At 71.8% G+C, this 57,671-nt stretch carries 43 protein-coding genes (2 of these 43 running past the window's edge); 16 read left to right on the top strand and 27 right to left on the bottom strand.

Annotation, left to right across the window (positions count from 1 at the left end):
- A protein-coding gene (locus tag OHB00_RS36215; RefSeq protein ID WP_406441180.1) for a sulfotransferase family protein crosses the window boundary here: on the top strand, positions 1 to 679 show its 3' portion. The gene continues 503 nt to the left of window position 1, outside the view; only the last 679 of its 1,182 coding nucleotides appear in the window; the start codon falls outside the window, past its left edge; it ends in the stop codon at positions 677 to 679.
- 47 nt (positions 680 to 726) lie between these two features.
- Here OHB00_RS36215 and OHB00_RS36210 read toward each other — a convergent pair whose 3' ends face one another.
- From OHB00_RS36210 to OHB00_RS36180, 7 genes are all read right to left on the bottom strand, one after another.
- Positions 727 to 1,440: a glycoside hydrolase family 12 protein gene (locus OHB00_RS36210; protein ID WP_406441178.1), complete on the bottom strand. Its 714-nt coding sequence runs from the start codon at positions 1,438 to 1,440 to the stop codon at positions 727 to 729.
- 35 nt (positions 1,441 to 1,475) lie between these two features.
- The gene (locus tag OHB00_RS36205; protein ID WP_406441176.1) at positions 1,476 to 3,680 is read right to left on the bottom strand and encodes a glycosyl hydrolase family 95 catalytic domain-containing protein; all 2,205 of its coding nucleotides are present in this window, start codon (positions 3,678 to 3,680) and stop codon (positions 1,476 to 1,478) included.
- Complete coding sequence (locus OHB00_RS36200; RefSeq protein WP_406441174.1) at positions 3,677 to 5,662, bottom strand: beta-galactosidase; 1,986 nt, start codon at positions 5,660 to 5,662, stop codon at positions 3,677 to 3,679. Before OHB00_RS36200 ends, OHB00_RS36205 begins: the two co-directional genes overlap by 4 nt.
- Positions 5,659 to 7,848 (bottom strand): 1,4-beta-glucanase, encoded by a 2,190-nt coding sequence (locus OHB00_RS36195; RefSeq protein ID WP_406441172.1) that lies wholly within the window; start codon positions 7,846 to 7,848, stop codon positions 5,659 to 5,661. Before OHB00_RS36195 ends, OHB00_RS36200 begins: the two co-directional genes overlap by 4 nt.
- Positions 7,849 to 8,086: 238 nt before the next feature.
- The gene (locus OHB00_RS36190; protein ID WP_406441170.1) at positions 8,087 to 9,031 is read right to left on the bottom strand and encodes a carbohydrate ABC transporter permease; all 945 of its coding nucleotides are present in this window, start codon (positions 9,029 to 9,031) and stop codon (positions 8,087 to 8,089) included.
- On the bottom strand, positions 9,028 to 10,068 hold the full coding sequence (locus OHB00_RS36185) for an ABC transporter permease (RefSeq protein WP_406441168.1): 1,041 nt from the start codon (positions 10,066 to 10,068) through the stop codon (positions 9,028 to 9,030). Before OHB00_RS36185 ends, OHB00_RS36190 begins: the two co-directional genes overlap by 4 nt.
- Positions 10,069 to 10,095: 27 nt before the next feature.
- Positions 10,096 to 11,784 carry an extracellular solute-binding protein gene (locus OHB00_RS36180; RefSeq protein ID WP_406441167.1) on the bottom strand — a complete coding sequence of 563 codons (1,689 nt, stop codon included), beginning with the start codon at positions 11,782 to 11,784 and terminating at the stop codon, positions 10,096 to 10,098.
- 354 nt (positions 11,785 to 12,138) lie between these two features.
- Here OHB00_RS36180 and OHB00_RS36175 point away from each other — a divergent pair, with 354 nt between their 5' ends.
- A complete protein-coding gene (locus OHB00_RS36175) occupies positions 12,139 to 14,979 on the top strand; it encodes a glycoside hydrolase family 3 C-terminal domain-containing protein (RefSeq protein WP_406441165.1) in 2,841 nt (946 codons plus the stop codon).
- Between the two features lie 101 nt (positions 14,980 to 15,080).
- On the opposite strand, the gene OHB00_RS36170 is transcribed toward OHB00_RS36175, so the two are convergent.
- The 4 genes from OHB00_RS36170 to OHB00_RS36155 form a co-directional block, all read right to left on the bottom strand.
- Complete coding sequence (locus OHB00_RS36170; RefSeq protein ID WP_406441163.1) at positions 15,081 to 17,492, bottom strand: Orn/Lys/Arg decarboxylase N-terminal domain-containing protein; 2,412 nt, start codon at positions 17,490 to 17,492, stop codon at positions 15,081 to 15,083.
- A 324-nt stretch (positions 17,493 to 17,816) separates the two neighbouring features.
- Positions 17,817 to 19,265, bottom strand: a complete 1,449-nt coding sequence (locus OHB00_RS36165) for an aldehyde dehydrogenase family protein (RefSeq protein WP_406441161.1) — start codon at positions 19,263 to 19,265, stop codon at positions 17,817 to 17,819.
- 482 nt (positions 19,266 to 19,747) lie between these two features.
- On the bottom strand, positions 19,748 to 21,313 hold the full coding sequence (locus OHB00_RS36160; RefSeq protein WP_406441159.1) for a PucR family transcriptional regulator: 1,566 nt from the start codon (positions 21,311 to 21,313) through the stop codon (positions 19,748 to 19,750).
- 140 nt (positions 21,314 to 21,453) lie between these two features.
- The gene (locus tag OHB00_RS36155; RefSeq protein WP_406441158.1) at positions 21,454 to 23,619 is read right to left on the bottom strand and encodes an ATP-binding protein; all 2,166 of its coding nucleotides are present in this window, start codon (positions 23,617 to 23,619) and stop codon (positions 21,454 to 21,456) included.
- Between the two features lie 303 nt (positions 23,620 to 23,922).
- On the opposite strand from OHB00_RS36155, the gene gabT reads away from it, so the two are divergent.
- On the top strand, positions 23,923 to 25,257 hold the full coding sequence (gabT, locus tag OHB00_RS36150) for a 4-aminobutyrate--2-oxoglutarate transaminase (protein WP_406441156.1): 1,335 nt from the start codon (positions 23,923 to 23,925) through the stop codon (positions 25,255 to 25,257).
- 223 nt (positions 25,258 to 25,480) lie between these two features.
- Complete coding sequence (locus tag OHB00_RS36145) at positions 25,481 to 26,338, top strand: phosphatase PAP2 family protein (RefSeq protein ID WP_406441154.1); 858 nt, start codon at positions 25,481 to 25,483, stop codon at positions 26,336 to 26,338.
- Between the two features lie 516 nt (positions 26,339 to 26,854).
- On the opposite strand, the gene OHB00_RS36140 is transcribed toward OHB00_RS36145, so the two are convergent.
- The 7 genes from OHB00_RS36140 to OHB00_RS36110 form a co-directional block, all read right to left on the bottom strand.
- Positions 26,855 to 27,301 (bottom strand): hypothetical protein, encoded by a 447-nt coding sequence (locus tag OHB00_RS36140; RefSeq protein ID WP_406441153.1) that lies wholly within the window; start codon positions 27,299 to 27,301, stop codon positions 26,855 to 26,857.
- A gap of 143 nt (positions 27,302 to 27,444) precedes the next feature.
- A complete protein-coding gene (locus tag OHB00_RS36135; protein WP_406441151.1) occupies positions 27,445 to 28,872 on the bottom strand; it encodes an NAD(P)/FAD-dependent oxidoreductase in 1,428 nt (475 codons plus the stop codon).
- Positions 28,873 to 28,904: 32 nt separating this feature from the next.
- The gene (locus OHB00_RS36130; protein WP_406441149.1) at positions 28,905 to 29,705 is read right to left on the bottom strand and encodes an ABC transporter permease; all 801 of its coding nucleotides are present in this window, start codon (positions 29,703 to 29,705) and stop codon (positions 28,905 to 28,907) included.
- Complete coding sequence (locus OHB00_RS36125; RefSeq protein WP_406441147.1) at positions 29,706 to 30,638, bottom strand: ABC transporter permease; 933 nt, start codon at positions 30,636 to 30,638, stop codon at positions 29,706 to 29,708. It abuts the gene before it with no gap.
- A complete protein-coding gene (locus OHB00_RS36120) occupies positions 30,638 to 31,783 on the bottom strand; it encodes an ABC transporter ATP-binding protein (protein WP_406441145.1) in 1,146 nt (381 codons plus the stop codon). The genes OHB00_RS36125 and OHB00_RS36120 overlap by 1 nt, the downstream gene beginning before the upstream one ends.
- Positions 31,784 to 31,790: 7 nt before the next feature.
- Entirely contained in the window at positions 31,791 to 33,026 is a 1,236-nt protein-coding gene (locus tag OHB00_RS36115) for a PotD/PotF family extracellular solute-binding protein (RefSeq protein WP_406441143.1), read from the bottom strand.
- Between the two features lie 52 nt (positions 33,027 to 33,078).
- A complete protein-coding gene (locus tag OHB00_RS36110; protein WP_406441141.1) occupies positions 33,079 to 34,614 on the bottom strand; it encodes a gamma-aminobutyraldehyde dehydrogenase in 1,536 nt (511 codons plus the stop codon).
- 209 nt (positions 34,615 to 34,823) lie between these two features.
- Here OHB00_RS36110 and OHB00_RS36105 point away from each other — a divergent pair, with 209 nt between their 5' ends.
- Entirely contained in the window at positions 34,824 to 35,396 is a 573-nt protein-coding gene (locus OHB00_RS36105; protein ID WP_406441139.1) for an NADAR family protein, read from the top strand.
- 175 nt (positions 35,397 to 35,571) lie between these two features.
- Here the strand turns inward: OHB00_RS36105 and OHB00_RS36100 are convergent, their stop codons facing one another.
- Positions 35,572 to 36,294: a DUF4190 domain-containing protein gene (locus OHB00_RS36100; protein ID WP_406441138.1), complete on the bottom strand. Its 723-nt coding sequence runs from the start codon at positions 36,292 to 36,294 to the stop codon at positions 35,572 to 35,574.
- A 55-nt stretch (positions 36,295 to 36,349) separates the two neighbouring features.
- Between OHB00_RS36100 and OHB00_RS36095 the strand changes: the two genes are divergently transcribed.
- Together OHB00_RS36095 and OHB00_RS36090 are read left to right on the top strand one after the other, a co-directional pair.
- Positions 36,350 to 37,528 (top strand): adenosine deaminase, encoded by a 1,179-nt coding sequence (locus OHB00_RS36095; protein WP_406441136.1) that lies wholly within the window; start codon positions 36,350 to 36,352, stop codon positions 37,526 to 37,528.
- A gap of 22 nt (positions 37,529 to 37,550) precedes the next feature.
- Positions 37,551 to 38,246 carry a glycerophosphodiester phosphodiesterase gene (locus OHB00_RS36090; RefSeq protein ID WP_406441134.1) on the top strand — a complete coding sequence of 232 codons (696 nt, stop codon included), beginning with the start codon at positions 37,551 to 37,553 and terminating at the stop codon, positions 38,244 to 38,246.
- On the opposite strand, the gene OHB00_RS36085 is transcribed toward OHB00_RS36090, so the two are convergent.
- On the bottom strand, positions 38,228 to 39,916 hold the full coding sequence (locus OHB00_RS36085) for an RNA polymerase sigma factor (RefSeq protein ID WP_406441132.1): 1,689 nt from the start codon (positions 39,914 to 39,916) through the stop codon (positions 38,228 to 38,230). The two genes, OHB00_RS36090 and OHB00_RS36085, sit on opposite strands and share 19 nt — an antisense overlap.
- A 277-nt stretch (positions 39,917 to 40,193) precedes the next feature.
- On the opposite strand from OHB00_RS36085, the gene OHB00_RS36080 reads away from it, so the two are divergent.
- Positions 40,194 to 41,363 (top strand): serine hydrolase domain-containing protein, encoded by a 1,170-nt coding sequence (locus OHB00_RS36080; RefSeq protein WP_406441130.1) that lies wholly within the window; start codon positions 40,194 to 40,196, stop codon positions 41,361 to 41,363.
- Between the two features lie 164 nt (positions 41,364 to 41,527).
- Complete coding sequence (locus tag OHB00_RS36075) at positions 41,528 to 42,232, top strand: LuxR C-terminal-related transcriptional regulator (protein WP_406446144.1); 705 nt, start codon at positions 41,528 to 41,530, stop codon at positions 42,230 to 42,232.
- A gap of 259 nt (positions 42,233 to 42,491) precedes the next feature.
- On the opposite strand, the gene OHB00_RS36070 is transcribed toward OHB00_RS36075, so the two are convergent.
- Both OHB00_RS36070 and OHB00_RS36065 read right to left on the bottom strand, forming a co-directional pair.
- Positions 42,492 to 43,010, bottom strand: coding sequence for a DUF3291 domain-containing protein (locus tag OHB00_RS36070; protein ID WP_406441129.1), 519 nt, complete (start codon positions 43,008 to 43,010; stop codon positions 42,492 to 42,494).
- A 31-nt stretch (positions 43,011 to 43,041) separates the two neighbouring features.
- A complete protein-coding gene (locus OHB00_RS36065) occupies positions 43,042 to 43,767 on the bottom strand; it encodes a helix-turn-helix transcriptional regulator (protein ID WP_406441127.1) in 726 nt (241 codons plus the stop codon).
- A gap of 303 nt (positions 43,768 to 44,070) precedes the next feature.
- Here OHB00_RS36065 and OHB00_RS36060 point away from each other — a divergent pair, with 303 nt between their 5' ends.
- A complete protein-coding gene (locus tag OHB00_RS36060; RefSeq protein ID WP_406441125.1) occupies positions 44,071 to 44,958 on the top strand; it encodes a sugar phosphate isomerase/epimerase family protein in 888 nt (295 codons plus the stop codon).
- 292 nt (positions 44,959 to 45,250) lie between these two features.
- Here the strand turns inward: OHB00_RS36060 and OHB00_RS36055 are convergent, their stop codons facing one another.
- Positions 45,251 to 46,012, bottom strand: a complete 762-nt coding sequence (locus tag OHB00_RS36055; protein ID WP_406441123.1) for an SDR family oxidoreductase — start codon at positions 46,010 to 46,012, stop codon at positions 45,251 to 45,253.
- A 40-nt stretch (positions 46,013 to 46,052) separates the two neighbouring features.
- On the bottom strand, positions 46,053 to 47,231 hold the full coding sequence (locus tag OHB00_RS36050; RefSeq protein WP_406441121.1) for a phytanoyl-CoA dioxygenase family protein: 1,179 nt from the start codon (positions 47,229 to 47,231) through the stop codon (positions 46,053 to 46,055).
- Positions 47,232 to 47,339: 108 nt separating this feature from the next.
- On the opposite strand from OHB00_RS36050, the gene OHB00_RS36045 reads away from it, so the two are divergent.
- The 6 genes from OHB00_RS36045 to OHB00_RS36020 all read left to right on the top strand — a co-directional run bounded on the left by OHB00_RS36045 (position 47,340) and on the right by OHB00_RS36020 (position 54,739).
- Positions 47,340 to 48,386, top strand: a complete 1,047-nt coding sequence (locus OHB00_RS36045) for a LacI family DNA-binding transcriptional regulator (RefSeq protein WP_406441119.1) — start codon at positions 47,340 to 47,342, stop codon at positions 48,384 to 48,386.
- Between the two features lie 223 nt (positions 48,387 to 48,609).
- On the top strand, positions 48,610 to 49,590 hold the full coding sequence (gene iolC, locus OHB00_RS36040) for a 5-dehydro-2-deoxygluconokinase (RefSeq protein ID WP_406441117.1): 981 nt from the start codon (positions 48,610 to 48,612) through the stop codon (positions 49,588 to 49,590).
- Positions 49,591 to 49,594: 4 nt separating this feature from the next.
- Positions 49,595 to 50,467 carry an aldolase gene (locus OHB00_RS36035; protein ID WP_406441116.1) on the top strand — a complete coding sequence of 291 codons (873 nt, stop codon included), beginning with the start codon at positions 49,595 to 49,597 and terminating at the stop codon, positions 50,465 to 50,467.
- Positions 50,464 to 51,354, top strand: coding sequence for a 5-deoxy-glucuronate isomerase (gene iolB, locus OHB00_RS36030; protein WP_406441114.1), 891 nt, complete (start codon positions 50,464 to 50,466; stop codon positions 51,352 to 51,354). Before OHB00_RS36035 ends, iolB begins: the two co-directional genes overlap by 4 nt.
- Positions 51,351 to 53,234, top strand: a complete 1,884-nt coding sequence (iolD, locus tag OHB00_RS36025; protein ID WP_406441112.1) for a 3D-(3,5/4)-trihydroxycyclohexane-1,2-dione acylhydrolase (decyclizing) — start codon at positions 51,351 to 51,353, stop codon at positions 53,232 to 53,234. The genes iolB and iolD overlap by 4 nt, the downstream gene beginning before the upstream one ends.
- Before the next feature lie 14 nt (positions 53,235 to 53,248).
- Positions 53,249 to 54,739 (top strand): CoA-acylating methylmalonate-semialdehyde dehydrogenase, encoded by a 1,491-nt coding sequence (locus tag OHB00_RS36020; RefSeq protein ID WP_406441110.1) that lies wholly within the window; start codon positions 53,249 to 53,251, stop codon positions 54,737 to 54,739.
- Between the two features lie 53 nt (positions 54,740 to 54,792).
- Here OHB00_RS36020 and OHB00_RS36015 read toward each other — a convergent pair whose 3' ends face one another.
- The 3 genes in view from OHB00_RS36015 to OHB00_RS36005 are tightly spaced (each overlapping or abutting the next) and all read right to left on the bottom strand, a layout consistent with a single transcriptional unit that may run on beyond the window.
- Positions 54,793 to 55,047, bottom strand: a complete 255-nt coding sequence (locus OHB00_RS36015) for a hypothetical protein (RefSeq protein ID WP_406441108.1) — start codon at positions 55,045 to 55,047, stop codon at positions 54,793 to 54,795.
- On the bottom strand, positions 55,044 to 57,017 hold the full coding sequence (locus tag OHB00_RS36010; protein WP_406441106.1) for an acetoacetate--CoA ligase: 1,974 nt from the start codon (positions 57,015 to 57,017) through the stop codon (positions 55,044 to 55,046). The genes OHB00_RS36015 and OHB00_RS36010 overlap by 4 nt, the downstream gene beginning before the upstream one ends.
- Positions 57,014 to 57,671 carry the end of a bifunctional 3-(3-hydroxy-phenyl)propionate/3-hydroxycinnamic acid hydroxylase gene (locus OHB00_RS36005; RefSeq protein ID WP_406441104.1) on the bottom strand. It continues 968 nt past the right edge of the window, so only the last 658 of its 1,626 coding nucleotides appear in the window; its start codon lies off the right edge, out of view; it ends in the stop codon at positions 57,014 to 57,016. The genes OHB00_RS36010 and OHB00_RS36005 overlap by 4 nt, the downstream gene beginning before the upstream one ends.

Raw genomic sequence — 57,671 nt, 5'->3', positions numbered from 1 at the left:
CCACAACCTGCGCCCCGAGGGCCCCGAGGAGTGCACCTTCGCGCTGCCGCACACGGTGATGCCGCTCTCCCAGGCGGTGATCCCCGAGTACCTGTCCTGGCACGAGAGCCATGACTTCGGCGCCGACTACCGCTACCTCAAGCAGATCTACCAGGTGCTCCAGTACGGCCGCCCGCGCCGCCGCTGGGTGCTGAAGTCACCGCTGCACCTGGAGAACCTGGACGCGCTGCGCGCGGTCTTCCCGGACGCCGTCATCGTGTGGACGCACCGGGATCCGGCCACCGCCGTGGCCTCGTTCTGCAGCCTGGTGGAGCACGGCATGGCGGTGAACACCCGCCCCCTCGACCTGCGCTGGATCGGCGCCACCTGGCTGGAGCTGCTGGCCCGCTCGGCCGGCCGCGGCCTCGCGGCCCGCGCCGGCATCCCCCGCGCGTCCCTCGTCGACGTGCCGTACTCCTGGCTGGGCGCGGACCCGGCCGCGGGCGCCCCGAAGCTCTACGCGGCCGTCGGCGCCCGCTGGACGGAGGCCGACGCGGCCCGCCTCCCGGCCGTCACCGCCCGCCCCAGGGGGACCCGCGCCCACAGCTACGACCTGGCCCGCTACGGCCTGACCCGCGCGGACGTCGAGACGGCCTTCGCGGACTACAACGCGCTGCGCGCCGAGGTCGACCGGGCATGACCGCGAAGGGGCCGGCCCCGCACCGCACGCGGGACCGGCCCTGCCGCTCAGCTGCTGCTGACGCTCTCGCTGTTGACGGTGAAGTCCAGCCCGCCGGACGAGGACGTGATCTCGAAGCCGAACTGGAAGTCGCCGATGGTGACGTTCCCGAACCAGCCCTTGGTGTCCTTGATCCACTTCAGGATCGGCAGGACGTTGACGGTCCCGGAGGACGAGTTCGAGGTACGCACGAACGAGAAGACGTCGTTCGAGCCGTTGTTGCCCTTGTATACGGTCCAGGTGTGGCCGCCCAGGGTCAGCGTGCCCTGCGAGGTGCCGAGCGGGCCGACGGCACCGGTGTGGTTCATCCAGAGCATGATCTCGTACTTGTAGCCGGTGTCCCAGATGTCGTACGACGTGTTGTACGCGCCGGACGACGGGACCGTGACGTTGTAGCTGGAGGTGAGCGAGGAGAGCGAGGTGATCGGCTTGCTGATCACCGCCTTGGCGTTGGGGTAGGACTTGATGCCGCCGGTGTCGGGGTGGTTGGCCCAGACCCCCCAGTTGGTACCGGAGTTGGCCCAGATGCACTGGCTGCCGGCGCCGGAACCCCAGATGTTGTTGTAGAGGGTGTAGCCGTTCAGCGTGGTGTTGCCCCACTGGTCGCAGGAGCTCCAGACCGCGGCGGAGGCGGGGGCGGAGGCGAGACCGACGGTGGCGCCGAGGGCGAGCGCGGGGGCTATCAGGGCCTTGGCGACCCTGGCGAGCGTACGTGTTGCCATGGTGTCCCTTCCATGGGTGGGGGGAGGTGCGGTGGCTACCACGTCCCCAGGGTGAGGACGTGGTCTTCTCCGGCGGCGAGGTCGAGCGGCCGGCTGCCGGAGGAAGTCCACAGGGCGACGCGGAGCGTCCGGTGCGGCTTGAGGACGGCCCGCGCGCCGTCGGGGGTCCAGTCGAGGTCGAGTTCGGCTCCGAAGCGGGTGCGGATGCCGCGCAGCCGCCCTGTCCTCAGGGCTGTCGGGGGCGCCGGCAGCAGGACCAGGCGGTCCGGGGTCGACTGGACGAGGGCTTCGACGATCACGGCGGGCAGGGTGTGCGCGGCGTCGGCGTTGTAGACGTCGCGGTGCGGGTAGTGGGCGCTCATCAGGGAGGCGTGGAAGAAGTCGCCGTCCAGGACCTGGGCGAGGGCGGCGGCGACCCGCTCGCCGTCCCGCAGGCGGGCCGCGATGAGCGCGTGGTGGAGGTGGCCGTGGGCCGAGTCGTTCTCGGCGCCACGCAGTTCGAGCGCGCGGTGGGCGGCGGCCGCCAGCTCCGGGGTGTCGTACGGGGTGATCTCGTCGAGCGGCCAGACGCCGTAGAGGTGGCTGAGGTGGCGGTGGTCGTAGGTGTCGTCGAGGCCGGGCCAGGCCCACTCGGCGAGCGCGCCGTCGGCGTTGGTGCGGTGCGGGGGCAGCCGGTCGGCGAGGGCGCGCCAGCGGTCGGCGTCGGGGCCGGGATGGTAGTCGGCCGCGGTGCGCAGGGCGTGCCGGGCGGCGGAGAGGTCCATCGCCGCGTTGACCGCGCCCCAGCTCGCGTTCGCGGGCCGGTTCTCGGGCGAGTAGGAGGGCACGACGACGAGGTGGCCGTCGGTGTCGGTCCGGGTGAGGAAGTCCTCGTAGAACCGGGCGACTTCGGCCAGCGCGGCGGCCGTGCGTGGATCGCGCGCGCCGCGGCTCTCGTCGTGGTCGACGAGCGGCTTGAGCAGCCAGTCCGCGCCGGCCGTCCACAGGTGCAGCGGGTACTCGCGGCTGAAGTGGTAGGTCAGTCCGGACTCACCGTCGCTGTGCGCGGGCGCGACCGCACCCCGGGCGCCGAAGACGGCGCGGGCGTTCTCGCGCCAGTCGCCGAGCTGACGCTGGACCAGTGCGGCGCAGGCCTCGGTGACCTCGGGCAGGGCGGTGGCCGCGGCCGAGGCGGTCTGGAGGTTGACGTTGGCGTCGTTGGTGAAGGCGCCGGACCAGGCGGTGTGCCACTCACCGGTCCACAGTCCGGTGAGGCGGGGCGGGTTGAGGCCGGAGGCGGAGAGCAGGTGGTAGCGGCCGGCGGCGAAGAGCCGCTCCAGGAGGGCCGCTTCGGTGGGCTGCCTGAGCAGCTGGGAGCCGGGGAGGGCGCGGGCGGCCGGGGCGGCGGCCAGGTCGAGGGTGACGCGGGTGTAGGCGGTGCGGTGCGAGGCGAGGTGGGGGGCGAGCAGCGCGTCGTACGACTGCTGCTCGGCGAGCAGGTCGCCCAGGTCGCGTGCCTCGGCGGTCACGTCGAGTTCGCCGGTGTGGCGGCGGACCCGGGTGAGGAGGAGGACGGACTCGGCGCCGGTGACGCGGACGCCGGGCGGGACGAGTCCGGTGGTGCCGCCGGTGACGGCGATCAGTGTGACGCCGGTGTAGGCGCGGTCGCTGTCCGGGTAGCGGGCGCGGAGGCTGAGCAGGGCGCCCTCGGGGGTGCGCAGCGCGCCGTGGCCGACGGCCAGTCCGGGCGGGGCGCCGGGGAGCCGGTGGTCGAGGGCGATGTCGAGGGCGAGGCCGGCGGTGCTGGTGACCTGCTGGACGATCACGTCGTCCGCGCGGGAGACGAAGACCCTGCTGGTCCAGTCGGCGGCGGTGGCGGTGACCTCGCCGGTGGTGAAGTCGACGGAGCGGCGGTAGCCGTCGGTCGGGCCGGGCGGCCTGCGCAGCCTGATCTGGAAGGCGGGGTGGAAGGGCTGGACCCACTGGAGCGGACGGCCGTCGGTGAAGCTCTCGGCGGCGTCCGACTGCCCGGCGAGCAACCTGTTCTGCACGTCGGCGAGTCGGGCCGCCAGGCGGGGCGGGCGGGCGTGTTCGCCGCCGTTCGGGCGGACGAGGGTGTGCTGGGTGACGATGACACGGTCGTCGTTCGGGTCGCCGTACACCAGGACGCCGTGATGGCCGTTGCCGCTCAGGAAGGCGTCCTCCCAGCGGGTGGCGGGCGCGGGCTCCCAGGTGCCGTGGACGGGGCCGGTGGCGGTCACGGCTTGAGCACCGCCGCTCCGTGGCGGCCGAGGACGATCTCGTCCGTGGCGCTCGAACCGGTCAGCAAATCACGATGTGTTCCCATGACCCGCACCTTTACCTGATCACGCCCGTGGTTGAACAGGAACAGCAGCTCGCCCCGCCGGATCGCCTCGACGCCCGCCGGCAGCCCGTCCAGCACCGGCCTGATCCCCGCCCCGGCGGCGATCCTGCCGAGCAGTGCCCGCAATGCCTCCGGTTCGGGCAGCGTGGACACGTACCAGGCGTGTCCGTTGCGCAGCACGGCCGGCAGCCCGTCGAGTTCGCCGCCGTCGTACGCCACCGTCTCCGAGACGCCGGGCGCGGCCTCGATCTCCTCCGACCACAGGGTGCCCCGGAACCCCCGGCACGCGACGGTCTCCCCCGCGTCCAGCGGCCACCACTCGTGCAGGGTTCGGATGCCGAACAGCTCGCGCAGCCGTGCGTCCATGCCGCCGGGGCGGATCCGGTCGTCCTCGTCGGCGATGCCGGTCAGGAAGCCGCTGACCAGGGTGGAGCCGCCGCGGACGCAGGCGAGGAGGTTGTCGATCGCGGCGTCGGTGAGGAGGTAGAGCTGCGGAACGACGACCAGCTTGTAGGAGGACAGGTCGTGTTCGGGGTGGGCGAAGTCGGTGGTGAGGTTCGACTCCCACAGGGCCCGGTGCCAGGCGTGCAGGACGTCGGGGAGGTCCACCTCGGTGGAGAGCCGGCCTTCGTGGGCACCGGCCCACCAGGAGTGCCAGTCGTGGAGGATCGCGATGTCCGCACTGACGTGACGACCTGTCACCTCGGCACCGATCGCGGCCAGTTCGGAGCCGAGCTGCTTGACCTCCTGGTACGTGCGGCCCTGCTCGCCCGCGTGGCTGACCATCCCGGAGTGGAACTTCTCCGCGCCCTGCCTCGACTGCCGCCACTGGAAGTAGCAGACGGCGTCCGCGCCCCGGGCCACGGCCTGGAGGGACCACTGGCGGTTGAGGCCGCGGGGCTTGGGGTGGTTCACCCCTCGCCAGTTGACCGGCCCGGCGGCCTGCTCCATGAGCATCCAGGGGCCGTGCGCCTGGGAACGGGTGAGGTCGTGGACGAGCGCGCCGTGCTGCGGGCCGAGGGGATTCCGCGGGTCGGGGTAGAGGTCGACGGAGACGACGTCCTCCTCGGCCGCCCACCGCCAGGCGTCCTGGCCGATCCACAGGGGCATGAAGTTGGTGGTCACCGGGATGTGCGGGGTGTGCCGGGCGACGATGTCCCGTTCGGCCGTGTAGCACTCCAGGAGCATGTCGGAGGTGAAGCGGCGGAAGTCCAGCACCTGTGTGGGGTTCTTCAGGTAGTGGGCGTGACGCGGCGGCAGGATGCCGTCCCAGGTGTCGTATCCCTGGCTCCAGAACGCCGTGCCCCAGGCGGAGTTGAGGGCGTCGAGGGTGCCGTAGCGCTCGCGCAGCCAGCGGCGGAAGGCGGCGGCGGCCTCGTCGCCGTAGTCGAAGGTGCAGTACTCGTTGTTGATGTGCCACACGGTGAGGGCGGGGTGGCCGGCGTAGCGGGCGGCGAGGTCCTCGGTGATGGCGGTGGCATGACGGCGGTAGGTGGCGCTGGAGTGCGAGAAGTGCTGGCGGCCGCCCCACCACTCGGTACGGCCGTCGGCGTCTTGGGGCAGCGTGTCGGGGTGCAGCCGCCCCAGCCACGGCGGCGGGGAGGAGGTCGGAGTGGCCAGGACGACACCGATGCCGTTCTCGTGCATCAGGTCCATGAGCCGGTCCAGCCAGCCGAAGTCCCGCTCCCCCGGCTGCGGTTCGAGCCGCGCCCAGGAGAAGACACCCATGGTCACGGAGTTCACGCCGGCGGCCCTCATCAGCCGGACGTCCTCCTGCCAGGTCTCCTCGGGCCACTGCTCGGGGTTGTAGTCGCCACCGAAGAGGATCCGGCCGCGGGTGGCGTCGGAGAGCCCCGGCGGCTTCTGACCGGCGGTCATCGGACGGGGTCCCCGTACTGGATGCCGCGCCCGTTGGTGGCCAGGTAGACCCTGCCGTACACGCGCGGGTCACCGGTGACGGCCTGCCCGATCCAGCCCCACTGGTGGCGGTCGTCGTTGATCCGGGTCCAGGACCCGGCCTCGTCGTCGGAACGGTGGACGGCGGTGATCGACTCGGTGGAGCCGACCAGGTAGATCGCCGGGTAGCCGGCGCCGGGCGCCGCCTTGCCGAAGCCCAGGGTGTACGCGGCCCAGCAGCTCGTGACCTTGGTGAAAGCGGCACCCCCGTCAGTGGATCGGTACAGGCCGTTCCACTTCACGCTCAGCCACAGGTCACCGGACCGGCCGGGCGCCGCGACCAGCTGGAACTGACTGTCACCGGAGGGCAGACCGGTGGCACGCACCGTGAACGAACGACCACTGTCAGTGCTGGCCAGTAGCGTTCCTGTGTCGGTGTCGTACGCGTAGAAGAGCGTCGGGTCGGCCGGGTCGGCGACCGGCGTGGCGCCCTTCGGGAAGGAGGAGATCTCGGTCCAGGTGGCGCCGTTGTCGTCCGACCGGTGGGCGGGGTACTTGGTCCCGTCCCAGTGCACGAAGGACCACAGCAGCACGCTGCCGTCGGCGTTGGTGGCGATCGGCCCCGGTGCGTCGTGGGCGAGGGAGGGCTGGGCAGTGAAGGGCGCCCAGGTCCGGCCCCCGTCGTTCGAGAAGGCGCCGTTGCCGTTGTCGCCCCAGCCGGTGCGGACCACGTACGCCGGCCTGCCCGCGGCCTGTGCGAGCCCTGTCGCCGACCCGAACACGGGGTTCGTGGCCATCCCGCGGGACGGAGACGCGGTGAGCCGCTCGTGGTAGAGGACTCCGATGTCCCCCGAGCCGCTCAGCAGGTGCGCCTCCCCGACCGGGGGCGACACCAGCCGAAGCACCGACGTCTCCTCCAGGCCGCGGATCCGCGGGGCCCAGTGGACGAGGTCACGGGTGCCGTAGAGGGTGGCGCCGGTGCCGTAGACGACGTGCTTCGAGTCGTACGGGTCGACGGCGACGGCCTGTATCCACCACCCGAACTTCGGCTGGTCGCCGCCCCACTTGAGGAAGGGGGTCTCCGACACGTCGAAGACGGCGGAGTCCTTGAGGGAGGTCCAGCTCCGGCCGCCGTCGGTGGTCCGGTAGAGGGTGTCCACGGCCGTCCACCGGTTGTTCGTCGAGACGACGACGGTACCGGGCCGGCGGGCGTCGACGGCGACCCCGCCGTAGCCGAAGGTGTCGCCGCCGCCGGGTGGGACGGGCGTGACCTCCGTCCACCTGTCCGTGCCGGTGGCGAGCTTGTGCACGCTGCCGTCCGACTGGCCGTTGGGACCGGGGGCGTCGGCGTACGTCACGTAGAGCTCGCGGGCGTGGCGGTCGTAGGCGGCGCGGACCGGGATCTTGGCGGCGGTGCCGGTCGGTTGGCCGGGGACGGCCTCCCAGGTGGTCCCGTCGGTGGTGCGGTACAGGCCGACGGCACTCGCGCCGCCGTCCCCGTCCGCCCAGCCGGCGTAGAGGGCACGGCCGGCCGCGACGAGCAGGCTGACGCCCTGGCCGGAGGCGGAGGGGGTCGCCGGGAAGCCGGCTGCCGCCGCCCAGGTGGCGCCCCTGTCCGTCGACTTGAGGAGCCCGTCGTGGCGGGTGCCCAGCCACAGGGTGTCGCTGTCCCGCGGGTCGACGAGGAGGCGCTCGCCCATGCCCCGGCCGTCCTCGTTGGCGCCGAGCTTGACGGTGAGGTCGGTACGGGTCCAGGTGGCGCCGCGGTCCTCGGAGCGCAGGACCGCGCCGTTGCCGGCCCAGGACTGGGCATAGGTACCGAGGGCGAGGTAGAGCCGGTCCGGGTGGGCGGGGTCGACGGCGAGGGCCTCCACCCCGAGGAGGTTCCAGTCGTCCCAGCCAAGGTGGTCGGTGAGGGGGGTCCAGCGGGCGGTGGGGGCGTCCCAGCGGTAGGCGCCGCCGATGTCGGTGCGGGCGTAGGCGAGGCCGGGGGTGGTGGGGTGGAAGAGGACACCGGTGACGAATCCGGTGCCGCCGATCACCGCGTTGCGCCAGCGGTACGCCTGCGGCTGGGGCTCGGCCGCGTGGGCGGTGGGGATGGGGAGGGCGGTGAGGGCGGCGGTCGCTGCGGTGCCGGCGAGGACGGTTCTGCGGCTCAGGGTGGGCATGGGGAACCTTCGGTGAGCGTGGGTTGGTGGGTGGTCCGGGGTGGGGGCGGGGGGTCGCTGACCGGCGCTGGCAGGGTGCCTCCCCCAGAGGGGGGACCCCCAGCGCCCACCCGTGCCGCCCCAGCGGCACGACTGCCCGCAGCCGAGAAGCCCCGTGAGGGCGCGGGGAACTGCGCGAGCAGCCACGACACACCCGCAGTCGCCGACGCTCCCCGCCACCCCTTTCAGAAGGCGGCCGTCAGCCCTTCACGGCTCCGGTCAACATGCCCTTCTTGAAGTGCTTCTGGACGAACGGGGACAGGACCGCCACCGGCAGCAGGGCCATCACCATCACCGCCATCTGCACGGCGAGCCCCGACAGTTCGCCCGTCTTGATCGCCTGCGCCAGCCCCACCGGGGCCTGCTGCTTCTGGACCAGTTGGATCATGACGTTCTGCAGGGGCATCTTGTTCTGGTCGTTGAGGTACAGGGACGCGTTGAACCAGGCGCTCCAGTACCCGACCGCGTAGAAGAGGGTGATGACCGCGAGGACCGCCCGGGACAGCGGCATGACGATCTGCCACAGGATCCGGAAGTCGCCGGCGCCGTCGATGCGGGCGCTGTCGATCAGTTCCTGCGAGATGCCCATGAAGAAACCGCGCAGGACGAGGATGTTGAAGACGCTCACCGCGCTGGGGAGGATCAGGGCGAGATAGCTGTCGGTGAGGCCCAGGGACTGGACCAGCAGGTAGGTCGGGATCAGGCCGGCGCTGAAGAACATCGTCGCCATGAGCAGCAGCAGGAACCAGCGGTGGCCGAGCGACCCGATGCGGGAGAGTCCGTACGCGCACAGGACCGACACGGTCATCGAGAACAGCGTGCCGACGAGGGTGATCAGGATGGAGATGACCGTGGCCCGGGTGACCTGGCCGCCGCTGAGGAGTTCCCGGTAGGCGACGAAGGTGATGCCCTTGGGGACCATCACCAGCCCGCCCGCCTCGTCGATGGTCCGGCCGGAGGACAGGCTGGTGACGACCACGATCCAGAGCGGGAAGAGGACGCCGAGGCAGGCCAGCGTCAGCACCAGGCCCTTGCCGGCGGCGCCGGCCCTGCTCGGTTCCTCCTCCCACACGGGGCGGGGCGGCGCGGCCCACCGGGACGGCGGCCGCTCCCCTGTGGGCGGTTTGTCGATGACGGCGGTCATTTCTTGTACACCCCCTGCTCGCCCATGAGATGGGCCACCTTGTTCGCGGCGAGGACCAGTCCGAGGCTGACCACGCCCTTGATGAGCCCTGCGGCGGCCGCGTAGCCGAAGTCCTGGTTGCGGACGCCGTTCCACCAGACGAAGGTGTCGAGGACTTCCGAGGCTCCCGGTCCGACGGCGTCGCGCTGGAGGAGGATCTGTTCGAAGCCGACCGTCAGCGCGTCGCCCACCCGCAGGACCAGCAGCAGTGCGATGACCGGGCGCAGGGCGGGGAGCGTGACGTGCCAGATGCGGCGCCAGCGGCCCGCACCGTCCATGGCGGCGGCCTCGTAGAGGTCCGGGCTCACGGACGCCAGCGCCGCCAGGAAGACGATGATCCCCCAGCCCGCGTCCTTCCAGATGCCCTCCGCCGTGACCAGGAACTTGAAGGTCGACGGGTCGGTCATGATGTCGAGGCCGTCGTAGCCGTGCTGCCGCAGCAACTGCGACAGCACACCCGCGCCGCCGAAGATCTGCTGGAAGACGGAGATGACCAGCACCCACGAGAAGAAGTGCGGCAGGTACAGGACCGCCTGGGCGATCGCCCGTACGCGGGGCCGGACCACGCTGTTGATGAGCAGCGCGAGGGCGATCGGGATCGGGAAGAACAGCACGAGTTGCAGGAAGAACAGCACCAGGGTGTTCTTCACCGCGTTCCAGAAGGCGGAGTCGGCGAAGATCTGCTGGAAGTTCTCGACGCCCACCCACGCACTGTGCAGCATGGAGACGATGCCGTTGTCGCTGACGTACGGGTCGTAGTCCTGGAAGGCGACGATGTTGCCGAGGATCGGCAGGTAGTTGAAGACCAGGAGCAGCAGGACCGCCGGCAGGGTCATCAGGATCAGGGTGCGGTCGCGTCTGAATCTGACGCGCAGGCCGAGCTTCCCGGTCTTCGTCGTCCTCCCCGTTCCGGTGGCGCCGCCGGACGCCACCGGAGTTCCCTGTGTACCGTCGTCGTCTGCCTCGGCCCTGCTGCGAGGCACCGTGCTGTGGGACACGGCCGTTCTCCTTGCGTCAGTGCCCGGTCAGCTCGCCGAACCGTTGTCGTCGAGCAGCTTCTGGTACCAGTCGCGCAGCTTGTCGCCGCCCTTGCTCTTCCAGTCCGCGACGGCCTGCTGCATGTCGCTGATCTTCTTGCGGCCGCGGGTGATGTCGTCTTCGAGGGTCTCGAAGTTGTCCATGAGGTTGGTGTAGCGGGTCGGCTCGGTGATCATCTGGCCGAAGAAGCTGGACTTCCTGGTGAAGGAGCCCATCCGCTGCTGCCACTCCACCTGGGCCTTGGCGACGTCGGGGAAGTCGGGGTGGGCGATGGTGGAGGCGGGGCTCGCGACCATGACGTAGGCGTTGATGACCTCGTTGTTGCCCCGGGTGGTCTTGGTGGGCACGCCGTCCTTGACGGTGTAGTGGGTGCCCTCGACGCCGTAGTTGGTGGCCATGTACTCCTTGGTGCCGTACGGCGCGGCGGTGACGTTGGCGACGGCCAGCACGTCGTGGATCACGGACTCGGAGGCCTTCTTGTTGACGAAGGCGAAGATGCCGGCCGGCTGTTCGGCCCAGACCTGCGGGTTCCCGCCGTCGTGGCCGTAGACGTCCATGCCCCAGATCTTGAAGTCCGGGTTCTTGGTGGCCTGTTCGGCGGTGCGGCTCCACCACTGGCTGATGTCGTTGGGGTAGATCAGGAACTCGCCGGCGGCGAACTTGGGGCCCGGGTCGGGGGCGTTCTTGCCCAGCATGGCGTCGGGGTGCACCACCCCGGCCGCGAAGAGCTTGCGGGCCCACTCCAGCGCTTCGAGGTACTCGTCGGTCTCGATGCGGTTGATCAGCTTGCCGTCCACGAGGTTCCAGCCGAGCGGCTTCTCGCTGCCGGACAGGACGCTGAACATCTGCCAGGCGGTCCACTTCATGTCCATGCAGGCCCAGCGCTTGGCCTTGGCGTTGGTGATCTCCTTGGCCAGGGAGAGGAACTCGGCGGCCGAGCGCGGGACCTCGTAGCCCTCCTTGTCGAAGATGTCCTTGCGGTAGAGGGGCACGATGTTGGTGACGTACGAGGCCGGCATCGGCAGTCCGCGCAGCTTGCCGCCGAAGATGCAGCGCCGCCAGGCGTCGGTCGGGATGGCGGCGAGGTTCGGGTAGTCCTTGACCTTGTCGCCCGACAGGTACGGGCCGAGGTCGGCGAACTTGCTGATGATGGCGGTGGGTATCTTGCCGCCCATGTTCCAGTTCGGGATGACCACGACGTCCGGGACGTCGCTGGAGGCGAGGACCGCGCCGAGCTTCTGGTCGTAGGTGTTGCCGTCCTGGTTCTGCCACTCGACGTCGACGCCGATCATGTCGTTCATCGTGTTGTAGTACGGGTTGTCCTGCTTGGGCGGGGAGCCCCAGAACGGCGACATGATGGTGACCTTGCCGCCCTTGCCCAGCTTCTTGGGGACCGAGGTCTTCAGGGTCGCCAGGTCGAGCTTGCTGGTGAAGCCGATCGACGAGCCGTTCTTCGACGGGATGTCCGGGGTCACCACGTTGTTGGCGACGTAGGCCGGCAGCAGCTTCTTCGCGTCCTTGCCCGACGAGGAGCCCCCTCCCGAACCGCTGTCCGACGCCCCGCAGGCGGCGAGCAGCGGCATCCCGCCCGCCACCGCTGCGGTGGCGACTGCCGTGGAGGCGAGGAAACTTCTCCGACTCGGCCCGGAGGGGGCGGAAGCGGCGTTCGGCGTCATTGCGTCAACCCTTCATGGCGCACCAGGACACCCGGCGGTGGCCGTCGGCTGCGGTGTCTTGAGTGGAACTGGCTGAGCTGAAGCGGTCCTCCGACCCACGTCATGCGTCCCTGGGAGGAACCGGATGGTCGGCTGTTCGACTAGTCGAAGCGCTTCGATGTTGCTGCGAGGTTAAGTGAACACCCGGGGGTGCACAAGGGTGGCTTCCAAGATTCCTCCGAGGTATGGCTGATGACCTCTTCGTATGCGCCCCTTGAAATATCGCTGAGTCTCTCTTGACACCCGGCCCCGCGTCGAATGAGCATCGAAGCGCTTCGAAAGGGCCTCGCCGCTCCATCGCAAGGGGAACCGCACGTGACCGCAAAAACGCCGCCCGCGCCACCTTTCCGCGATCCGCACCTGCCGTTCGCGAAGCGCATCGACGATCTGCTGGCGCGGCTCACCCTGGACGAGAAGGTCTCCTTCCTGCACCAGTTCGCGCCGCCCGTCGAGCGGCTGGGCGTCGCCGCCTTCCGCACCGGTCAGGAGGCCCTGCACGGGGTGGCCTGGATGGGTCCGGCGACGGTGTTCCCGCAGGCGGTGGGGCTCGGCGCGACCTGGAACACCGATCTGGTGCGACGCGTCGGAGAGGCCGTGTCCCACGAGGTCCGGGCGATGCGCGCCCGTGACGACCGCGTCGGCCTCAACGTCTGGGCGCCGACGGTGAACCTGCTGCGCCACCCCCTGTGGGGCCGCAACGAGGAGGGCTACTCCGAGGACCCGAAGCTCACCTCCGCCATCGCCACCGCCTACACCCACGGCCTGCGCGGCGACCACCCGGTGTACTGGCGCACGGCACCCGTGCTCAAGCACTGGCTGGCCCACAACAACGAGACGGACCGGGCCACTTCCTCCTCCTCGGTCCGCCCGCGGGTGCTGCACGAGTACGACCTGCGCGCCTTCCGGGAGACGGTGGAAGCGGGCGCGGTGGCCGGGGTGATGCCCGCGTACAACCTGGTCAACGGCCGCCCCAACCACGTCTCCCCGTACCTGCGCGAGCAGTTGCGCACCTGGACCGACGAGGAGCTGCTGGTCTGCTCGGACGCCGGCGCGCCCAGCAATCTGGTGGATCACGAGCACTACTTCGAAACGCACGAGGAGGCCACGGCGGCCGCCCTGCTCGCCGGGGTCGACAGCTTCACCGACCACGGCACGGACAGTTCGATCATCGTCGCCCGGATCCAGGGCGCGCTGGCCCGGGGCCTGCTGACCGAGGCCGACGTCGACACTGCCGTGCGCCGCCAGCTCTCGGTCCGCTTCCGCCTCGGCGAGTTCGACCCGCACGGCGGCCCGCAGCCGGACACCGCCGAGTTCGACACCCCGGCCCACCGTGCGCTCGCCCAGGAGGCGGCCGAGCAGGCGGTGGTCCTGCTCAAGAACGACGGTGACCTGCTGCCGCTCGCACCCGACGCCCGGATCGCCGTGGTCGGCCTGCTCGCCGACGAGTGCAAGCTCGACTGGTACAGCGGCACCCTGATCCACCGCTCCACCCCGCTGGAAGGCCTGTACGAGCGGTTCGGCGCGGAGCGGGTGGAGTTCGCGGAGGGTGTGGACCGGGTCCGGCTGAAGCTCGCGGACGGCACCTTCGTGCGGGTGCCGACCGCCCCCGAGGCCACCGACGAGGTACGCGGCGCGGCAGGCGCCCTGGACCCGGCACTGCTCGCGGGCCGCACCGACCTGCCCCCGCTGACCACCGGCACCACCGGCACCGAACTGGCCCTCGTCGACTGGGGCGAGGGGGTGCTGACGCTGCGCGCCCCGGACGGCCGCTATCTCTCCGTCGCCGAGGACGGCTTCGTCCGCGCCGCCGCGGACCAGCCCGGCGGCTGGGTCGTCCAGGAGACATTCCGCCTGGAACCCCACGAGAACGGTCACCTCCTCAGGCACCTCGGCACGGGTCGCCACGTCTCGGTCGCCGCCGACGGCGTGAAGGTTGCCGATGAAAACGCTTCGATCTTCGAACTGATCATCGCCGAGCGGGGTGAGGACGCCGTGACCAGGGTGGCCGCCGCGGCCGACGTGGTCCTCGTGGTCGCGGGCAACGACCCGCACATCAACGGCCGCGAGACCGAGGACCGTACGACCCTGGCCCTGCCCCCGCACCAGGAGCGCCTGCTGCGTGCCGCCCGGGCCGCCAACCCGGACACGGTGCTGGCGCTGGTGTCGTCGTACCCGTACGCGGTGGACGCGGCCCGGCTGCCCGCCGTGCTCTGGACGGCCCATGGCGGGCAGGCGGCCGGCACCGCCCTCGCCCGGGTGCTGGCCGGCGACGTCTCACCGGCGGGCCGCCTCCCGCAGACCTGGTACGCCTCCGACGCCGACCTGCCCGGCCTGCTCGACTACGACGTGCTGGGCGCCCGCCAGACGTACCTCTACTTCGAGGGCACCCCGCTCTTCCCGTTCGGCCACGGCCTGTCCTACGCGTCCTTCTCCTACGCGGACCTGGTGACCGAGGTGGCGGACGGGACGCTCCGCGTCTCCTGCACGGTCGCCAACACCGGCGATGTTCCGGCGGACGAGGTGGCGCAGCTCTACACCCGGGCCCTCGAACCGTCCTCGGTACGCCCGCGCCGCGAACTCCTCGCCCATCGCCGGCTCACGCTGCGGCCCGGCGAGCGGACCGGTCTGACCTTCGAAGTCCCGCTCTCCGCCTTCGGGTTCTGGGATGTGGCGCGGGGCGGATGGCGCCTGGAGCCCGGCCCCTACGACGTGCTGGTCGGCGCGTCCAGCGAGGACGTCCGGCTGCGTGGGACCGTGGCCCTGGACGGCGAGCCGGCGCTGCCCCGGCCCGCCGCCGAACAGGGCCTGGCGGCGGCCGGCTTCGACGAGCAGTCGGGCATCGCGATCGTGGACCGCACGAGGACGGAGGGCGACGCGGTCACTCCCGAGGGCGACGGCCCAGGCGAACTCGTCTACCGGAACTGCGACTTCGGCGCGGGGGTCACGGAGGCGGCCGTGCGGGTGTCGGGGTCGGGCACGCTGGAACTCTCCCTCGACGGCGGCCCGTCCCCGGCGGTGCTGACGCTCGCGGAGCCGACGCCGGATCCGTACACGTACACCTCGCTCACCGCCGGCATCGCCGCCGAGGGCGTCCATGACGTCCACATCAGACTGCGCGGCCCACTGCGGCTCGCGCACGTCGGCTTCTCCGGTTGAGGGTCCGGAGCGGCCGGCACGGGGTAGGGGCCCGGCACCGGAAGGCATCGGTGCCGGGCCCCTACCCGAAAATGCTTCCCATCAGCCGGAGAACGGCCGGGCTAGCCGACATGCCCGGGCGAGTGCCCCGGGCGTGACTCCGCGCCCTGGCACAGGCACTCGATCAGGTAGTCGCCGGTGTCCTCGTCGATGGTCACGCCGTGGGTCTCGCTGCGGAAGCCGGGGAAACGGCGGTCGAAGGACTCCAGGGCCGTGAGATAGCGCAGCAGCGGGCCGTCGGGGGCGCCGATCGACTCGCCCGGCATCAGGACCGGGATGCCGGGCGGGGTGACCGTCACCATGGCGGCGGCCACCCGACCCGCCGCCTGCGAGATCCGGACCCGCTCGGTGCCACCCCGCACCAGCCGCTGGTAACAGTGCTGAGGTGGCGCCACGGGCTGCGGGAGCTGCTGGAAGGCCGTGTCCAGAAGCTCCACCAGGCGCGCGGAGCGCAGTTGCCGGTGCATTTCCTGGCACAGCCCGCGCAGGGTCAGGCCCGCGTAGCGGCGGGGGTGGGCGGCGACGGCCTCCGGCAGGACCCGCTCCAGTGGGGCGTCGGCGTCGTGGAGAGCCTTGAAATCCGTCAGGGCGTCCAGCAGGGTGCCCCACTTGCCCTTGGTGATGCCCATGGAGAACAAGATCAGCGCGGTGTAGCTGTCGGTCTTCTCCACGACGATCTTCCGGGTGGCCAGATAGGCGGTGAGCACCCGGGCCGGGATGCCCTCCTCGGCCATCTCGCCGGTGGCGCTGATCCCCGGACAGGTCAGCGTGACCTTGACGGGGTCCAGCATGCAGTGGCCCTCGGTCAGCCCGGGGAAGCCGTGCCAGCCGGCGCCGGGCTCCAGCAGCCAGCAGGACTGGTCGGTGCGCAGCAGCTCCGGCGGGGCTTCCTCGAACGGCAGCCGGTCACCGGTCGCCGGGTCGGTGACCGTGTCCGGCTGCCACACCCCGAAGAACCACGGCGGGCGGTCCCCGGCGCTCTCGATCCGCCGTCGCAGGCGCACCGTCTCCTGACGGAAGCGGATCGCCTCGGTCACCGCCTCGTCGATCAGCCACTCGCCCTGGGGGCCGTCCATCATCGCCGTCGCCACGTCGAGCGAGGCGATCATCGGGTAGAGGGGCGAGGTGGTGCCGTGCATCATCAGCGCCTCGTTGAACCGGTCATGCTCCACCGGCGCCCGCGGCGCGGGCCGCACGTGCACCATCGCGCTCTGCGACAACGCCGCCAGCAGCTTGTGGGTGGACTGGGTGGCGAACACCGTCGGGCGGTCCGGGCCGGGGAAGGTCTCCTCGTCCACCGACATGCCGAAACGGCCGGCGTAGAGGGGGTGGAAGCGAGCGTACGCGAACCACGCCTCGTCGAAGTGCACCCGGGGCGTACTGGCGGCGAACGCGCGAGCGGTGGCCACGGCGTCGTAACTCAGGCCGTCGTAGGTGGAGTTGGTGAACACCGCGTACTGCGGGTGCGGGGACACCGCGCCCTCGGTGAGCGGGTGCGCGGCGATCCGGGCCGCCACCGCGTCCGCGGCGATCTCGGCCGGGGGCAGCGGTCCCGCCAGGCCGTAGCCGTTACGGGTGGGGACCAGGTAGACCGGCCGGGCACCCGAGACGACCAGGCCGTGCAGTACGGACTTGTGGCAGTTGCGGTCCACCAGCGCGATCTCGTCGCGGGTGACGCTGAAATGGCCTACCAGGCGATTGCACGTCGAGTCGCCGTGCAGCACGAAGTAGGTGAGGTCGGAGCCGAACACACGGGCCGCGTTGCGCTCCGCCTCGCCGATCGGGCCGGTGTGCTCGAACAGCGAGCCCAGTTCCTCGACCGAGATCGACAGGTCGCTGCGCAGCAGCCGCTCCCCGAAGTAGTCGTGGAAGGCGCGCCCCGCCGGTGACTTGAGGAAGGCGACACCGCCGGAGTGGGCCGGGGTGTGCCAGGAGTACTCGTGGGCGTCGTCGAAGCGGCGCAGTGCCCGGAAGAACGGTGGCAGCACGGATTCCCGGTAGGCGCGGGCGGCGGCGGTGATGCGGCCCGCGATGAAGCCCGGGGTGTCCTCCAGCGGCCAGACGTAGCCCACGACCGACTCGGACACCCACAGCGGCAGGTCCCCCAGGCCCTCGCCGGTCATCACCAGGAAGACCGGCAGGTCCCTGAAACGGCGGCCGATCCGGCGCAGCACGGCGCCGCCGCCCGGAGTCCCGTCGAGGGTGCGGCCCGGCCGGGCGAGTGTGCCGGCCGGCGCGGCGAGCGCGGCGCCGGGCCCGTCACCGAAGGCCCCGGGAAGGTCCCAGGCCAGCAGCGCGGCGGCCAGACCGGCCTCGGTGCGCAGTACCGCGTCCGCGTCCTGGGCGGTGACCGCCCACCGGACTTCGAAGCCGCCCGCCTCGATCGCGTCCCGGATCATCCGTAACTGCTGGGGCCCGGCGCCCTCGCCCCGAGGGTGTTCCGGTACCGCGACCAGGATCCTGCTGTCGGCCATGCGCTCCCCCGCCTTCCACGGCGGCGCCTGCGGCCGCCCCGGGCCAGTGTCCTGGCGGCGCAGCGGGCGGAGCGGCGGCCCGGACGGCAAACCACCGCTTCAGCGGAAACCGCCGTCCCGCCGTTGACTTTCGCAACGGTTCCACCGGCCACTGCTCACACACGCGGTTCCACCGGCCACTGCTCACCCACGGTGGTCCGGAGCGGCGGCACGGCTCCGGCTCCTCCCTGCAGCGCAGGTGAAGCCAGTGAAAGCGAAGACGGCCGCAGCCCCCGCACAGCGGGCTGCGGCCGTCTCGTCGCGCTCGGACCTGTCCGTGGCAGGTCAGAGGGCGAGGCCGGTGAGGACCAGGACGCGCTCGTAGGTGTAGTCGTCCATCGCGAACTTGACGCCCTCGCGGCCGACGCCGGACTGCTTCACGCCGCCGTACGGCATCTGGTCGGCGCGGTAGGAGGGGACGTCGCCGATCACGACGCCGCCGACCTCAAGGGCGCGGTGGGCGCGGAAGGCGAGCTGGAGGTCGTGGGTGAACACCCCCGCCTGGAGGCCGTACTTGGAGGCGTTGACGGCGGCGAAGGCCTCGGCCTCGCCGTTCACCTTCTGCACGGTGAGGACGGGTCCGAAGACCTCCTCGCAGGAGAGGGTGGTGTCCTCCGGGACGTCGGTGAGGACGGTCGGCGCGTAGCTGGCGCCGTCGCGGTCGCCGCCGGTGACCAGGGTGGCGCCGGCCTCGACGGCCTCCTTCACCCACGCCTCGACCCGCTCCGCCGCCGCCTCGCTGACCAGCGGGCCGACGTCGGTCCTGTCGTCGGCGGGGTCACCGGTGACCTGGGCCTCGACGGCGGCGACGATGCGCGGGAGGAGACGGTCGTAGACGGTGGCGTCGGCGATGACCCGCTGCACGGAGATGCAGGACTGGCCGCCCTGGTAGTTGGAGAAGGTCGCGATGCGGTTGGCCGCCCAGTCGAGGTCGGCGTCGCTCGCGTAGTCGCCGAGGACGACGGCCGCGCCGTTGCCGCCGAGCTCCAGGGTGCAGTGCTTGCGGGGCACCGAGTCCATGATCGAGTAGCCGACCTTCTCGGAACCGGTGAACGAGATGACCGGGAGGCGCTCGTCCTGGACGAGGGCGGCCATCTTGTCGTTGGCGACCGGGAGGATCGACCAGGAGCCGGCCGGGAGACCGGTCGTCTCGGCGAGCAGGTCGCCGATGATCAGGCCGGACAGGGGCGTGGCGGGGGCCGGCTTCAAGATGATCGGCACGCCGGCCGCGATCGCCGGGGCGATCTTGTGGGCGCACAGGTTGAGGGGGAAGTTGAAGGGCGCGATGCCGAGGACGACGCCCTTCGGGAAGCGGCGGGTGAGCGCGAGGCGGCCCTGGCCGCCGAGGTCGGTGTCGAGGCGCTGGGCCTCGCCGCTGTTGAAGCGGCGGGCCTCTTCGGCGGCGAACCGGAACACGGAGACGGCGCGGCCGACTTCCCCGCGGGCCCACTTGATCGGCTTGCCGTTCTCGGCGGAGATCAGCCGGGCTATCTCCTCGGTGCGCTCGACGAGGCGGCGGCTGACGTGGTCGAGGGCGGCGGCGCGTACGTGGGCCGGGGTGGCGGCGAACTCGTCCCGTACGGCGTACGCGGCGGCGACGGCTTCCTCGACCTGGGCGTCGGTGGGCACGCTGACCTTGCCGACGGGACGGGCGTCCCACGGGTTGGTGACGTCGAGGGTGTCCTCGCCGGTGACCTGGCGGCCGGCGAGCCAGAAGGCGTGGGTGGAGGTCATGTGCGGGTCCCGGCCCTTCCGCGTTGGGGGTGGGTGTGTGCTGGGTGTTCGGGTCCACGGTAGGTCGGTGGGGGCGGGCGTGCGTTTGTCCGGGGTGTAGTGGTGGGGGTGGGGGCCGCGCCGGTTTGGCACGGTCCGGTGGGGGCCGCGGGCTCTTCGCCCCCGCCGCCCCCACCCGTCCCGTCCTCCAGGGGGTGGGCCCCCTTCGACCGCCCGCTCCGGGGGCTGCCGCCCCGGCCCCCCGCATCGGCCTGGACGGCCTCGTCCTCAAACGCCGGACGCGCTGAAGAGTGGGGCTGGAGGGGGGTGCGAAACGCACGGCTGAGTTGTGCTGCCGGGCGAGTTGAGAAAGGCAGGGGCGCGGGGAACTGCGCGACCAGCCCCCACCGGGCCGCGGGCGGCGACGGGGCTGTGGGGCCTCGGCGTGTGCCGAGACGGTGCGGGCTCGGCTGGGCGAGTCGGGTGGGTGGGAAAGCCCCCGGCTACTCCCCCGACGTCGCCTTCAGGGCCAGCCACAGTTCCATCCGTACGTCGGGGTCGTCCAGGGAGCGGCCCAGGATCTCCTCCACCCGGCGCATCCGGTAGCGCAGCGTGTGGCGGTGGACGCCGAGGTCCGCCGCCGCCGCGTCCCACTGGCCGTGCCGGGAGAGCCATGCCCGGAGGGACGCCACCAGGTCACCCCTGCCGGTCGCGTCGTGCTCGTGCAACGCCCTCAGCAGGCCGTCGGCGAACGCCTTCACGGCGTCGTCGGCGAGGAGGGGCAGAACCGAGCCCGACGCCAGCTGGTCGTGCTCGACCAGGACCCGGCCCCTGCGCCGGGCCACCGACAGCGCCTGCTCGGCCTGCTTGTAGGCAGCCGCCGCGGCGATCGGACCGGACGGGGCGGAAAGGCCGATGACCAGGTCGTCGTCTTCCGCGGCCGCCTGCTCCGGCACCGCCCGCGCCGCCTCGCGTGCCGCCGCGTACTCCACGCCCGCCGCCGCTGCCGCGCCCCCGTCCACGGCAAGGACCACCAGCCGCTCCCCCTCTGGCACCACCAGCACCGCCTCCCCGGCACGGGCCGCGGCCGACTCCACCGCCTCCGTGAGGGCGGCCAGCTGCTCGCCTCCCGCGTCCGCGACGATCATCCGGAACGGGGCGTCGAGCAGCCCGCCGTACAGGTCACCGGCGACCGCGCGGGCATGGTCGGGCTGGCCGGCGAGCAGCATGCGCAGCACCGCCGCCCCGACCCGCTGCTCGGCCGCGTGGAGCGAGCGGGAGCGTTCCGTCGTGAGGGTGAGCAGCGCGATGGCGGAGTGGACGGCGTAGCGCTCCGCCGTACCGAGCGCCGACGCCGTGCCGACCGCCAGGGCCGCCCGCGGACGGCGGCCGGTGCCGAGCGAGTGGAGTTCCACCCGGTCCTCGTTGTCGGGGCCGCCGACCACCGAGGACGCCGGTGCCGGGCGTTCCCTCAGCCGCTCCACCTCCGCCGTCAGGCGGGCCGCCCGGCGGCCCGCCCACTCCGGGGCCGTCGCGACGACCGCGCCGGACGCGTCGTACAGCGCTGCCCAGCCGTCCACCTGTGCCGCGAGCGCGGTGAGCAGCCCCTCCGGGCCGGCGTTCAGCGCCTGCCTGGTCAGTTCGCGCTGGGCGGCGAAGCCCGCCGTCACCGCCCGGTACTGGTCGGCCGCGATCGCCGCCGAGACCGCCTTGCTGATGGCGAGGAAGGGGGTGCGGCGCGGCACCTCCAGCAGGGGCAGGCCCTCCTGTTCCGCCGCGTCCACCAAGGCCTTGGGGATCGCGTCGTAATTGACCCCGACGGCGAAGCCGAGGCCCACCACACCGGCTCCCACCAGCCGTTTCACATACTTGCGCATCGCCTGCGGATCCTCCGCGTCCAGCTTCAGCGCGGTGATCAGGAGAAGCTCCCCGCCCTCCATGTACGGCACCGGGTCGGCGAGTTCGCTGACATGGGCCCAGCGCACGGGCACGTCGAGGCGGCCCTCGCCCGCGCGCACGGTCAGTTTGAGCGCGGAGTGGTGGACGAGCGAGGCGAGCGTCGGTGGCATGGGGCCGTCAGGCCTTCTCTTCGGTCGTGAGCGTCACAGGCGTCGTGAGCATCGCCGGCAGGGGCAGCGGTGTTTGGCCGTCTCGTATGAACGGCCTCTCTCGATTCTGCCTCACTGTACGGTCGCGTGTGGCCCGGTGTTCAGAGCCGGCCGCCGCTCCTCAGGTCCACCAGCAGCGGGGGCGCGTGCTCGCCCTTCACCGACGTCAGGGAGAGGACCGCGTGGCCCGGTGGCACGCCGTGCGCGAGCTCGGAGGCCGACCAGCGTTCGCGCTCCACCTGCCGGACGGTGACCGCCCGCGCCGTGGGCGCCTTGCCGGTGATCACCCGGCGTACCACGTGCAGCGCCTTGCCCGCCGGGGTCTCCGCGATGATCTGGCGGTCGGTGACGTCCCGGGCCTCGGTCCACTCCTTGCCCCAGACCTCGGCGAAGTCCTGCCCGTCCCAGGGGGTGAGTCCGGCGAAGGCCATCCTGCAGCCGGTGGCGCCGAGCAGCGGACCGCGGAGCGGACGGGGTACGTCGTCCAGGGTGCGCAGGGTCAGCGCGACACCCGCGTTGGCGGAGCGCAGTCGCTGGACGGCCCGGACCGCCTCCGGCGTCACCACGCCCGTGGCGTCGTCCAGGAGCAGGCAGGAGAAGAGCGAGCGGTCGTCCCGTACCGACACGCTCGCGGTGAACTGGGCGAGCACCAGGCGGGCCAGGATGCGGGAGGCGTCCGCGTGGCCGCGCTCGGGCAGGTCGATCCGGACCCGGACCGGGTGGTCGAGGGCCTTGAGGGAGAAGGGGCGGGACTGGCCGGAGGTGTCGAAGAAGCCGGCGAAGGCCGGGCGGTCGAGGAGGGCGATGCGGTCGGCCAGGACGGCACCGACGTCGCCCGGCTGTCCCATCTGGCGTTCCCGCGCGTCGAGCTCGCGCAGCAGCGACTCGTGGCCGGTCGCGGTCAGCCCCTTGCGGAGCGCGGCGAGCGGGCCGGGGGCGCCGTCGAGGAGCCGGCGGAGTTCGGGGACGGAGGGGAAGCGGCCGTGGACCGCCTTGAACGGGCCGAGCAGCTGGGCGAGGACGGTGGTGGAGCGGCGGCTGTCGCTGCCCGGGTGCGGGTCGGCGAGGTCGCCGACGAGCGCCTCGGCGATTATGGCGGCGGCCTCGTCGGGGTCGGTGGTGCCGCCGTACAGGTCGAGGTCGTAGACGGACTCGGGGTGGGCGATACGGACGACGACGTCGTAGGCGTCGGCGGGGCCGAGACCGGCGCCGGCCGCGCCGACCACGACCACGGAGGCGCGGCCGGCGAGCGCGTGCAGGCAGAGCGACTCGGCGAGCGGGCGGACCAGGCTGCCGGTCTTGCCGGTGCCGGCCGGGCCGACGGCGAGCAGCGAGGTGCCGAGCAGTTCGGGGCCGAGGGCGAGGCCGGTGCCCCGGTACTGGTAGGGGTTGCGGGGGTCGTCTGCCGTGGTGCCGAGCCGGACCTGGCCGGTGACCAGGTCGTGGCGGGCGTGCCGGGCGGGCAGGTCGCGTTCGCCGGAGGGGTGCAGGCAGGCGGCGGCGCCGTCCTTGATCACGGCGGCGGTGAAGGTGGCCATGCTGTGCCGGCCGCTCCGTACGCCCTGCCAGGCACGGGCGATCCGGGCGTGGTCCACGTCCCGCATCAACCCCCTCCGCGCCTCCCCGGCGAGCCGGTCGGCGGCATCGGTCGCCCCGGCGGCTCGCAGGTGGGGCCACTGGGCGGGGTCCGCCTCCGGCGCCGGGGGCTCCTGGCGGGACACCGCGGGCCTGAACCGAGGCGCCACGAACCGTCGCCACACCTCACCCCAGCGGCCGAGCCTTCCCACCACGAGCATGATGGTGACGGCGACCAGGTAGGTGTAGCCCTCGTAGATGAAACGGCTCGCGGTCGGTGAGATCGTGGCGTTCTCGCCCTGCCATGAGGCGGGGAGAAGCAGTTGGAGCGGCAGCCCCCACCAGGCTCCCAGATAGCCGTGCGTGAGCAGGGACCAGACCAGCCAGCCCACCAGGAAGGCGATCAGGGCGCCGCTGAGCAGTTGCCGCGCCGGCAGTTCCACGGGCTCCCGTTCCGCCCGAGGCCGGTAGCCGATCCGCCACACCCCCGGCGCCGCCTCCGGCCTGGGCGCCCGCAGCCAGGTCAGGAAGGCCGAGCCGTCCGGCAGCGGCGGCACCGTGGGCGGGGCCGTCGGGCGGGGCGGCATCGCGGGGGCCTCGGTGGGTGTCGTGTCCGCGTCCTGGGGGGCCGCCGGTCGCGGCACAGGATTCGCATGCGTACGCCGCGTGTCCCGCGTCCCGTCGCTGTCCATCGCTCTCGCTCCCTGACCAGCCGTTCCGTCCACCGTCAGCGGCCAATCTAACGCCCTCACAAGGGGAGTTCACCGCTTACGCGGCCGAGGAGCCGTCAAGGCCGGACACCGGGCACCCGACCGCACTATGTCCACCACGGACAACGACACTCCCCGACAACGCCCACATGGAGCATGCCCACCTCTCACACCCGGCCCTAGCCTGCGAAGAAAGAAGGAAAGCGTCCGAAAACGCACCACCGGAGCAACCGGACGGGACGCCCCCGGCACGCATCGGTTCGCACCACTCATCAGGGAGCCCCCATGACCGCACTTCCGCAGGAGCGCCGCGTCGTCACCGCCATCCCCGGCCCGAAGTCGCAGGAACTGCAGTCCCGCCGTCTCGCCGCGGTGGCGCAGGGGGTGGGCTCGGTGCTGCCCGTCTTCACCGCGCGCGCGGGCGGCGGCATCATCGAGGACGTCGACGGCAACCGCCTCATCGACTTCGGTTCCGGCATCGCCGTGACCTCCGTCGGCGCCTCCGCCGAGGCCGTCGTACGCCGGGCGAGCGCCCAGCTGGCCGACTTCACCCACACCTGTTTCATGGTCACCCCGTACGAGGGCTACGTGGAGGTCGCCGAGGCCCTCGCGGAGCTCACCCCGGGTGACCACGCCAAGAAGTCCGCGCTGTTCAACTCCGGCGCCGAGGCCGTCGAGAACGCCGTGAAGATCGCGCGTGCCTACACCAAGCGCCAGGCCGTCGTCGTGTTCGACCACGGGTACCACGGGCGGACCAACCTCACGATGGCGCTGACCGCCAAGAACATGCCGTACAAGCACGGCTTCGGTCCGTTCGCCCCCGAGGTGTACCGCGTCCCGGTCGCCTACGCCTACCGCTGGCCGACCGGCCCGGAGAACGCCGGCCCCGAGGCCGCCAAGCAGGCCGTCGACCAGATCAGCAAGCAGGTCGGCGCCGAGAACGTCGCCGCGATCATCATCGAGCCGGTGCTCGGCGAGGGCGGCTTCATCGAGCCGGCCAAGGGCTTCCTGCCGGCGATCAGCCAGTTCGCCAAGGACAACGGGATCGTCTTCGTCGCGGACGAGATCCAGTCCGGCTTCTGCCGTACGGGTCAGTGGTTCGCGTGCGAGGACGAGGGCATAGTGCCGGACCTGATCACCACGGCCAAGGGCATCGCGGGTGGTCTCCCCCTCGCCGCCGTGACCGGCCGTGCCGAGATCATGGACGCCGCGCACGCCGGCGGGCTCGGTGGCACCTACGGCGGCAACCCCGTCGCCTGCGCCGGTGCGCTCGGAGCCATCGAGACCATGAAGGAGCTCGACCTCAACGCCAGGGCGCGGCAGATCGAGGCGATCATGAAGCCCCGTCTCACCGCCATGGCCGAGAAGTTCGACGTCATCGGCGACGTCCGCGGCCGCGGCGCGATGATCGCCATCGAGCTGGTCAAGGACCGCGCCACCAAGGAGCCGAACCCGGAGGCCACCGCGGCCCTCGCCAAGGCCTGCCACCAGGAGGGACTGCTGGTCCTGACCTGTGGCACCTACGGCAACGTGCTCCGCTTCCTGCCCCCGCTCGTCATCGGCGAGGACCTCCTGAACGAGGGCCTCGACATCATCGAGCAGGCGTTCGCGCGGATCTGAGCCACAGGCTTCTCGCAGCCGGCACAAAGGGTCTCGAACCCGTGTACCACCGCCGCCCCAGCCCCTCCCACCTGGCGCGATGTGAGGGGCTGGGGCGGCGCCCGTCAGGCCGTGTGAAGAAGGTGTGCGAGGTGGATGACGGGACCCGATTCCGCCTGTCGTGGCACCGGCCGCTGCCGTAGGTTCTACCCAGATGAGAGATACACCCCGCCCACAGGGGACTGTGGGCGATTTCAGGCCGGGGCCTCCCCAGCTTCGACCTGGTCGTGCCCTCGCGCACACAACCGGGGCCTCCGGCTCCGGATCTCCTCACCGATCGGACGGTCGCTCGCCCCAAACCCCCCGGGGCGCGCGACATTCCGATCCGGACGGCCGCCCCGGAACGACCCCCCCTGTTCCGGGGCGGCCGACCTCCTTCCTCGACTTTCCCCTTACGGGACTCCTGGCGCTTCTGGGCCTGCCGGCCCTCCTCTTCGCGCTGATCACCTGGCAGGTCGTCGCCCACGGCCCGCTGCTCCGCCTGGACAGCCGTCTGAGCGGCGCACTCGTCCACCCGGACCGGTTCTCCGAGCTCCTCTCCGACCTCGGGAACGTGCAGGTCGCCGTCCCGGTCCTGGTGCTCGTCATCGGCTATGCCGCCTGGCGCGGCCGTACCACTGGTACAGACCGCTGGTGGCTGCCGCCCACGGCCGCCGCCCTCCTGATGGCTCTGGTCCCGGCGATCATCGTGCCGCTCAAGGACTGGACCGCCCGCCCGGGCACCCCGGTGGTGCCCCCGGCGGTCGGCTACTTCCCCTCCGGCCACACGGCGACGGCGGCGATCGCGTACGGCTCCGCGACCCTGCTCCTCCTCCCCTGGCTCACCACCGCCGCCGCCCGCCGGACCACCGTCGGCGGCTGCGCGGCACTCGTCCTCGGCGTCTCCTACGGCCTGGTCCGCCGCGGCTGGCACTGGCCGCTGGACGTGGTGGCCAGCTGGTGCCTGGCCACCGTCCTGCTGACGTCGCTGGGACTGCTGCTCACCCGAAGTACGCGTCGAGGTTCTTCTGGAACTCCCCGTTCGAGAAGCGGCCCCAGTTGATCGACCAGGCCATCGGACCGCGCAGGGCCGGCCAGGTGCCGCGGGTGGTGCACGACCCGCAGTTCGTCTTCTTCGTCACCGGCTGTCCGCCGGGGCAAGGGATCCCGCCCTGCCCTGTCCTGCCGCGACGTTCATACGTGCGTTCTCATCCGCGTTGCGGGTGAACCCGCAGGACACGCAGAGGAAGTCGGCTTGGCTCTTGCGCGGCTTCCTCTCGATCCACCGCAGGCACTGCACCGCAGACTGGTGAAAGGTGCGGGCACATCCTCGACCCGCCCCGGAGCCTTCTGCTCGGTGCGCCGCCTCGACAGGCCCCGCCCCTGGGCGAGAACGGCCCTGTTCAGTCCGGCCTTCTGCCGAACGTTCCCGCCAGGCTGCTCAACAGTCCCCCTCGCCGAGCGAGTCACATTCTTGATGTTCAGCTTCTCGAACCGCACCAGACCAGTCCTTGCACCGGTCGGTCTCGCGCGCCTTCAACCGGGCGGCCTTCGCGTACTCAGCAGTCCCGAACGGCGCCTAGTCACCGTCGGCCAGGCCGGCGGCAGCCTCATGCATGGCCAGCTCCAGCAACGCCGGATCCGTCAGCGTCCCCGACCCGTCCGGCATCACCAGCCACCGCACCCCCTGCGTGGCCCGCCCGGGATACGGCACGACGATCCAGGTGCCGGCCCCCGCCGTGCGGATCCCCGTGCCGAGCCACCGGGCGGCCGTGCCGGGCGGCACGAAGAAGCCCACCCGGCTGTCCCCGAAGTCGACCAGGACAGGACCCGGCTGGTCGAGGACGCGGGTGAGCACGTCGAGGGTGGGGTAGCCGAGCTCGCCCGGCAGAATCAGTACGTCCCAGGCCCTGCCCGCGGGCAGCAGCGCGATCCCCAGGGGGTTGCGCTCCCATTCCCAGCGGCAGGACTCGGGATCCGGTGCGACGGATGTCAGCCATTCGACCGCCGTCTTCGCCCCAGTCATCAGAAGACCTCCCCGTCTCGCCCGTGGACGCGGGCATCGCGTCCACGAGGAGAGAGGGAGGTCTCCCGGGAGCATTACGCGGGTTTCACCACCCCGTCGGAGTGAACTGGATCACACTCCAGCCGGATCGCACTCCGCCTGGTTCAGCTGTCGAAGCCGAGCCCCAGCCGGTCCATCGTCCGCAGCCACAGGTTGCGGCGGCCGCCATGGGCATCGGCGCGGGCCAGCGACCACTTGGTGAGGGCGATGCCCGTCCAGGCGAACGGCTCGGGCGGGAACGGCAGCGGTTTCTTGCGGACCATGTCCAGGCGGGTGCGCTCGGTCTCCTCCCCGGCCAGCAGGTCCAGCATCACGTCCGCCCCGAAGCGCGTGGCGCCGACACCGAGGCCGGTGTAACCCGCCGCGTACGCCACCTTCCCCTGGTGGGCGGTGCCGAAGAACGCCGAGAAACGGGAGCAGGTGTCGATCGCGCCGCCCCAGGCGTGCGTGAAGCGGACGCCCTCCAGCTGCGGGAAGCAGGTGAAGAAGTGCTCGGCGAGCTTGGCGTAGGTCTCCGGGCGGTCGTCGTACTCACGGCGCACCCGGCCGCCGTAGTGGTGGATGGCGTCGTAGCCGCCCCACAGGACGCGGTTGTCGGCCGAGAGACGGAAGTAGTGGAACTGGTTGGCGGAGTCGCCGAGGCCCTGCCGGTTCTTCCAACCGATCGCGCCGAGCTGCTCGGCGGTGAGCGGCTCGGTCATCAGGGCGTAGTCGTAGACGGGGACGGTGTACGCGCGTACCCGCTTGAGCAGGTTCGGGAAGATGTTGGTGGCGAGCACGACCTGCCGGGCGCGGACCGAACCGTACGGGGTGCGTACGGCCATGCCGGCGCCGTACGCCTTCAGGGCGAGGGCGGGCGTGTGCTCGTACACCCGGACGCCGAGCGCGAGACAGGCCTGCTTGAGGCCCCAGGCGAGCTTGGCCGGGTGCAGCATGGCCACTCCGCGACGGTCGTACAGGCCCGCCTCGAAGGTGGGCGAGGCCACCTGCTCGCGCACCGCGTCGGCGTCGAGGAACTCGATGCCGTCCGCGAGGCCCTGCCGCTCCAGTTTCCGGTGCCAGTCACGCAGCTCCCACGCCTGGTAGGTCTCCGTCGCGACGTCGATCTCGCCGGTGCGTTCGAACTCGCAGTCGATGCCGTGCCGGGCGACGGCGGCCTCGATCTCGTCGAGGTTGCGCCGGCCCAGCTCCTGGAGCTGGTGGATCTCCTCGGGCCAGCGGGCGAGGCCGTTGGGCAGCCCGTGGGTGAGGGAGGCGGCGCAGAAGCCGCCGTTGCGGCCCGAGGCGGCCCAGCCCACCTCGTGGCCTTCCAGCAGGACCACATCGCGCCCGGGGTCGCGCTCCTTGGCGTTCAGCGCGGTCCACAGTCCGCTGTACCCGCCGCCGACGACCAGCAGGTCGCAGGTGTCGGCGCCGGTGAGCGCGGGCTCGGGGTGGGGCTTGCCGGGGTCTTCGAGCCAGTACGAAACCGGCTGCGCTTCGGAGAGAGACTTGGTCCAATCTGCCTGACGGCTCATGGCGCTTGGGGCCATGATTTTCAACTCCCTACAGAGTCAATGAAGGGCTATGCCTTTTGCCTGTTGCGGCGGTTGTTGATGAGCATGGAGACCAGGACGAACAGTACGGCGACCAGGAACATGGCCGTACCGATGACGTTGATCTGGACGGGCGTGCCGCGCTGTGCCGAACCCCAGACGAACATCGGGAAGGTGACGGTGGAGCCCGCGTTGAAATTGGTGATGATGAAATCGTCGAAGGAGAGCGCGAAGGAGAGCAGCGCGCCCGCCGCGATTCCGGGGGACGCGATGGGGAGGGTGACCCTCAGGAACGTCTGCGCCGGTCCGGCGTAGAGGTCCCGGGCGGCCTCCTCCAGTCGCGGGTCCATCGACATCACACGCGCCTTGACCGCGGTGACGACGAAGCTGAGGCAGAACATGATGTGGGCGATCAGGATCGTGTAGAAGCCGAGTTGGGCACCCATGTTGAGGAACAGGGTGAGCAGCGAGGCCGCCATGACGACCTCGGGCATCGCCATCGGCAGGAAGATCAGCGAGTTGACGGCGCCGCGGGCGCGGAACCGGTAGCGCACCAGCGCGAAGGCGATCATCGTGCCGAGCACGGTGGCGCCGATCGTCGCCAGCGCGGCGATCCGCAGGCTGATGGAGAGCGAGCCGCACATGTCGGCGACCCCGCACGGCTGCTTCCAGGCGTCGAGCGAGAACTGCTGCCATTCGTAGTTGAAGCGCCCCTTCGGTTTGTTGAAGGAGAACACCGTGACGATGACGTTCGGAAGGAGCAGATATCCGAGGGTGAGAAGTCCCGCGATGACGACGAGATTCTTCTTGAGCCAGTTGACGAAGGGCATTTAGACCAGATCCTCCGTCCCGGACCGGCGAATGTAGATGGTGACCATGGCCAGGATCGCGGCCATGAGGATGAAGGAGAGCGCGGCCGCCGTCGGATAGTCGAGAATCCGCAGGAACTGCGTCTGGATCACGTTTCCGATCATGCGGGTGTCGGTCGAGCCGAGGAGTTCGGCGTTGACGTAGTCACCGGCCGCCGGGATGAAGGTCAGCAGCGTGCCGGAGACCACGCCCGGCATCGACAGCGGGAAGGTGACCTTCCGGAACGTCGTCCACGGCTTGGCGTACAGGTCGCCGGCCGCCTCGTGCAGTCGCCCGTCGATGCGCTCCAGCGAGGTGTAGAGCGGCAGGATCATGAACGGCAGGAAGTTGTAGGTCAGACCGCAGACGACGGCCAGCGGTGTGGCCAGCACGCGGTCGCCGGCCGTCCAGCCGAGGAAGTCGGTGAGGCTCAGGATGTGCAGCGAGTTCAGGGCGTGCACGACCGGGCCGTTGTCGGCGAGGATCGTCTTCCAGGCCAGGGTGCGGATCAGGAAGCTGGTGAAGAACGGCGCGATCACCAGGATCATGATCAGGTTCCGCCAGCGCCCCGCGCGGAAGGCGATGAGGTAGGCCAGTGGGTAGCCGAGCAGCAGGCACAGCACGGTCGCGGCGGCCGCGTAGAAGACGGACCTGAGGAACTGCGGCCAGTACTCGCTCAGCGCGTCCCAGTAGGTCGCGAAGTGCCAGGTGACCTTGTAGCCCTCTTCCAGGGAGCCCGTCTGGATCGACGTGGACGCCTGGTAGATCATCGGCAGGGCGAAGAAGACGACCAGCCAGAGGATGCCGGGCAGCAGCAGCCAGTAGGGGGTCCACCTGCCGCGCCTGCGCGGCGGCTTCTTCGTCTCGGGTTCGGCGGGGGCCAGCGGCGGGGGCGCCTCGGAGAGCGTGGCCATCAGGCGGCCTCCTCCTCGGTGCCGGCGTCGATGTCCTGGGCGGCGTCGAGGCCGAAGGTGTGGGCCGGACTCCAGTGCAGGACGACGTCGGCGCCGGGGACCAGCCGTCCGTCGCGCTCGACGTTCAGTTCGTACACCGCGAACTCGTCGCAGACCGGGCTGTCGATGACGTACTGCGTGGAGACGCCGATGAAACTGGCGTCGACGATCTTGCCGGTGATGCGGTTGCGGCCCTCGGGGACGGTGCCCGCGTCGTCGGCGTGGGTGAGGGAGATCTTCTCGGGCCGGATCCCGACCAGCACCTTGCCCCCGGTCGTGGTGGGTGCCGAACATCGCGCCTCGGGCAGCACCAGCTTCCCGCCGCCGGCCTTCAGCACGATGTCGTCCCCGCTCTTCGTGTCCACCTCGGCCTCGATGAGGTTCGAGGTGCCGAGGAAGTTGGCCACGAACGTGGTGTTGGGGTTCTCGTAGAGGTCGGCCGGTGAGCCGAGCTGCTCGACGCGTCCCGCGTTCATCACGGCGACCGTGTCGGCCATGGTCATGGCCTCCTCCTGGTCGTGCGTGACGTGGATGAAGGTGATGCCGACCTCGGTCTGGATCCGCTTGAGCTCCAGCTGCATCTGACGGCGCAGCTTGAGGTCGAGGGCGCCGAGCGGCTCGTCGAGGAGGAGCACCTTGGGGTGGTTGATGAGCGCGCGGGCCACCGCGACCCGCTGCTGCTGGCCGCCGGAGAGCTGGTGCGGTTTCTTGCGCGCCTGCTCGCCGAGCTGGACCAGCTCCAGCATGTCCTCGACCTGCTTCTTCACGCTCTTGATGCCGCGCCGGCGCAGACCGAAGGCGACGTTCTCGAAGATGTCGAGGTGCGGGAAGAGGGCGTACGACTGGAAGACCGTGTTCACCGGCCTCTTGTACGGCGGCAGATGGGTCACGTCCTGGTCGCCGAGGTGCACGGTGCCGCTGGTGGGCTCCTCCAGCCCCGCGATCATGCGCAGGGTGGTGGTCTTGCCGCAGCCGGAGGCGCCGAGGAGGGCGAAGAAGGAGCCCTGCGGCACGGTCAGGTCCATCGGCTGTACGGCGGTGAAGCCGTTGTCGTAGGTCTTGCCGATGCCGGTGAGGCGGACGTCGCCGCTGTTGTCTGTCGTCATGGTGTCGTCACGCCCCTGTGAGCTTCGCGAACTTCTGCTGGTAGGCCGTCTCTTCCTTCGAGCTCAGGGCGCGGAAGGCATGGGATCTGGCCTGCATGGCTTTGTCGGGAACGATCAGCGGGTTGCTGGCCGCCGACTTGTCGATCTTGGCAAGGTACGGCTGTACGTCCGCGACCGGGCTGACGTAGTTGACGTAGGCGGAGAGTTCGGCGGCCGGTCCGGGCTCGTAGTAGTAGTCGATGAGCCGCTCGGCGTTCGTCTTGTGACGCGCCTTGTTGGGGACCATCAGGTTGTCGGTCGACGTCATGTAGCCGCTGTCCGGGATGACGTACGCGACGTCCGGGTTGTCCGCCTGGAGCTGCACGATGTCGCCGCCCCAGGCGACACAGGCCGCCAGGTCGCCCTTGCTGAGGTCCGAGGTGTAGTCGTTGCCGGTGAAGCGGCGGATCTGGCCCTTGTCGACGGCCTTCTGCAGGCGGGCGATCACCGAGTCGTAGTTGTCGTCGGTGAACTTCGCCGGGTCGATGCCCATGTCGAGCATGGTCATGCCGACGGTGTCGCGCATCTCGGTCAGCAGGCCGACCCGGCCCTTGAGCGCGGGGTTGTCGAGCAGGTCGGAGACCGACTTCACCTCGACGCCGTCGAGCGCCTTCTTGTTGAAGGCGACGACCGTCGAGATGCCCTGCCACGGGTAGGAGTAGGCCCGGCCCGGGTCCCAGTCGGGGCTGCGGAACTGGTCCGACAGGTTGGCGAAGGCGTGCGGCAGGTTGGACGCGTCCAGCTTCTGGACGTAGCCGAGCCGGATCATGCGGGCGGCCAGCCAGTCGGTGAGGACGACCAGGTCCCGGCCGGTGTCCTGGCCGGCGGCGAGCTGCGGCTGGATCTTGCCGAAGAACTCGTCGTTGTCGTTGATGTCCTCGGTGTACTTCACCGTGATGCCGGTCCGCTTGCGGAACGCGTCCAGCGTGGGATGGGTCTTCCCGCTGTCGTCCACGTCGATGTACTCGGGCCAGTTGGAGAAGTTGACGACCTTCTCCGTGGCCGAGTGGTCGTCGGCGGAGACCCCGCCCTGGGACTTGCCGGCCGCGGGGATACCGCAGGCGCTCAGCGCCCCGACGCCGCCCACCGCGAGCGCGCCGCCCAGGAACGACCGGCGGGCCAGGGCGGCCCGGCCGGTGCGGAGACTGCGCCGCATGGCGGCCACTTCGACCGGAGTCGGGCGGTCGGGCTCGTACTGCCTCATGCGCTTGATGCCCTTTCGGGAAGGTGGCCGTGATGAGCGGCCGAGAACGTGACTATCGGTCCCCGAAGATCGTGCGGTGCCAGTCCTTCCGCGCCACCGCCGTATTGTCGAACATAACGTGCTTGACCTGGGTGTACTCCTCGAACGAGTACGCCGACATGTCCTTGCCGAAGCCGGACGCCTTGTAGCCGCCGTGCGGCATCTCGCTGATGATCGGAATGTGGTCGTTGACCCACACGCACCCCGCCTTGATCTCGCGGGTCGCCCGGTTCGCCCGGTAGACGCCGCCGGTCCACGCGGAGGCGGCCAGACCGTAGGGGGTGTCGTTGGCCAGCCGGATGCCCTCGTCATCAGTGTCGAACGGCAGGACGACCAGCACCGGACCGAAGATCTCGGACTGGACGATCTCGCTGTCCTGCGGCGCGTCGGCGATCAGGGTGGGCCGGTAGTACGCGCCGCTCTTCAGCTCGTCCTGCGGCGGCTCGCCGCCGGTCACCACGCGCGCGTAGCCGCGCGCCCGCTCCACGAACCCGGCCACCCGGTCCCGCTGGGCGTGCGAGATCAGCGGCCCGAGATCGGTGCCGGGCGCGAACGGATCGCCGAGCCGTACGGTCTCCATCAGACTCGCCGTCCGCTCCACGAAGGCCTCGTAGAGCGGCCGCTGCACGTACGCGCGCGTGGCGGCGGTGCAGTCCTGCCCGGTGTTGATGAGGGACCCGGCCACCGCCCCGTGGACGGCGGCCTCCAGATCGGCGTCGTCGAAGACCACGAAGGGCGCCTTGCCGCCCAGCTCCAGGTGAAGCCGCTTCACGGTCGCGGTGGCGATCTCGGCGACCCGCTTCCCGACGCCGGTGGAGCCGGTGAAGGAGGTCATGGCCACGTCGGGATGCCCGACAAGATGCTCACCGGCCTCCTTCCCCGTGCCGGTGACGATGTTGACGACCCCGTCGGGAATCCCGGCGAGGGTCGCCGCCTCCGCGAAGAGGAGCGAGGTCAGCGGGGTCAGCTCGGCGGGCTTGAGCACGATGGTGTTGCCGGCGGCGATCGCCGGGAGGATCTTCCAGGCGGCCATCTGGAGCGGATAGTTCCAGGGCGCGATCGACCCGACGACCCCGATCGGCTCGCGGCGGACGTACGACGTGTGGTCCCCGGAGTACTCGGCGGCGGCCTGCCCCTGCAGATGCCGTGCGGCACCGGCGAAGAAGGCGGTGTTGTCGATGGTCCCCGGCACGTCGAACTCGCGCGTCAGCTTCAGCGGCTTGCCGCACTGGAGGGACTCGGCACGGGCGAATTCCTCGGCGCGGTCGGCGAGCACGGCGGCGAACCGGTGCAGCGCGTCGGACCGCTCGCCGGGGGTGGTCGCGGCCCAGCCGGGGAAGGCGTCCCGCGCGGCGGCCACGGCCCGGTCGACGTCCCCGGTGCCGGCCAGCTCGTAGGTGTACACGTCCACGCCGGTGGCCGGGTCGACGACGGCGTGCGTACGGCCCGAGGTGCCCTTGGCGAACCGTCCCGCGATGTACTGCGCGCCGCCCGCGAGCCGCTCCTGCGCGGGGAAGGTCTCCGGGGTGGCGGTGCCCGGGTTGTCCATGTCGCTTCTCCTCCGCCGTCACCCCGTCCCGAGAGGCGGGTGGCGTAGCTCCAGCTCGATTTGACTGCCGATCCTGACAGAGCAGAGGGAGTCCAACAAGTGATTCCGTTGTTGCCTTTTGGTTACGCGACGGAATCTGTCGACCAGGTGTCGAGTCGGCAGGGAAAAGGCGGGACGGAGTGTCAGTGGTGCCTGCCAGACTGGCGTGCATGGCGAAGATCGATTCTGTGGAGGCCCTGATCAGGGCGGTCCAGACGGGGGCCAGGATCACGTACCTGCACTTCTGGGGACACCGCCCGAGGCCGGACGGGCGGGTCTCCGCGAGCTGCCTGAGCCAGTGGTGGCCGTCACGCTTCGTGGTCGACGGTGTGGAGTACGCGACCGCCGAACACTGGATGATGGCAGGAAAGGCCCGGCTCTTCGGGGACGCGGAGGCGGAGCGGGCGGTACTGGCGGCGGAGCACCCCGCCCAGGCCAAGAAGGCGGGCCGACTGGTCCGCGGCTTCGACGAGGCGACATGGGAGCGGGAGCGCTTCGGGCTCGTGACCGAGGGCAGCGTGCACAAGTTCGCCGCCGACACCGGGCTACGGGACTTCCTGGTGGGGACCGGCGACCGGGTCCTGGTGGAGGCGAGCCCGGTGGACCGGGTGTGGGGGATCGGGCTGGCGGCGACGGACGAGGGGGCGGCGGACCCCGCCCGGTGGAGAGGGCTGAACCTGTTGGGGTTCGCGTTGATGGAGGCCCGGGAGCACCTTCGGGCGGACGGGACCGCCCCTTCCTGAAGAGGAGGCGCGGCACTCCTGCCCGACCGGACCGCCCCCACCTAAGGGACGCGGCACTCCTGCCCGACCGGACCGCCCCTGCCAAAGGGACGCGGCGCTGTATCGATATGCTGCTCCGCCGCGTGGGCGCGACCAGCCCCCACCCACCCGCACCCGAACCCCCACCGAACCCGAGCTACTGGTTCCCCGCCACCACGATCAGCGTGATGAACGCGGCGGCAAGCACCAGCCCCGCCGACCCGCAGATGATTCCCGCGAGCGCCTGCCCACCGTTCGTCGCCGCGCCCCGCCTCACCCGCGCCCGCCCGATCGACCCCAACACGATGCCCAGCACCCCCATCACCAGCGCGACCGGCGCCAGGCAGAACCCGATCGCGCTGATGATCCCCGTCACCATGGCGGCCGTCCCCAGCCCGTTGTCGGGCACCGGCTGCATCCCGGGCCAGCCGCCGTATCCCCCGGGCCCACCCGGGTACGACGGAAGCGGCGGGCCGGGATAGCCGTACCCGGGCATGGGAGCGCCGCCGGGAGCAGGGCCTCCGGGATAGCCGTACGGGACCGGCCCCGGCCCGTTCGGGGCGATCGGCGGTGGCGGCACCGCCGCACTCGGCGGCTGCTGCGCCGCAGGCGGGGCGTAGGGACTGGGCGGCGGCGCGGCGGGATCCGGCGCCGCGAAGGGGTTCACCGGCGGGGCCGGCCGCGGGCCGGAGGGCGCCGCGTAGGGGCTGGCCCAGCCCTGCGGCGGCGCGTCGGCGGAGGCGACCGGCCCCGGTATCGCCGCGACCGTCCGCTCGTCATGGGCCCCCGGCGGCGCCGGCACCGGCCCCGGCTCCTCCGCCCCGGCCGCTTCCCCCTTGTCCAGCCGTACCTTCGGAGCCTCTGGCGCCTCGTCAGCCATCTCGCGATGTCCCCTCTCCCACGCGCATGCCGCCGTCATGGTACGGCCCGGCCCCATGGCGGCCCCCGGCCCGGCCTACGATGACCCCGAGTCACCGATCAGCCGATCACCGCGCAGGGCCCCACGGCCGTACCCCGCCGTGGGCGGCCCGCGCCGTTCCGGGGAGGAACCCTTGACCGACCGCCACACCGACCCCGCCGCCCTGCGCGATGTGCACGCCTTCATCGCCGGGCTGCCCAAGGCCGAACTGCACGTCCACCACGTCGGCTCCGCCTCCCCCCGCATCGTCTCGGAGCTGGCCGCCCGGCACCCCGACTCCAAGGTCCCGACCGACCCCGAGGCGCTGGCCGACTACTTCACGTTCACGGACTTCGCCCACTTCATCGAGGTCTACCTGTCGGTGGTCGACCTGATCCGCACGCCCGAGGACGTACGGCTGCTCACCTACGAGGTGGCCCGCGACCTGGCCCGCCAGCAGGTGCGCTACGCCGAGCTGACGATCACACCGTTCTCGTCCACCCGGCGCGGGATCGACGAGCGGGCCTTCATGGACGCGATCGAGGACGCGCGGAAGGCGGCACAGACCGAGTTCGGCACGGTGCTGCGCTGGTGCTTCGACATCCCCGGCGAGGCGGGTCTGGAGGCCGCCGAGGAGACGGCGCGGCTGGCGACCGACGACCGGATCCGCCCGGAGGGCCTGGTCTCCTTCGGTCTCGGCGGCCCCGAGATCGGGGTGCCCCGGCCGCAGTTCAAGCCGTACTTCGACCAGGCGATCGCGGCCGGCCTGCGCTCCGTCCCGCACGCGGGCGAGACCACCGGCCCCGGCACCGTCTGGGACGCGCTGACCTACCTGGGCGCCGAGCGGATCGGGCACGGCACCAGCTCGGCGCAGGACCCGAAGCTCCTCGCCCACCTCGCCGAGCACCGGATCGCGCTGGAGGTGTGCCCGACCTCCAACATCGCCACCCGCGCGGTCCGCACCTTCGAAGAGCACCCGATCAAGGCATTCGTGGACGCGGGTGTGCTGGTCACGGTCAACTCCGACGACCCGCCGATGTTCGGCACCGACCTCGACAACGAGTACGCCGTCGCCGCCCGTCTCCTCGGCCTCGACGAGCGCGGCCTCGCGGACCTCGCGAAGAACGCGGTGGAGGCGTCCTTCCTGGACCTGACGGGGAAGACGAGGATCTCGGCCGAGATCGACGCGTACACGAAGGCGTGGCTCGCCCCCTGACGAGCCCTGAGAACATGGGCTCATGCAGACCGTGACCGCCGTGGCCCACCGCGGCGACCTCTACCGCTTCCGCGAGAACACGCTCGACTCCCTGCGCTCCGCGCTCCGCCGGGGCGCGGACGCGGTGGAGATCGACGTGCGGCTCAGCCGTGACGGCGTTCCCGTCCTCCTGCACGACGGCACACTCAAGCGGTTGTGGGAGCACGACCGCCCGCTGCACGCCCTGTCGGCGGACGAGGTGCGCGGCCTCACCGCGGGCGGTGTCCCGACCCTCGCGGAGGCACTGGCGGCGACGGAGGGCGGCCGGGTGATGATCGACCTGCCCGGGGAGCCGGGTGAGCGGGCGGTGGCGAGGATCGTGGCGGCGGCCCGGGAGTGCGAGGCGACGGACCGCGTCTACTACACGGGGGACGCCGCGACGATGCTGGCGGTCCGGGCGGCCGACCCGTCCGCCGAGATCGCCCTGACCCGCAAGACCCTGGCGCCGACCCGCCCCGCGCTCCTGGACGCGATCCGCCCCCGCTACCTGAACTACCGGTTCAGCCTGCTCGACCACGCGCTCACCGAACACGTCCACCGCAGCGGCTACCTGGTCTCGTGCTGGACCCCGAACACCCGTCGCTCGATGCGCCGCCTGCTGGACATGGGCGTCGACTCGATCACCACGAACAGGGTGGACGTGCTCAACGCCGTGCGCGGCTACACGACCGACTTCTGAGGCACCGTCGCCGGATCACTCGGCGTCTTCCGCGTCACGTACTGCGGTACCGGCGCCGAGTCCGTCCCGTCGTCCCGCACCAGCCCGTACCTGGTCGCTCCGTCCGCGGGCCCCGTCAGCACGTCCTGCTCCACCGCGTCCCAGGACGACGGGAAGACGCTCACCCCGTAGTCGGCCCCCCGCTCGTTCACCGTGAACGTCACGCTGCCGTCCACGTAGTAGTACTCGTTCTGCCACATCTGCTGGGCGCCGGCGGGCAGCACCGCGTACCCCACCGCCGAGCTGCCCATCCCCGTCGCGGAACTGTCCGTCGCGCTCACCCGGTCGTCCATGCGCCGCCCGCCCCCGGACGCCACATGGAAGATCTTCCCCTTCAGTCCGGTCCAGGACGGCATGACCAGGCTCCCGGCCCGGTACTGCGGTGAGATCTGCCAGCGGACCAGCACATAGCCCTGGCCGCTGAGCGTCACGCTGTCGCCGCGGTGGTTCAGCACCGCGTGCGCCCCGCCGCTGCTGGTGATCCCGCCCTCCGGCCGGTGGGGCAGCGCGCCCGGCTCGGTGTCCGGGTCCGGGGCCGTGTCGACCGCGTCGACGACCGAGCCGTAGACCGCGCCGCTCGCCGAAGCCGACGGCGAGGGCGAGGTGGCGGAGGGGGAAGGGGACGGCGCGGGAGTGGTCGCCGGTGCCCGCGGTACCGCCCGCGTGACCGCCGCCGTCGGCGACACGGCGGCCCGCGGTGCCGGGTCGTGCGGTGTCCGTACGGCGACGTACGCGCCGCCCGCCACGATCGTCGCCCCGGCGGTCACCGCCACCGCCGGCTTGGCCAGCGCGCCCAGCAGCTTCGCCGACCAGCCTGCGGACGTCGCGGAGGTGGCCGCGACCGCGGTCTTGCCGCCGAGGGCCAGCGACAGTGCGAAGCCGGCCGGGACCGGTACCAGGGCGATCCCGACCAGCAGCCGTTCCGCGGGTACGACGGAGTCACGGGTGTCGCCGCAGTAGCCGCAGCCACGGATGTGCCGGGCCAGCCGCTTGCGCCAGACGGAATCGGGCCGCCCGTCCCAGCGGGCGGTCAGCTCGCGCAACTCGGGGCAGGCCCCGTCCAGGGCGCGCACGATGCCGCGCGAGGTCTCCAGCCGCTCCTTCATCCGCTGGACGCGGACGGCGGCGTGCTGCCGGCTGATGCCGACGGCCGCCGCCAGTTCGCGCCGGGTGAGCTCACCCGACACCTCCAGCCACCACAGCGACACCAGCTGCCGGTCCTCGGCGTCCAGCCAGCGCACCGCCTCCGCGACCTCCCGTCGCTGTCCCGCCAACTGGAGCCGCAGCACGGTGAGTTCGGCGAAGTCCGCGGCGCCGTCCGGGACCGCCTCGTCCAGTTTGCGGTCCTGCCTGCGGCGCGCCCGGTCCCGGATCTGGTGCATCGCGATGGCCACCAGCCAGGACCGGAAGCTGTCCGGGTCGCGGAGAGAGCCGAGGTTGTCGACGGCACGCAGCATGGTCTCCTGGACGATGTCGTCGACGTCGGCGTGACCGTTGAGGGCGCGGCCGACCACGTTGTAGACCAAGGGCAGCCAGCCCTCGACCAGTTCGTCCAGCGCACGCCGGTCGCCCGCCTGCGCGGCCGCGACCGTGGCCCGCCACTGCCGCGGCACCTGCGCATCCGTCCTCATGACCGCACCTTCTCAGCCGGGGCGGTGACCTTGGCAATGTCGGGGATCACACCCTGGAGACGGAGTGCGGTGTTCCGGGATAACACTTTTCTCGCCCCGGCCTCCCCGCCGGTCGCCGTCCCCTAGGGGCGATCCCCGTCAACTCCCCTGTGTTCGACGCCAGTTACTGGGTGGCAGCTCAGGGGCGTACACCCTCCTCACCGACGATCCGGCCGGCCGCCGTGTCACCGGAGGATGTCCGGGTCTCCTCGCCCGCCCCCTCCCCTGGAGCTCACGCATGCGCACCCGCCCCCGGAGCACCGCCCTCGCCGCCTCCCTCGCCCTGGCCCTCGCCGCCGGTCCACTGGCCGCGCCCGCCTTCGCCGCGCCCCCGGCTGCCGCCCCCGTCGCCGCACAGACCTCCACCGGCCCGGACGCCGACGCGCTGCGGGCGGCGATCGCCGGGCTGCCCGACGCGGACGCCACCGCCGCGCTGGTCCGGGTGGGCGGTACCGACGGCGTCTGGCGGGGCAGCGCGGGCGTGCACGACCTGGCCGGCGGCCGGGCGGCGGACCCCGACGCCCGCTTCCGGGCCGGTTCGACGACGAAGGTGGTGACGGCGGCGGCCGTACTGAAACTGGCCGCACAGCACCGCATCGACCTCGGCACGCCCGTCCAGCACTACCTCCCGGGCCTGTTCACCCGGGCCTTCCGGCCCATCACCGTGAGGCAGCTGCTGAACCACACCAGCGGCATCCAGGCGGGCGACGGCTGGGGCGACTCCTTCGAGGCGCAGTACGCACACCGCTTCGACACGCTCACCCCGGAGCAGGTCGTGCGGTCGGCGGTGGCGAAGGGGCCCGAGTTCGCGCCGGGGACGCGGCAGGACTACCTCAACATCAACTACACCGTGCTCGGGCTGCTGATCGAGAAGGTGACCGGGCGGTCGTACGCCTCGGTGGCCGAGCGGCTGGTCCTCCGCCCGGCCGGGATGCGGGACACCTACTTCCCCGGCACCGACCCGCGGATCCGCGGCCCGCACAACCACGGCTACCAGAAGGTGACGAAGGCCGACGGGACGACGGAGTTCGTGGACGTCACGGAGTGGAACCAGGCGGACCGGTTCGCGGCCGGGGACATGATCTCCACGACAGCCGACCTGGAACGCCTGCTCACCTCCCTCTTCCGGGGGCGGATCGTGCCGCCGGGACCACAGCTGGAGGAGATGTTCACGGTCCCGGCGAACATCGAGGGCGCCACCTACAGCGCCGGGCTGCAGCGCTTCGCGTACGAGGGCCGCGTCTACTGGGTCAAGTCGGGCTCCCGGTACGGCTACAGCGCGGTCGTCGCCGGCACCCGGGACCTGAGCCGGACCCTGGTCTACTCCGTCAACGCGACCGACGCCAAGGGCGAGGACACGAACCCGGTCGCCGAGCGGATCGCGCGCGCCGCGCTCAAACAGGGGTGAGCGCGTCGGCGCAGGTGCCGCCCGGGGCCCGGCGGCCGGACCGCCGCTCCCCGCACCGGCCGCCGTGCAGGTGGACCCCCCTCTCCCGGTGTGACGACTCCAGGCGTAGCATGTGAACGAAACTGTTTCGTTCACGGAACGGACCTCGCATGGAGAAGACAGGCATGGTCTCCGTACTCGTCGTCAACGACCAATCCCTCCAGCGCCTCGCCCTGCGTATGCTCCTCGCCGCCGAGCCGGGCCTGACGGTCGTCGGGGAGGCGGCGGACGGGGACGAGGCGATCCGTGCGAGCGCCGCGCTCCGCCCCGACGTCGTCCTGATGGACAGCCAGCTGTCGCGGGCGGACGCCCTCGACACCATCCGGCGCATCGCCCGCCCGGCCGCCCGGAGCCGCACCCCCGCTCCCGGTTTCACCGACGAGGTGCCGACCGCCTCCCGGGTCCTGATGCTGACCGCGGCCGAGCAGGAGGCGGACGCCTGGGCGGCCCTGCGGGCGGGCGCCGGCGGCTTCCTGCTCAACGACGCCGACCCGGCCGAACTGACCGCGGCCATCCGGGTGGTGGCGGCCGGCGACGCCGTCATCACGCCCGGTCTGACCCGCGCGCTCATCGACGCCGTCCGCCAGCAGCGCACCGTCCGCCCCCTCCCCCGCACCCCGGGGCCCCGCACCCTCACCGGGCGTGAGCGCGACGTCCTGATCGCCGTGGCCGCCGGCTGGACCAACGCCGAGATCGCGCAGTGGCTGTCCATCGCCCCGACCACCGTGAAGACCCATGTCAGCAACGTCCTCGCGAAGATCGGCGCCCGGGCCCGGGTGCAGGCGGTGACCTTCGCCTACGAGTCGGGACTGATCCGGCCGGCGGCCTGAGACGCGGCGGGCGGCGGGCGGCGGCCCGGAAGCTCGCGCCACCCAGCGCCTTGGGGAACGCCACCGGCACGACCGTCGCCGGCTCCGTCCAGAAGCAGGTCAGGGCCGTCGTGCGGCAGCCGGTGCACCAGCCTGTCGAGGCCGTCCGGCCGGACGCCCCGGGCGCCGTCCGTGGCGTGCGTGGCCCCGCTGCCGGGCGAGACCAGTGGCAGCGGCACGGGCGCCCCGGCACCCCGGCCCGTCGACGGCCACCCGCGACTCACCCACGCCCGGCGGCAGCGGTACGGACGTCCGCGGCGGGGCGGGATCCGAAGCCGGCCTCGGCGGCGGAACAGGCGGTGGCGAAGGTGAACGCGCGCGCCGACGGACCGTGCGCGCGCAGGTCCGCCAGCCGGTCCAGGGCCTCGCCGGTGGTCGGGATGTGACCGGCGGGGACCCACCAGAGCACCAGGTGCGCCTCGACGTGCCGCTCGAACCATTCGCGCCGCCGCCGGATCACGTCGAGGTGCTCACTGCGGTAGGTGAAGTTCCACAGCGCCTCCTGGGTCTCCCACACCGTCAGGTTGACGATGACGTCCTCGCCCGCCGGGCGCAGGGCGGTGGCGTCGGCCGCCCCGTCCTCCACGAGCCGCCACACGAAGCCGGGCGTGTCATCGGCAGCGGCGTTGACCGTGTCGAGCATGTCGACGAACGGCGCCATGCGCGGGTCGTCCAGGGGGAAGCGGAGCGTGGCGACATTCAGCTGGGCGAGGTGGGCAGCGTACGCGGATGCGGTCATTGCCTCATGTCAGCACGCCCTTATTTCTATGTCAATGCTCATTGTTTTTAGAACTCTCCAGCACCACACAGCACTCGCCCGGCCGGGCGTCCATACGGGCCCGGACCGGACCGCCGGCACCGAGCAGCCCCTCCAGCAGCGCGAGGTTCATGCCGCAGACGAGCGGCGGGAAACGTTCGGCGACGGCATGGAAGGGGCAGTTGCGCATGCGGACGACAGGCGCCGCCGCCCCGGCCGCCCCCTCGCCGGCCGCGGCGGCTTCGGCGTCCCCGGCGCCCCCCGCCTCCCCTGCGGCTTCCAAGTGCGGTTCGTAACCGCGGGCCGCGAGCATCTCCATGGCCTCGTCGAGGCCGCCGCAGGGCGCCGCCGAGCCGCGCAGGGCCTCGCCGCGGCGGCGCGCGGCCGCACAGAGCCCGGCGTCCAGCCCGGCCTGCTCGGCGGCTTCGGCGAGCAGTTCGGCGGCGGTGCGGTAGTCGCGGGCGGGCAGCGAGACGATCCGTTCGTCCCGCGCCCGCGTGTACACCTTGGCGGGGCGGCCCGCCCCCGGCCCCGAGCGCCCGGTCAGGCGGCGGCTGCCGGTGTCGAGCAGCCCGGCCTCGGCCAGCCGGTCCAGATGGTGCGCGGCGAGCGTGCGGGCCACCCCGGTCGCCTCGGCGGCCTCGTTACGGCCGACCTCGCGGCCCTGCGCCGCCACGTACTCGTACAGCCTGCGTCGCACCGGATCCTGCAACGCCGCGATCGCGTCGATGTCGTCCACCAGGCCATTCTAGGAACAACGCGGATTGGAGATAGAAGGCTCCGGGCCGCAGCGTGTCTCCGCTGCGGGAAGCCGCACGCCGAACGGGAAAATGATGGCCCCGATGACGGGAAATTGATGGTTTCGAGGGCTTCACCAAACCCTCTCGCGAACCTAGCGTTGCCAGCACGCCAACGGCCTGGCCGCCCGCCGTGCGAGACCGCTCGGCGGTTCGGCGGCGGGCCCGGTGGCGCTCGCCGGGGCCGAGGACGTGACGGCCGTACCGGGCGACGCCCCCCACTGGACCCATCGAAAGGCCACGGCATGACCACCCCACAGCTGAACCGGATCGCCGGCGCGCCCATCTCCTGGGGCGTGTGCGAAGTGCCCGGCTGGGGCTACCAGCTGACACCCGAGCGGGTGCTGAAGGAGATGCGCGAGGTCGGCCTGGCCGCCACCGAGTTCGGCCCCGACGGCTTCCTGCCCGCCGCCCCGGAGGCGATGGCCCGCGTCCTCGCCGACCACGACCTGCACGCCGTCGGCGGTTTCACCCCGCTGCTGCTGCACGTGCCCGGCCACGACCCGCTGCCCGAGGCGGAACAGCTCCTGGCCGGCTACGCCGCCTCGGAGGCCGAGGTCCTCGTCCTGTCCGCGGTCACCGGCCTGGACGGCTACGACTCCCGGCCCGAACTCGACGCGGACGGCTGGAAGCTGCTCCTGTCCAACCTCGACCGGCTGACCGCGCTGGCCGCCGAGCGCGGGGTGCGGGCGGTCCTGCACCCGCACGTCGGCACGATGATCGAGAACGGCGACGAGGTCCGCCGGGTCCTGGAGCACTCGTCGATCTCCCTCTGCCTCGACACCGGCCACCTGCTCATCGGCGGCACGGACCCGGCGGAGCTGACCCGGCAGGCCCCCGAGCGGATCGCCCACACCCACATGAAGGACGTGGACGCCTCCCTCGCCGCCCGGGTCCAGTCCGGCCGCCTCACCTACACCGAGGCCGTCCGCGCGGGCATGTACCGCCCGCTGGGCGCGGGCGACGTCGATGTCCAGGCGATCGTCACGCACCTCAGCGCCCGCGGGTACGACGGCTGGTACGTCCTGGAACAGGACACCATCCTCACCGCGGAGCCCAAGGAGAAGGGCCCGGTCGAGGACGTGTGGGCCAGCGCCGAGCACCTGCGCTCGGTACTGCGGGGCGTCGCGTAGTCCCCGCCGACGCCAGCGGGCGCGGTCTTCGGCCACCGCGGCCAAGGCCGCCGTCGCTCGCTGCCGTAGCTGCCACCGCTGCGACGGAGGCACCCCCCTGCCACGGCTGCCGGGGCGGACCGGACGGTCCGCCCCCCTTTCCCGCGCACGGAGCCGCCGGACGGTCCGAAAGCACCGTGCGCGGCCGTGGTTCCCCGGCGCACCGGCCGGCGGCGCTGCGCGCCGCTACCCGATCGCCCCGGTGCGGGCGCACGAAGTCCGGCGCCGTGGCCGCACCCCGCGCGCCCGCCGCTCAGTCCTGGCCGCCGAAGACGTTCTGGTCCCAGTCGATGACCGAGCCGGTCACCACCCCACTGCGGTCGGACAGCAGGAAGACGACGAAGTCGGCGATCTCGTCGACCTGGCCGAGCTTGCCCATGGGCTGGGCCGCGGCCGCCTGTTCCCGCCAGTCGTCGCCCGCGCCGTGGAAGGCGCGCTGGACGGCGTCCTCGCCCTCGGTGTCCGTCCAGCCGATGTTGAGGCCGTTGATCCGGATCCGGTCCCAGCGGTGGGCGTGGGCCGCGTTGCGGGTCAGCCCGGCGAGACCGGCCTTGGCCGCGGAGTAGGGCGCCAGGAACGGCGGGCCGCCGTGGGCGCAGTTGGAGATGATGTTGACGATGGTGCCGGGTGCCTTGCGGGCGACCATGTCGGCCACCGCCGCCTGCATCGAGAAGAACGGTGCCCGCAGGTTGACCGCCATGTGCTGGTCGAACAGCTCCGGCGTGGTGTCCAGGAGCGAGCCGCGGGACGTCAGGCCGGCCGCGTTGACCAGGCAGTCGATCCGGCCGTGCGCGTCCACGGTGCGTACGACGGACTCGCGCGCCTGCGCCGGGTCGGCGAGGTCCGCCCGTACGAAGAGCGCGCCGGTGTCGGCGGCGAGCTGCTCGCCGGTCCCGGCCCGGCGGCCGGTGAGGACGACGGTGGCGCCCTCCCGTACGGCCGCCCGCACGATGCCGGCGCCGACGCCCTGGCTGCCGCCGTTGACCAGGACCACCTTGTCCTGAAGAAGTGCCATGAGTGGGGTGTCTCCCTGTCAGTCGTGCCGGCGTTCGGCGTCAGTCGTGCCGGCGTTCGGCGCCGGCCCGCAGTTCCTGCCCGAGCCGCTCGGGGGTCCAGTCCTCGGCCACGGCCTGCGCGAGGGTGTCCGCCTGGGAGGGCGGGGCGAGACCGTCGACCGGCGGGTCGAGGTCCAGGTCGGTGGGGAAGGGGTAGCCCTCGGCGGTGGCGGCGACCACCCGGCGCAGCCAGTCCCGCGAGACCCCGTCGGCCTTGCGGCGCAGCAGCACCGGGAAGAGGGCGTTGGCCATCGCCTCCCGGTCCACCGTCTCCATCGCGCGGCCGAAGGCGGAGGAGATCTGCAGCAGGTTGGCCATGCGGCGGATGCCGGTGGAGCGGTTGTGTCCCGCGGCGTGGAAGAGCGCGGGGTTGAAGAAGGCCGCGTCGCCCTTGTCCAGGGGGAGCTGGACGTGGTGGGTGTCGAAGTACTCCACGAACTCGGGCAGTCGCCAGGCGAGGTAGCCGGGCTCGTACTTCTGCGAGTGCGGGAGGTAGAGCGTGGGGCCGGACTCGACGGGCATGTCGCAGTGGGCCACGGCGCCCTGGAGGGTGAGTACGGGCGACAGGCGGTGGACGTGCGCCGGATAGGCGGCGGCCCGCTCCTGGGAGAGGAAACCGAGGTGGTAGTCGCGGTGCACGCTCTGCGCGGCCCCGCCCGGGTTGACGACGTTGACCTGCGAGGTGACCTGGTAGGCGGGGCCCAGCCAGCCCTCGGCGATCAGTGCGAGCATGTCGTTCGCGTAGTAGTCGGCGAACACCTCGGGCGCCCGTAGGGCCATCTTGTCCAGGGCGTTCCAGACGCGGCCGTTGGCGCCCGGCCTGGCGAAGTGGTCACCGCGGGCGACGCCGCTCGCGCGCTCCTCCTCGATCAGCGCCCTGAAGGCGTCGGTGGCCCGGTCGACGACGCCCGGGTCGGCGAACGCGCCTTTGAGGACGACGACGCCGGGTCCGTCGAGCAGCGCCCGTACCAGCTCGTCCTGTACCTCTCGGCGGCCCTGCGCGGTGGCCGAGAGGGTGCGGAGCCGGTCGCTGTCGTAGAGGGGCACGTGCTGCTCGACGCGCTCCGCCGAGGGGTGGTCGGCGGCGTCGGTCTCCTGCTCGACGAGCGAGCGGAAGGCATCGAGATCGCAGTCGGCCTCGGTCAGCCAGGTCCGCTGTGCGAGGGCTCGGGAGGGCATCGGGGTCCTTTCGCCGTGCTTGCCTTTCTGCCAGTCTTGAGGTCCCGAACCCATCATTCAATCCTCAGCAGTGCATCAAAAGTCCATCACGTCCTCCTGGGATCCGCCATGCGCCACCCCTACACGATCAGGGAAATCGCCCGTCAGGCCGGGCTGAGCACGGCCACGGTCGACCGCGTGCTCCATCAGCGGGGCAAGGTGCGGGAGAGCACCGTCCGGGAGGTCCACCAGGCCATCAAGGACCTGGACCGCCAGCAGACCCAGGTCCGCATCGGCGGCCGCACGTTCATGATCGACATCGTCATGCAGGCACCGGAACGGTTCTCCACCGCCGTACGCGAGGCGCTGGAGGCCGAGCTGCCCTCCCTGCACCCGGCCGTCGTGCGCTCCCGTTTCCACTTCCGCGAGAGCTGCCAGCCCGAGGACCTGGTCGCCACCCTGGAGAAGATCGCCGAGCGCGGTACCCAGGGCGTGATCCTCAAGGCGCCGGACGTACCGGAGCTCACGGCCGCCGTCGGGCGGCTGGTCGCGGCCGGCGTTCCCGTCGTCACCCTGGTGACCGACCTGCCGCACAGCGCCCGCCTCGCCTACATCGGCATCGACAACCGGGCAGCCGGCGCCACCGCCGCCTACCTGCTCGAACAGTGGCTCGGCGACCGGCCCGGCAACGTGCTCACCACCATCAGCCGGGGCTCCTTCCGCGGCGAGGAGGAGCGCGAGATGGGCTTGCGCAGCGCGATGCGCCTCGCCGGTTCCCGGCGCTCGCTGGTGGAGGTCACGGACAGCGACGGCCTGGACACCACCCAGCGCGACCTGGTGCTGGACGCCCTCAGGCGCGACGCGGACATCGTGGCCGTCTACTCCATGGGCGGCGGCAACCTCGCCACGCTGGACGCCTTCGACGCCCTGGGCCGGCAGTGCGCGGTCTTCGTCGCGCACGACCTCGACCACGACAACACCCGCCTGCTGCGCGAGCGCCGGCTGTCCGCGGTCCTCCACCACGACCTGCGCCAGGACGTGCGGCGCGCCTGCCAGACCGTGATGCGCGCCCACCGGGCCCTGCCGGACGACGGCCCGGCCCTCCCCTCGGCGATCCAGGTGGTCACCCCCTTCAACCTGCCCCCGGACGTGGCGGTCGTGCCGTTCCCTGGCTGAGCCGCGCCCGTGCCGGCCAGGCGCCCACCGCCGGGGCGTCGCCTCGCCTCGCGGGTCCGGTGTCCGGCATGTCACGTCAGCGTCATCACGACATCCTATTGACATGACATTTGAGGGGCGGCATCGTACGTGACTCGGAGGACGCTGCCGAAGCGCTCCAAGCCATCGCGGTCCCGCACCGGACCGCCCTGCCGCAGTCTCCGGAGCGAAGGGAAACAGCGTGATGCCGTACGACGTGCTGACCATGGGCCGGGTCGGAGTGGACGTGTATCCGCTCCAGACGGGCGTGGGACTGGCCGAGGTCACCTCGTTCGGCAAGTACCTGGGCGGCAGCCCCACGAACGTCGCGGTGGCCGCCGCCCGCTACGGCCGTTCCGCCGCCGTGATCACCAAGACCGGCCGGGACCCCTTCGGCGACTTCGTCCGCAAGGCCCTGGACGGCTACGGCGTGGACCCTCGTTTCGTGGGGACGTCGGAGATCGCGCCGACCCCGGTGACGTTCTGCGAGATCTTCCCGCCGGACGACTTCCCGCTGTACTTCTACCGCCTGCCCAAGGCCCCCGACCTGGACATCCGGCCCGAAGAGCTGGACCTGGCGGCGGTGCGCGACGCGTCCGTGTTCTGGATCACCGGGACCGGCCTGAGCGAGGAGCCGAGCCGCTCGGCCACCCTGGCCGCGCTGGAGCACCGGGCCAGGGCCGGGGTGACGGTGTTCGACCTGGACTGGCGGCCGATGTTCTGGAAGGACACAGCCCGGGCCGACCCGGCCGAAGCGCGCGCCCGCTACCGGGAGGCACTTCGCCGTACGACGGTCGCGGTCGGCAACATCGACGAGTGCGAGGTCGCCACCGGCGAGCGTGAGCCGTACGCGGCCGCCAAGGCACTGCTGGCGGCCGGCGTGGAGCTGGCCGTGGTCAAGCAGGGCCCCAGGGGCGTCCTGGCCATGGACCGGGAGGGCTCGGTCACCGAGATCCCGCCCGTGCCCGTGGACGTGGTCAACGGGCTCGGCGCCGGTGACGCCTTCGGCGGGGCCCTGTGCCACGGACTGCTGGCCGGCTGGGACACCCGGCGCACGGTGTCCTTCGCCAACGCGGCCGGTGCCCTGGTGGCCGGCCGCCTGTCCTGCTCCGACGCCATGCCGACCCAGGCCGAGGTCGAGGCGAAGCTGCGCGGGGCGACCGACGACTCCGAGCGAGAGGTGTGACGACGTGCTGTCCGACAACGTGAGCCGGATCGTGACCGCCCGGGTGCACGACCCCGGTGCCGTCGCAGCCGCCGCGGTACGCCGGGTGAAGGCGACCTCACTGCTGGGCGAGCACGGCAAGGCGATGATCATCGCTGCCGACCACCCCGCCCGCGGCGCCACCGGCGTCGGCGCGGACCCCGCTGCCATGGCGGACCGCTTCGCACTCCTCGACCGCCTCTGCACCGCGCTGGAGCGACCGGGGGTGACGGGTGTCCTCGCCACCGCCGACATCCTCGAAGACCTGCTCCTGCTCGGCGTCCTCGACGGCAAGAGCGTGTTCGGTTCGATGAACCGGGCGGGGCTCGCGGGTTCGGTGTTCGAGATCGACGACCGGTTCACCGGGTACGACGCCGAGACCATCGCGGCCATGGGCTTCGACGGCGGCAAGATGCTCACCCGCATCGCTCTGTCCGACCCCGCCACCCCGTCGGTGCTGCAGGACACCGCCCACGCGGTCAACGAGCTCAACGACCGGCACCTCATCGCCATGATCGAGCCGTTCGTCTCCGAGTGGCGGGAGGGCAGGATCCGCAACGACCTCTCCACCGATGCCGTCATCAAGTCGGTCACCGTCGCGTCGGGTCTCGGCCGCCGCACCGCCTACACCTGGCTGAAGCTGCCGGTGGTCCAGGACATGGAGCGCGTGCTCGCCGCCTCCACCCTGCCGGCGCTGCTGCTGGGCGGCGAGGTCACCGACCCCGAGGCCGCCTTCGCCTCCTGGGGCCGGGCGCTCAAGGAGCCGACCGCGCAGGGCCTGGTCGTCGGCCGCTCCCTGCTCTACCCCTCAGACGGCGACGTGGCCGGGGCGGTCGACAAGGCGGTGAGCCTGCTGTGAGCGGGACGAGCAAGTACCACCTGCCTGCCGGCGCTTCGGCCGACGGCCGCTACGACGTCCACGTCACGCCGGAGTCGGCGGGCTGGGGACACACCGGCCTCCGGGTCCTGACCCTGGCGCCGGGTGAGGCGCACGCCCTGTCCACCGGGGACTGCGAGTTCCTGGTGCTGCCGCTGGCGGGCTCGTGCACCGTCACCACGGACGGCGGCACCTTCGAACTCGAAGGCCGGTCGGGCGTGTTCGCCTCGGTCACCGACTTCGCGTACCTTCCGCGCGAGTCGGAGGCCGTGATCAGCAGCGCGTCCGGAGGACGGTTCGCGCTGCCCTGCGCCCGTACCGGGCAGGGAGGTCACTCGGCCCGGTACGGGCGCAGGGAGGACGTACCGGTGGAGCTGCGCGGCGCCGGCGCCTGCTCCCGGCAGGTCAACAACTACTGCCTGCCGGGGACGTTCGACGCCGAGCAGCTGCTGGTGTGCGAGGTGCTCACGCCGGGCGGCAACTGGTCCTCCTATCCGCCGCACAAGCATGACGAGGCCCGCACGGACGCGGACGGCAGTCCGGTCGAGTCGCACCTGGAGGAGATCTACTACTTCGAGGTCTCCGGCGACGGCAGCGGCTTCGGCTACCAGCGCGTGTACGGGACCCCCGAACGGCCCATCGACGTACTCGCGGAGGTCCGCTCCGGCGACACCGTGCTGATCCCGCACGGCTGGCACGGCCCCTCGATCGCCGCCCCCGGCTACGACCTCTACTACCTCAACGTCATGGCGGGTCCCGGCCAGGACCGCGCCTGGCTGATCTGCGACGACCCCGCCCACGGCTGGGTCCGCGCCACCTGGGACTCCCAGGACGTGGACGACCGGCTGCCCTTCGGAGAGAGCCGATGAACACCGTACGACTGACCACCGCCCAGGCCCTGGTCCGCTTCCTGGCCGCCCAGTACAGCGAGCGCGACGGCCAGGAGCAGCGCCTGATCCCCGGGGTGTGGGGCATCTTCGGCCACGGCAACGTGGCCGGCATCGGCCAGGCCCTCCTCCAGGCCGCCACCACCGGCGAAGCCGACCTGCCCTACTACCTCGCCCGCAACGAACAGGGCATGGTCCACGCGTCGGTGGCCTACGCGAAGATGCGCGACCGGCTGGCCACGTTCGCCTGCACCGCGTCGACGGGTCCCGGCTCCACCAACATGATCACGGGCGCGGCCCTGGCCACCACCAACCGCCTGCCCGTGCTCCTGCTGCCGTCCGACATGTTCGCGACCCGCGCCGCCGACCCGGTGCTCCAGCAGCTGGAGGACACCCGCGGCGGCGACGTCACCGTCAACGACGCCTTCCGCGCCGTGTCGAAGTACTTCGACCGCGTCTCCCGGCCCGAGCAGCTGATCCCGGCCGCACTGGCGGCGATGCGGGTTCTGACCGACCCGGTCGAGACCGGCGCCGTGACCCTGGCGCTGCCGCAGGACGTGCAGGCCGAGGCCCACGACTGGCCCGTCTCCTTCTTCCGCCGCCGGGTGTGGCACGTGGGCCGCCCGGTGCCCGAGCCCGCGGCCGTCGAGCGGGCCGTGGCGCTTCTCAGGCGGGCGAAGAGGCCGCTGATCGTGGCCGGCGGCGGCGCCGTGTACTCCGGTGCGGAGACCGCGCTGCGGGCCTTCGCCGAGGCCACCGGCATCCCGGTCGCCGACACCCACGCCGGCAAGGGCGCGGTCCCGTGGGACCACCCCTACGCGGTCGGCGGCATCGGCTCGACGGGGTCGTACGCGGCCAACGAACTGGCGAGGGACGCGGACGTGGTCCTGGGCATCGGCACCCGGTACTCCGACTTCACGACCGCCAGCCACACCGTCTTCGGCAACCCGGACGTCACGTTCGTCAACCTCAACGTCGCCCGCCTCGACGCCGTCAAGCACTCCGCCGAGCCGCTGGTGGCCGACGCCCGCCTGGGCATCCAGGCCCTCGCGGGGGCCCTCGACGGCTGGGAGGTCGCCCCTGCGTACCGGCGCCACGCCCGTGAACTCATCGCCCGTACACGGGAGATCGAGCAGGAGTGCTTCGCGCCCGGCCGCAACACCGGTGCTCTGCCCGCCCAGACGCAGATCCTCGGCGCCCTGAACGACGTCCTCGACGACCGTGCCGTGGTGATCAACGCGGCCGGATCCATGCCCGGCGACCTCCAGCAGCTGTGGCGGGCCCGCGATCCCAAGGCCTACCACGTCGAGTACGCGTACTCCTGCATGGGCTACGAGGTCGCCGCGGGCGTCGGCGCGAAGATGGCCGACCCGTCCCGCGAGGTCGTCGTCCTGGTCGGTGACGGCTCGTACCTGATGATGGCGCAGGAGATCGTGACCATGGTCTCCGAGGGCCTGAAGGTCATCATCGTGCTGGTGCAGAACCACGGCTTCGCGTCGATCGGTTCGCTCTCGGAGTCACTGGGCTCGCAGCGCTTCGGCACCAGGTACCGCTACCGCGACGGCGACTCGGGGCACCTGGACGGCGACGTCCTCCCCGTCGACCTCGCCGCCAACGCCTCCAGCCTCGGCGCGGACGTCCTGCACGCCGCCTCCGTCGAGGAGTTCCGCTCCGCGATGGACAAGGCCAGGGCCGCCACCCGCACCACCGTCGTGCACGTCGAGACCGACCTGTACGGCCCCAACCCGCCCGGCCACGGCTGGTGGGACGTCCCCGTCAGCCAGGCCTCCGCCCTCGACACCACCCAGGCCGCCTACGACACCTACGCCACCCACAAGCGCGCCCAGCGGCACTACCTCTAAGGACACCCACTCCCGTGAACACCATCCCGCACTGGATCAACGGCTCCCCGGTCTCCGGCACCGCGACGGCCCCCGTCTACAACCCGGCCACCGGCGCCGAGCAGGCCCGCGTCGTCCTCGGCGGCAGCGCGGACATCGACACCGCCGTCCAGGCGGCCTCCGCCGCCTTCGAGACCTGGTCGGAGTCCTCGCTCTCCCAGCGCGTCCAGGTCATGTTCAACTTCCGCCAGCTGCTCGTGGAGCACGAGGAGGAGCTGGGCCGGATCATCTCCGCCGAGCACGGCAAGACCGTCGACGACGCCCGCGGCGAGATCACCCGCGGCCGTGAGGTCGTCGAATACGTCTGCGGCCTGGGCGACGTGCTGAAGGGCTCCTTCTCCGACCAGGTCTCGCGCGGCGTGGACGTGCACAACTTCCGCCAGCCGCTGGGCGTGGTCGCCGGCATCACCCCGTTCAACTTCCCGGCGATGGTGCCGCTGTGGATGCACCCGGTCGCCATCGCCACCGGCAACACGTTCATCCTCAAGCCGTCCGAGCGCGACCCCTCCGCCGCCAACTTCGTCGCCGAGCTCTACAAGAAGGCCGGTCTGCCCGACGGCGTGTTCAACGTCGTGCACGGCGGCAAGGACGCCGTGGACGCGATCCTCACCCACCCGGGCATCGAGGCCGTCTCCTTCGTCGGCTCGACGCCGATCGCGAAGTACGTCCACGAGCAGGCCATCGCTCACGGCAAGCGGGTCCAGGCCCTCGGCGGTGCAAAGAACCATGCCGTCGTCCTGCCCGACGCCGACCTCGAATTCGCCGCCGACCACATCACCGCCGGCGCCTACGGCTCCGCCGGTGAGCGCTGCATGGCGGTGTCGGTGGCCGTCGCCGTCGGTGACGCGGCCGACGCGCTGGTCGAGATCCTCACCCGCAAGGCAGGCGAGGTGCGGGTCGGCCCGGGTGACGTGCCCGGCACCGAGATGGGCCCGCTGGTCACCAAGGCCGCCCAGGAGCGCGTGGAGAACGCCGTCGGCACGGCTGCCGCGCAGGGCGCGACCGTGGTCGTCGACGGACGTGGACTGAAGATCGACGGTCACGAGGACGGCTTCTTCACCGGCCCCTCCCTCCTCGACCACGTCACCACCGAGATGGACGCCTACAAGGAGGAGCTGTTCGGCCCGGTCCTCGCGATCGTCCGCGCCGACAGCCTCGACCAGGCCATCGAGCTCATCAACGCCAACCCGTACGGCAACGGGACCGCCCTGTTCACCGGCTCCGGTGAGGCCGCCCGCCGCTTCCAGCGCCGGATCAAGGTCGGCATGATCGGCATCAACGTGCCCGTGCCGGTCCCGATGTCGTACTACTCCTTCGGCGGCTGGAAGGACTCCCTCATCGGCGACTCCCCCATCCACGGCCCCGAGGGCGTCCGCTTCTACACCCGCCCCAAGGTCGTCACCACCCGCTGGCCCCAGCCCGCCCAGCAGGTCACCGCCGGGTTCACCTTCCCCACCTCCAGCTGACCCGCCGGGCTGTCCGACGAGAACGACCGCCGGGCGGTTCGCCGCCCGGCGGGTCAAAGGGAGGGGAAACCGATGACCGCCGCGCGGGGCGCGGTGGTCGTCGCGACGTGACTCGTCTTGTTGGTCCTGGCGTCCAAGGCGAACGTGGTCACGTTGTCCGAGTCCATGGTGCGGGCGAGAAGGCCCGCCGACCTGCCGAGGTGGGCCGCCGCCCCGCGCATGGACGGCACCGCGGCGGTCTTCGCCGGACACAGCGGAAAGAAGACCAGGCACAGCACGGCGGTCAGGGCGATCCGGGCCGCCGTCACGCGGACCGTCTCCGGCGTTCGGCGCCCAGGCGGGCGTAGTAATCGATGAGGTCGGGGTTGTCCACGGAGGCCGGGTTGACGACCTGCTCGACCGGGGCGCCCTGCAGCAGGCGCTTGATCGGGACCTCCAGTTTCTTGCCGGTACGGGTGTGCGGGATGCCCGGCGTTTCGAGGATCTCCTCGGGGACGTGACGCGGAGAGGCGGCCGCGCGGATCGCGTCGCGGATCCGGTCCCGGAGGGCGTCGTCCAGGACCGCTCCGGCGGCGAGGACCACGAACAGCGGCATCCAGTAGCCGCCGTCCGCCTCCTCCGCGCCGATGACCAGGGCTTCCGCGACTTCGGGCAGCCGTTCGACGGCGTCGTGGATGTCGGCGCTGCCCAGGCGGACGCCATTGCGGTTGAGCGTGCTGTCGGAGCGGCCGTGGACGATCACCGAGCCGTGGCCCGTGACCGTGATCCAGTCGCCGTGCCGCCAGACCTCCGGGTAGGAGGAGAAGTAGGCCTCGCGGTAGCGGCTGCCGTCCGGGTCGTTCCAGAAGTACAGCGGCATCGACGGCATGGGCCGGGTGACCACCAGCTCACCGACCTGGTCCACCACCGGGAGGCCCTCCGCGTCGTACGCGGCCAGTGCCACACCCAGGTGGGGTGCGGACAACTCCCCCGCCCAGACCGGGGTGTTGGGTGCGCTGCCCGCGAAGCCGGAGACCACGTCCGTGCCGCCGCTGATGGAGGCCAGCAGCACGCGCTCGCCCACGTGGTCGCGGACCCAGGGGTAGGCGGAGGCGGGCAGGGCGGAGCCGGTGCAGCCGACCACGCGGATCGCCGAGAGGTCGTGCGCGGACGGGTCGATGCCGAACTTGGCCATGCCCAGCAGGTACTGGGGGCTGGTGCCGAAGACGGTCACCCGGTGCCGGGCGGCCAGCTCCCAGAGGGTGTCGGGCTTGGCGGAGGGTGCCGGGCTGCCGTCGTAGGTGCAGGTCGTGGCGCCGGTCAGCAGGGTGGAGACGACCAGGTTCCACATCATCCAGTGGGTGGTGGTGTACCAGAGGAGGCGGTCGCCGGGGCCGAGGTCGGAGTGCAGGCCGAGGGTCTTCAGGTGCTCGACCAGCACGCCGCCGTGACCGTGCACGATGCCTTTGGGCAGGCCGGTGGTGCCGGAGGAGAAGACGACCCACAGCGGGTGGTCGAACGGCACGGCGGTACAGGTGAGTTGCTCCGTGCGGGTGGACGCCTCCTCCCAGGACACCAGGAGAAACGGGTGCGGCTCCGTGGGCCACGGCAGACCCGCGTGGTCCACCAGCAGCGTCGCCTTCAACGTCGGGAGCCCGTCGGCCAGTTCGAGCGCGGCCTGACGGCGGTCGTGGGTGGCGCCGTTGAAGAGGTAGCCGTCGGCGGCGATCAGCACGGTGGGTTCGAGCTGGGCGAAGCGGTCGGCGGCGGCCTTCGGGGCGTAGTCCTGCCCGCACACCGACCAGACGGCGCCGAGGCTCGCGGCGGCGAGGAACGCGACGATCGCGTGCGGGGTGTTGGGGAGGTAGCCGACGACCCGATCGCCTTGGCCGACGCCGAGATCGCGCAGGGTGGCGGCGACGGAGGCGACCTGGGCGCGCAGCCGGTCACCGCTCACCGGGTAGCCGGAGCCGGTCTCGTCCAGCGCGATGACCGCGGGCCGGTCGTCGGCGAGGTTGCGCAGGGCGTGGTGGGCGTAGTTGAGGGTGGCGCCCGGGAACCAGCGGGCCCCTGGCATCCGCTCCTCGCTCAGTACCCGCTCGTACGGGCTCTCTGCCTCGATGCCGAAGTACTCCCACACCGCGCCCCAGAAATCCTCCAGGTCGGTGACCGACCACCGGTGCAGGGCCGTGTAGTCGGTGGCGTCCCGGCCGGCGTGGCGGGCGAAGTCCATGATGCGGCTGCCTGCGACGGCCTGTGGATCGGGCGTCGTGAAGGGGTCCGGGTACGGCCGGGTCATGGCGCGGTGCTCCTCAGCAGGCTTGTCCCGGCGGTCCGGGGAGAACGGTTCGGGCTGCGCGTGGTGTGCAGCAGGGACGCCCAGGCGGCGGTGTCCGTGAAGGCGCGGCCGCCGGCCGGGACGATGTCCATGACGATCCGGTCGGGGCGCAGCAGGACGGCGTCGGCTCTGCCGGTGCGCAGCCAGGCGGCGAGCGTGCCGTCGTCGCCGAGGCCGGTCACGGAGACCGCCCTGATGCCGAGCCCGTGCGCGAGCGCCGTCAGGGAGGGTGAGGGGTCGGCAAGGGTCAGGATGGTGAAGGAGTCGCCGAGCACCTCGTCGAGCCGGGCCCGGCGTCCGTCGGCGCGGGCCCATGGCTGCGGGCAGTGGGCGCCCGCGAGGCGACCGCCCCGGGGAGTGCGGCGTCGCACGAGGGGGCCGGTGGTGAGCGGTGGGCTGATGCCGCGGCCGGCCACCGCGGTCAGACCGGGGATGCGGCATGCCACGGCCAGCAGCCTGCGGCGGAGTCCGGCGGCACCGTCCTGGCCGCCGGTCATGGCCCAGCCCATGGCGACGGCGAGCCGGATCACGTGTCGGGCGTGCGGCTTGCGCTCGCTCTCGTAGGTGTCCAGCAGCCGCTCGTCGCCGCCCTGCCGGAGCACACGGGCGAGCTTC

The sequence above is a fragment of the Streptomyces sp. NBC_00631 genome, from assembly GCF_045206895.1.
Classification (GTDB): domain Bacteria; phylum Actinomycetota; class Actinomycetes; order Streptomycetales; family Streptomycetaceae; genus Streptomyces.
This window is presented reverse-complemented; position numbering and strand designations above follow the sequence as displayed.

What these genes read in the sequence shown, in the direction of transcription:
- OHB00_RS36135 (WP_406441151.1), bottom strand. Translation starts at nt 28,872, where the DNA reads ATGGCCCCAAGCGCCATGAGCCGTCAGGCAGATTGGACCAAGTCTCTC.
- OHB00_RS36105 (WP_406441139.1), top strand. Translation starts at nt 34,824, where the DNA reads ATGGCGAAGATCGATTCTGTGGAGGCCCTGATCAGGGCGGTCCAGACG.
- OHB00_RS36170 (WP_406441163.1), bottom strand. Translation starts at nt 17,492, where the DNA reads ATGGCCGACAGCAGGATCCTGGTCGCGGTACCGGAACACCCTCGGGGC.
- iolC (WP_406441117.1), top strand. Translation starts at nt 48,610, where the DNA reads ATGCCGTACGACGTGCTGACCATGGGCCGGGTCGGAGTGGACGTGTAT.
- OHB00_RS36045 (WP_406441119.1), top strand. Translation starts at nt 47,340, where the DNA reads ATGCGCCACCCCTACACGATCAGGGAAATCGCCCGTCAGGCCGGGCTG.
- OHB00_RS36055 (WP_406441123.1), bottom strand. Translation starts at nt 46,012, where the DNA reads ATGGCACTTCTTCAGGACAAGGTGGTCCTGGTCAACGGCGGCAGCCAG.
- OHB00_RS36155 (WP_406441158.1), bottom strand. Translation starts at nt 23,619, where the DNA reads ATGGACAGCGACGGGACGCGGGACACGCGGCGTACGCATGCGAATCCT.
- OHB00_RS36190 (WP_406441170.1), bottom strand. Translation starts at nt 9,031, where the DNA reads ATGACCGCCGTCATCGACAAACCGCCCACAGGGGAGCGGCCGCCGTCC.
- OHB00_RS36010 (WP_406441106.1), bottom strand. Translation starts at nt 57,017, where the DNA reads ATGACCCGGCCGTACCCGGACCCCTTCACGACGCCCGATCCACAGGCC.
- OHB00_RS36060 (WP_406441125.1), top strand. Translation starts at nt 44,071, where the DNA reads ATGACCACCCCACAGCTGAACCGGATCGCCGGCGCGCCCATCTCCTGG.
- OHB00_RS36200 (WP_406441174.1), bottom strand. Translation starts at nt 5,662, where the DNA reads ATGACCGCCGGTCAGAAGCCGCCGGGGCTCTCCGACGCCACCCGCGGC.
- OHB00_RS36195 (WP_406441172.1), bottom strand. Translation starts at nt 7,848, where the DNA reads ATGCCCACCCTGAGCCGCAGAACCGTCCTCGCCGGCACCGCAGCGACC.
- OHB00_RS36070 (WP_406441129.1), bottom strand. Translation starts at nt 43,010, where the DNA reads ATGACCGCATCCGCGTACGCTGCCCACCTCGCCCAGCTGAATGTCGCC.
- OHB00_RS36085 (WP_406441132.1), bottom strand. Translation starts at nt 39,916, where the DNA reads ATGAGGACGGATGCGCAGGTGCCGCGGCAGTGGCGGGCCACGGTCGCG.
- OHB00_RS36115 (WP_406441143.1), bottom strand. Translation starts at nt 33,026, where the DNA reads ATGAGGCAGTACGAGCCCGACCGCCCGACTCCGGTCGAAGTGGCCGCC.
- OHB00_RS36090 (WP_406441134.1), top strand. Translation starts at nt 37,551, where the DNA reads ATGCAGACCGTGACCGCCGTGGCCCACCGCGGCGACCTCTACCGCTTC.
- OHB00_RS36140 (WP_406441153.1), bottom strand. Translation starts at nt 27,301, where the DNA reads ATGACTGGGGCGAAGACGGCGGTCGAATGGCTGACATCCGTCGCACCG.
- OHB00_RS36165 (WP_406441161.1), bottom strand. Translation starts at nt 19,265, where the DNA reads ATGACCTCCACCCACGCCTTCTGGCTCGCCGGCCGCCAGGTCACCGGC.
- OHB00_RS36120 (WP_406441145.1), bottom strand. Translation starts at nt 31,783, where the DNA reads ATGACGACAGACAACAGCGGCGACGTCCGCCTCACCGGCATCGGCAAG.
- OHB00_RS36075 (WP_406446144.1), top strand. Translation starts at nt 41,528, where the DNA reads ATGGTCTCCGTACTCGTCGTCAACGACCAATCCCTCCAGCGCCTCGCC.
- OHB00_RS36210 (WP_406441178.1), bottom strand. Translation starts at nt 1,440, where the DNA reads ATGGCAACACGTACGCTCGCCAGGGTCGCCAAGGCCCTGATAGCCCCC.
- OHB00_RS36095 (WP_406441136.1), top strand. Translation starts at nt 36,350, where the DNA reads ATGGCGGCCCCCGGCCCGGCCTACGATGACCCCGAGTCACCGATCAGC.
- OHB00_RS36100 (WP_406441138.1), bottom strand. Translation starts at nt 36,294, where the DNA reads ATGGCTGACGAGGCGCCAGAGGCTCCGAAGGTACGGCTGGACAAGGGG.
- OHB00_RS36080 (WP_406441130.1), top strand. Translation starts at nt 40,194, where the DNA reads ATGCGCACCCGCCCCCGGAGCACCGCCCTCGCCGCCTCCCTCGCCCTG.
- OHB00_RS36160 (WP_406441159.1), bottom strand. Translation starts at nt 21,313, where the DNA reads ATGCCACCGACGCTCGCCTCGCTCGTCCACCACTCCGCGCTCAAACTG.
- OHB00_RS36180 (WP_406441167.1), bottom strand. Translation starts at nt 11,784, where the DNA reads ATGACGCCGAACGCCGCTTCCGCCCCCTCCGGGCCGAGTCGGAGAAGT.
- OHB00_RS36110 (WP_406441141.1), bottom strand. Translation starts at nt 34,614, where the DNA reads ATGGACAACCCGGGCACCGCCACCCCGGAGACCTTCCCCGCGCAGGAG.
- gabT (WP_406441156.1), top strand. Translation starts at nt 23,923, where the DNA reads ATGACCGCACTTCCGCAGGAGCGCCGCGTCGTCACCGCCATCCCCGGC.
- OHB00_RS36050 (WP_406441121.1), bottom strand. Translation starts at nt 47,231, where the DNA reads ATGCCCTCCCGAGCCCTCGCACAGCGGACCTGGCTGACCGAGGCCGAC.
- iolD (WP_406441112.1), top strand. Translation starts at nt 51,351, where the DNA reads ATGAACACCGTACGACTGACCACCGCCCAGGCCCTGGTCCGCTTCCTG.
- OHB00_RS36125 (WP_406441147.1), bottom strand. Translation starts at nt 30,638, where the DNA reads ATGGCCACGCTCTCCGAGGCGCCCCCGCCGCTGGCCCCCGCCGAACCC.
- OHB00_RS36130 (WP_406441149.1), bottom strand. Translation starts at nt 29,705, where the DNA reads ATGCCCTTCGTCAACTGGCTCAAGAAGAATCTCGTCGTCATCGCGGGA.